Genomic DNA, 57,671 nt, shown 5'->3' with positions numbered 1-57,671 from the left:
ACTCTCAAGTTGTTTCATTGTCTCAAGAGCTACACCGACAACAATTAACAAACTAGTACCGCCGATCTGAGCAGATGAGGGTAGGTTTGCAATTTTGATGAACAGAACCGGCAACACAGCAATTAACGCAAGGAATATCGAACCGATTAATGTCAGACGATATAACACTTTCGTTAAATAAGCTTGTGTGCTTTTACCAGGACGGATGCCTGGGATGTAGCCACCTTGCTTTTTCAAGTTCTCTGCTACTTGTTCAGGGTTAACTTGAACAAATGTATAGAAGTAACAAAAAGCAATGATTAACGCTACATACACTATCATACCAATTGGCTTAGTATAGTCAAATGTATTCTGAATCCACGTCGTTACATCATTTGGACCGAAAAATGATGCAATTGTTGGTGGTGTGATAATAAATGAAACTGCAAAGATAACAGGAATAACCCCAGCAGCATTTACTTTTAACGGTAAATGAGTGGATTGACCTCCAACAGGATTACGACCAGCTGAACCCTTTGCATATTGAATAGGAATTTTTCGTAGCGCTTGTTGGAAGTAAATAACCCCAACAATAATAGCTAAAACTGCAATCGCAATTAAAACTACCGTTACGATACGAATGAATAATTGATCCCCAACGTCTTCAAATTGCTGTGCATAAATTTGATTTAATGTTGTCGGAATACCAGCTGCAATCCCAGCAAAGATAATGATAGAAATACCATTACCTACGCCTTTTGCAGTAATCTGTTCTCCTAACCACATTAAGAAGGCAGTACCTGCCGTTAACACTGTAGCAATTAGAAGATACGTAGAAATTCCTGGATTAGCGATCAATTGTCCGCCCGAAATATTGTTGAATCCTATAGACATACCTAAAGCCTGGATAAATCCAAGCACAATTGTTCCATAACGAGTTACTTGAGCTAATTTACGGCGCCCAACATCTCCCTGCTTTGACCATTCTGTAAACTTAGGTACAACATCCATCTGCAATAATTGGACGATGATGGATGCTGTAATATAAGGCATAATGCCCATAGCAAGAATGGAAAAGTTTTTTAACGCGCCGCCGCCAAATGTATTCAGAACTCCGAATACATTTAACCCATCTTGCAATTTTAGTACATCCGTATTAACACTTGGTACAGGAATAAATGTACCAATTCGGAAGACAATTAACATTAACAAAGTGAAAAAGATTTTTTGTCTTATTTCACGCACGCGCATTAAATTGGAGATTGTTTGAAACATTAGATCACCTCAACTGTACCGCCAGCAGCTTCGATAGCTTCTTTAGCAGTTGAAGAGAATTTAGCAGCTTTAACAGTTAGCTTAGAGTTTAATGTACCGTTTCCTAGTACTTTAACGCCAGCTTTTGCTTTGCTTACTAAACCAGTTTCGATTAATAATTCTGGTGTTACTTCAGTTCCATCTTCAAAACGGTTAAGAGCTTCTAAATTAACGATCGCGTATTCTTTGCGATTGATATTAGTGAACCCACGTTTTGGAAGACGACGGAATAAAGGAGTTTGACCACCTTCGAAGCCAGGTCTTACGCCACCGCCAGAGCGAGCGTTTTGCCCTTTGTGACCTTTACCTGAAGTCTTTCCGTTACCTGAACCAGTACCACGACCTACACGGTTACGTACTTTACGTGAACCTTCAGCTGGTTTCAATTCATGAAGTTTCATTCCGGAGCACCTCCTTAGAGTGACAATTTATACTTATTGCTCTTTTACTGTAACAAGGTGAGCTACTTTGTTAATCATTCCGCGAATTGCAGGATTATCGTCTTGAACGACAGTTTGATTTAACTTACGTAGGCCAAGTGTACGAACAGTTACACGTTGATCTTCTGGACGACCAATTACGCTACGAGTAAGGGTAATTGCTAGTTTGTTTGCCATTCCATATCCCTCCCTTATCCTAACAGTTCTTCTACAGTCTTGCCACGTAGTTTTGCAACATCTTCAGCACGTTTTAGGTTAGCTAAACCGTTAAGAGTTGCACGTACCATGTTGATTGGAGTGTTTGAACCTAAAGATTTAGATAGAATATCACTTACTCCACCCAATTCTAGTACCGCACGAACTGGGCCACCAGCGATAACTCCTGTACCTTCAGAAGCAGGTTTTAAGAAAATTTGACCTGCACCAAATTGTCCAAGGATTTCGTGTGGAATAGTTGTACCAACCATAGGTACAGTAATTAAGTTTTTCTTCGCATCTTCAATTGCTTTACGGATTGCATCTGGTACCTCTTGTGCTTTACCAGTACCGAATCCAACGTGACCGTTTTTGTCACCAACTACAACTAATGCAGCGAAGCGGAAACGACGTCCACCTTTCACAACTTTAGCTACGCGGTTAACGGTAACAACACGTTCTTCAAGCTCTAATTTATTTGGATCAATACGACGCATGATTTTCCCTCCTTTTACAATTAGAATTGTAATCCAGCTTCACGAGCAGCGTCAGCTAATGCTTTAACACGGCCATGATATAAATAACCGCCACGGTCGAATACTACTTCGTTTACACCTTTTTCTACTGCGCGTTTAGCGACTAATTCGCCAACTTTGATAGCAGCTTCAGTGTTACCAGTGCTTTCTAAAGTCAGGTCTTTATCTAACGTTGAAGCACTTGCGATTGTTACTGAATTTAAATCGTCGATAACTTGTGCGTAAATATGTTGATTAGAACGGAACACGTTTAAACGCGGACGAGTTGCAGTTCCAGATAACTTCGCACGAACACGAGCATGTCTTTTTTTACGAACTTTGTTTTTATCAAGCTTCGTGATCATTTCGGGCACTCCTTTCTTTTACCTAACCGGCATTACTTCTTAGCAGTTTTACCTTCTTTACGACGTACATATTCGCCTTCGTAACGAATACCTTTACCTTTGTAAGGCTCTGGTGGACGAACGTCACGAATATTTGCAGCTAATGCACCTACGCGTTCTTTATCAATACCTTTAATAACGATCTTAGTTTGAGAAGGAACTTCGATTTCAATTCCTGTTTCAGGAGTAATCTCAACTGGGTGAGAGTATCCAACGCTCAATACTAATTTGCTACCAGATTTTTGTGCACGGTAACCTACACCGACTAATTCTAAACCACGTTCGAATCCTTTAGTAACACCTTCAACCATGTTACCTAAAAGGCTACGAGTAGTTCCATGAAGAGCGCGGTGCTCTTTATTGTCACTAGGACGATTAACAACTAATACGTTGTCTTCAACTTTAATTTCGATTTCAGGGTGGAATGTACGAGTTAATTCACCCTTTGGTCCTTTTACAGTTACAGTGTTGCTCTCGTTCGTAACTGTAACACCTGCTGGAAGTTCTAAAGGCTTTTTACCAACACGTGACATAGTTACACCTCCATTCACATTTAAAACTTATTACCAAACGTACGCTAATACTTCTCCACCAGTTTGCTTTTGACGAGCTTCTTTGTCAGTTAAAACACCTTGAGAAGTAGAAACGATTGCGATACCTAAACCGTTAAGTACACGTGGTACTTCGTTAGTTTTTGCATAAACACGTAGACCAGGTTTACTGATACGTTTTAAGCCTGTAATTACACGTTCGTTATTTGAACCGTATTTTAAGAAGATACGGATAATACCTTGTTTGTTGTCTTCGATGTATTCTACATCACGTACGAAACCCTCACGCTTAAGGATTTCTGCAATTTGCTTCTTAATGTTAGAAGCAGGAACTTCAATTTTCTCATGACGAACCATGTTCGCATTGCGGATACGAGTTAGTAAATCTGCAATAGGATCAGTCATTACCATATTAATTTACCTCCTTCCCAAACTTGGGTTTTACCAACTAGCTTTTTTAACACCAGGAATTTGACCTTTATAAGCAAGCTCACGGAAACAAATACGGCAAAGCTTGAATTTACGTAGTACTGAGTGTGGACGTCCACAACGTTCGCAACGTGTATACTCTTGTACTTGGAATTTTTGCTGGCGTTTTTGCTTCGCAATCATTGATTTTTTAGCCACATTTTCGCCTCCTCTGCTTAACGTTGGCAGTTATTACTTCTGGAATGGCATACCGAACTGAGTTAAAAGCTCACGAGCTTCTTCATCAGTGTTTGCTGTTGTAACAATAACGATATCCATACCACGAACTTTAGTTACTTTATCATAATCGATCTCTGGGAAGATCAATTGTTCTTTAACACCTAACGTGTAGTTTCCACGACCATCAAATGCTTTTTTAGATACACCACGGAAATCGCGCACACGTGGAAGTGATACTGATACTAATTTATCGAAGAATTCGTACATACGCTCGCCGCGTAAAGTAACTTTCGCACCGATTGGCATACCTTCACGAAGACGGAAACCAGCGATAGATTTTTTCGCACGAGTTACAACAGGTTTTTGACCAGTGATTTCAGCTAGTTCTTCAACAGCGTTATCTAAAGCTTTTGAGTTAGAAACAGCATCACCGATACCCATGTTGATTACGATCTTGTCGATTTTTGGCACTTGCATTACAGATTCATAATTAAACTTGCTAACTAGAGCAGGAGTAATCTCTTTTGTAAATTTCTCTTTAAGACGGTTCATGTGAACTAAACCTCCCTTCACATTTCATTAATTATTTATCTAAAGTTTCACCAGATTTTTTTGCTACACGTACCTTTTTGCCATCGATAACTTGGTACCCAACACGAGTTGGCTCACCAGATTTAGGATCCAACGGCATTACGTTTGATACGTGGATAGGTGCCTCTTGGCTAACGATTCCACCTTGTGGATTTACTTGAGAAGGTTTAGAGTGTTTTTTCACAACGTTCACGCCTTCAACAAGTACACGGTCTTTCTTTGGGAAAGCTGCAAGTACTTCACCTTGCTTACCTTTGTCTTTACCAGAGATAACCACTACTTTGTCGCCCTTTTTAACATGCATCCTATTCGCACCTCCTTAAAAGGCATTTTGTATTTGTTCTATATATCAATTAGATAACTTCTGGAGCCAATGATACGATCTTCATGAAGTTGTTATCACGTAATTCACGAGCAACTGGTCCGAAGATACGAGTACCACGTGGTCCTTTGTCGTCACGGATGATTACGCAAGCATTTTCGTCGAAACGGATGTAAGAACCGTCAGTACGGCGAACACCACTTTTTGTACGTACAACAACAGCTTTAACAACGTCACCTTTTTTAACAACGCCTCCTGGTGTTGCTTGTTTCACCGTACAAACGATAACATCACCAATGTTTGCTGTCTTACGACCTGAACCACCAAGTACTTTAATAGTAAGTACCTCACGTGCACCAGAGTTGTCTGCAACTTTTAAACGAGATTCTTGTTGAATCATGTACGAAACCTCCCTTCGGATGAATCATTCTTATCCGATCTATCTTAACTATTAGATGATAACAGCTTTTTCTACAACTTCTACTAGACGGAAACGTTTAGTAGCTGATAACGGACGAGTTTCCATGATCTTCACGATATCGCCTAGTTGAGCTGTATTGTTTTCATCGTGAGCTTTGAATTTCTTTGAGTATTTTACACGCTTGCCATAAAGCGAATGCTTTTTGTAAGTTTCAACAAGAACAGTAACAGTCTTATCCATTTTGTCAGAAACTACGCGGCCAGTGTAAACTTTACGTTGGTTGCGTTCACTCATTCTGAAAGCCTCCTCTCAGACTTAATTATTTATTAGCAGCAATCTCTCTTTCACGAACTACAGTTTTCATACGAGCGATCGATTTGCGCACTTCGCGAATACGAGTAGTATTCTCTAATTGTCCAGTCGCTAATTGGAAACGAAGGTTAAACAACTCTTCTTTTAAAGCCTTAACTTTTTGTTCAATTTCAGCAGTGGTAAGGTCACGAATTTCATTAGCTTTCATTAGAATCACCACCAATTTCTTCACGTTTTACAAACTTACATTTTACAGGTAGCTTGTGTGCAGCTAAACGTAAAGCTTCACGTGCAACCTCTTCAGATACACCTGAAATTTCAAACATTACTTTTCCAGGTTTAACAACTGCTACCCAACCTTCAGGAGCACCTTTACCAGAACCCATTCGGACTTCTAGAGGCTTAGCAGTATAAGGTTTAGAAGGGAAAATTTTAATCCATACTTTACCGCCACGTTTCATGTAACGAGTCATTGCGATACGAGCAGCTTCGATTTGACGGTTTGTAATCCAAGAAGCTTCAGTAGCTTGTAAACCGAATTCACCGAAATGTACTTCCGTACCACCTTTAGCGCGTCCACGCATTTTTCCGCGATGTTCGCGACGATATTTAACGCGTTTTGGTAATAACATAATTATTTTCCTCCTTCCTCAGTTTTCTTTTTAGTAGGAAGAACCTCTCCACGATAGATCCATACTTTCACACCAAGTTTACCATAAGTAGTATCTGCTTCAGCGTGAGCATAGTCAATATCAGCGCGAAGTGTATGAAGTGGAACTGTACCTTCACTGTAATATTCAGAACGAGCAATATCAGCTCCGCCTAAACGACCAGATACCATTGTTTTGATACCTTGTGCGCCAGCACGCATACTACGTTGGATAGCTTGCTTTTGAGCACGACGGAATGATACACGGTTCTCAAGTTGGCGAGCGATGTTTTCAGCTACTAGTTTAGCATCTAAATCTGCTCGTTTAATTTCAAGGATGTTAATGTGTACACGCTTGCCTGTTAATTGGTTAAGAGCTTTACGAAGTGATTCTACTTCAGTACCACCTTTACCAATTACCATACCAGGTTTTGCAGTGTGGATCGTTACGTTTAAGCGGTTAGCAGCGCGTTCGATTTCAACTTTAGAAACAGCTGCATCGTTTAAACGTTTAGCGATATATTCACGTACTTTTAAGTCTTCATGTAATAAGTCAGCGTAGTCTTTGCCAGCGAACCATCTTGATTCCCAATCACGGATGACACCGACGCGAAGACCGACCGGATTTACCTTTTGACCCATGAATTATCCCTCCTTCTTTTCTGATACCACGATTGTGATGTGGCTTGTGCGCTTGTTAATTTGGCTTGCACGTCCCATAGCGCGTGGACGGAAACGTTTTAAAGTTGGACCTTCGTTAACAAAAGCGTCAGTAATAACTAAATTGTTAGCGTCCATTTCATAATTGTGTTCTGCATTGGCAATAGCAGATTTTAATACTTTCTCAACGACTGGAGAAGCAGCCTTTGGCGTGTGAAGTAGCACTGCTAGCGCTTCACCCACTTGCTTACCTCGAATTAAATCTACAACTAAACGAACTTTACGAGGAGCAATACGTACTGTTCTCGCGACAGCTTTAGCTTGCATTTAAAAGCCTCCTCTCATATTAGCGTCTTGTTTTCTTATCATCACTTGCGTGACCTTTGTAAGTACGAGATGGTGCGAATTCACCAAGTTTGTGACCTACCATGTCTTCAGTAACATAAACTGGTACATGTTTACGACCGTCATATACAGCAATTGTATGACCAATGAACTGAGGGAAGATAGTTGAACGACGAGACCAAGTTTTTACTACTTGCTTGCTGTCAGTTTCGTTTAACTTCTCAATTTTGTTGATTAAATGGTCATCTACAAAAGGTCCTTTCTTTAAGCTGCGACCCATAAATGAACCTCCCTTCGTGATTGTCCTACGGTTCGTTTGAACCGTAGCTCAATCCCGTTATTTTTTACGACGACGAACGATAAATTTATCGGATTTGTTTTTCTTCTTACGAGTTTTGTAACCAAGTGTTGGTTTACCCCATGGACTCATTGGAGACTTACGTCCGATTGGAGAACGTCCTTCACCACCACCGTGTGGGTGATCGTTAGGGTTCATTACAGAACCACGTACAGTTGGACGAATACCTAACCAACGAGAACGACCGGCTTTACCGATGTTGATTAACTCGTGTTGTTCGTTACCAACTTGACCTACAGTTGCACGACAAGTTGCAAGGATCATGCGTACTTCACCAGAAGTTAAACGTACTAATACGTATTTACCTTCTTTACCAAGTACTTGAGCAGATGTACCTGCAGAACGAACTAATTGTCCACCTTTACCAGGTTTCAATTCGATGTTGTGTACTACTGTACCAACAGGGATGTTAGCTAAAGGAAGCGCGTTACCTACTTTAATGTCAGCTTCAGGACCTGACATAACTTCTAAACCTACTTTTAGGTTTTTAGGAGCAAGGATGTAACGTTTTTCACCATCAGCATAATGAATTAATGCGATGTTAGCTGAACGGTTTGGATCATATTCGATTGTAGCAACGCGTCCAGGTATTCCATCTTTATCGCGTTTAAAATCGATGATACGGTATTGACGCTTGTGCCCACCACCTTGGTGACGAACAGTCAATTTACCTTGGTTGTTACGACCACCTTTTCTCTTGACAGGTGCAAGTAACGATTTTTCTGGTTTGTCAGTAGTAATTTCAGCGAAATCAGAAACTGACATACCACGACGACCATTTGAGGTTGGTTTATACTTTTTAATCGCCATCTCAATTTCCCTCCTTCTCTAGTAATCTTAAGCTTCGAAGAATTCGATTTCGTTGCTCTCTTGAGTTAGTGTTACTACCGCTTTACGACGACGGTTAGTAAGACCACTGTAGCGACCTACACGCTTGAATTTACCTTTGTAGTTCATGATGTTTACTTTTTCAACTTTTACGTCAAAGATTTTTTCGATAGCATCTTTAACCTCAGTTTTATTAGCTTTTACATCAACATCAAACGTATATTTTTTCTCAGCCATTAAGTCTGTTGAACGTTCTGTAATTACGGGGCGCTTAATAATATCACGAGGATCTTTCATTATGCAAGCACCTCCTCTACTTTTTCAACTGCGTCTTTAGTGATTACAAGCTTATCATGGTTCATAACGTCTAATACGCTTAAACCATTAGCTGCAACAACTGTTACACCAGGAATATTACGTGCTGAAAGTGCAACATTTTCGTTAAGATCAGCAGTTACTACTAATGCTTTGCGTTCTACTGTTAGGTTTTTAAGAACTGCTACCATTTCTTTTGTTTTTGGAGCGTCAAAAGAAAGAGCTTCAAGAACAACGATGCTGTTATCTTGAGCTTTAGTTGATAATGCAGACTTAATTGCTAAACGACGAACTTTTTTAGGTAATTTGTAGCTATAGCTTCTTGGAACTGGACCAAATACTACGCCACCACCACGCCATTGTGGAGAACGGATAGATCCTTGACGAGCACGACCAGTACCTTTTTGACGCCATGGCTTACGGCCACCGCCTCTTACTTCAGAACGATTTTTAACTTTAGAAGTACCTTGACGTTGAGATGCGCGTTGCATTACGATCGCGTCGAAAAGTACTTTGTTGTTTGGTTCGATACCGAAAACGGCATCTTGAAGTTCGATCTCTCCAACGTTTTCACCGTTTTGGTTAAACAATGCTACTTTTGGCATTGGTTATTCCTCCTTTCTCGAAGAATTATTATTTAGATTTAACTGCAGATTTAACAGTAACTAGAGATTTTCTAGCTCCTGGCACGTTACCTTTTACTAATAAAAGATTGCGTTCTGCGTCAACTTTAACGATTGATAAGTTTTGCACAGTGATGCGCTCTCCACCCATGCGTCCTGGTAATAATTTACCTTTAAATACGCGGTTTGGAGCTACAGGACCCATTGAACCTGGGCGACGGTGGTAGCGAGAACCATGAGACATAGGTCCGCGAGATTGTCCGTGGCGTTTAATAGCACCTTGGAAACCTTTACCTTTTGAGATTCCTGTTACATCAATTACATCGCCTTCTGCGAAAATATCAACCTTGACTTCTTGACCAACTTCATATGCTGAAGCGTCCACACCGCGTAACTCACGGATGAAGCGCTTAGGAGCAGTATTAGCTTTAGTAGCATGTCCTTTTGCAGGTTTGTTAGATAGTTTTTCACGGATATCTTCGAAACCTAATTGGATTGCTTCGTAACCGTCTGTCTCAGCGTTTTTAACTTGAAGAACTACGTTAGCAGAAGCTTCAATTACTGTTACTGGGATCAAGTCACCATTTTCAGCAAATACTTGAGTCATACCGATCTTTCTTCCTAAGATTCCTTTGGCCATTAGTCACACCTCCTAAGTATCTTTTCATTCTTTATTTTAAATTAAAGTTTAATTTCGATATCTACACCAGATGGTAAGTCTAAACGCATTAATGAATCAACAGTTTGTGGTGTTGGATTCACGATATCAATTAAGCGTTTATGCGTGCGCATTTCGAACTGCTCACGAGAATCTTTATATTTGTGTACTGCACGTAGAATTGTATAAATTGATTTTTCAGTCGGTAATGGAATCGGACCAGATACAGCCGCACCAGAACGTTTTGCAGTTTCTACGATTTTCTCAGCAGATTGATCAAGAATTCTGTGATCATATGCTTTTAAACGAATGCGAATTTTTTCTTTTGCCATTATTTTCCCTCCTTTTTCGCCTATTTTACAATAGACATTCTCCGCGGAAATTTCCCCACACTCGCCATGGCAAAGCGGCCGGGTGTGTCGGCAACCTTCCGCATCATCGCAGTCAAAGACCAACATTTTTATTATACTAAAAATGGGTTCATATTGCAACAATAAAGTTAAAAAACTTTTTTATGTGTCGCACACTTTTTTCATTATATATAAAAGGAGATCATTTTGCAAGTGTAATAGTAAAAACTATCTTTACCTTTTATCACCAAATAAAAAAGGAGTAGGTTACCCTACTCCCTTTACTGAAACGAGAAATTACTCGCTGATTTTAGCTACAACGCCAGCGCCTACTGTACGTCCACCTTCACGGATTGAGAATTTAGTACCTTCTTCAATCGCGATTGGAGCGATAAGTTCAACAGTCATTTCGATGTTGTCGCCAGGCATTACCATTTCTACGCCTTCAGGTAAGTTACAAATACCAGTTACATCAGTTGTACGGAAGTAGAACTGTGGACGGTAGTTTGTGAAGAATGGAGTGTGACGTCCACCTTCGTCTTTAGAAAGAACGTATACTTCAGCAGTAAATTTAGTGTGTGGAGTGATTGAGCCTGGTTTAGCTAATACTTGTCCACGTTGGATTTCTTCACGTGCTACACCACGAAGTAAAGCACCGATGTTGTCGCCAGCTTCAGCATAGTCAAGAAGCTTACGGAACATTTCTACACCTGTTACAGTAGTAGATTTTGGCTCTTCAGTTAAACCGATGATGTCGATAACGTCACCAACTTTAACTTGTCCACGCTCTACACGACCTGTAGCAACTGTACCACGACCAGTGATTGAGAATACGTCCTCAACTGGCATCATGAATGGTTTTTCAGTGTCACGTTCTGGAGTTGGGATGTACTCATCAACAGCGTCCATAAGCTCGATGATTTTAGCTTCCCAATCAGCTTCGCCTTCAAGAGCTTTAAGAGCAGAACCTTTGATTACTGGTACATCGTCACCAGGGAAGTCGTATTCAGAAAGAAGGTCACGTACTTCCATTTCTACTAATTCAAGTAGCTCTTCGTCGTCTACCATGTCACATTTGTTTAAGAATACAACTAGGTAAGGTACACCTACTTGACGAGAAAGAAGGATGTGCTCACGAGTTTGTGGCATTGGACCATCAGCAGCAGATACTACTAAGATACCGCCATCCATTTGAGCAGCACCAGTGATCATGTTTTTAACATAGTCAGCATGTCCTGGGCAGTCAACGTGTGCATAGTGACGAGTGTCAGTTTCATACTCAACGTGTGCAGTTGAGATTGTGATTCCACGCTCGCGCTCTTCTGGAGCAGCGTCGATCATGTCGTAAGCCATTGCTGCACCTTTACCACTTTTCTTAGCAAGAACAGTAGTGATAGCAGCTGTTAAAGTTGTTTTACCATGGTCAACGTGACCAATTGTACCGATATTGGCATGTGTTTTTGAACGGTCGAATTTTTCCTTAGCCATTCGAAAATCCTCCTTAAAATTCATGTAGTTTATGTTTTATGAGGCCGTGAAAGGGAATGAGCTCCACTTTCACAGCGTACATAAGTAGTTATACTTCAATAAAGAGTGAAAATCAATTATTCACCTTTATTTTTTTTAATAATTTCTTCTGAAATTGATTTAGGAACTTCTTCGTAGTGATCGAAGTGCATAGAATATGTTCCGCGACCTTGAGTGTTTGAACGTAATGCAGTTGCATAACCAAACATTTCAGAAAGTGGAACGAATGCACGTACAACTTGAGCGTTACCGCGTGCTTCCATACCTTCTACACGTCCACGACGAGACGTAACGTCACCCATGATATCTCCTAAGTATTCGTCAGGGATAACAACTTCAACCTTCATCATTGGTTCAAGGATAGCTGGGTTACATTTTGATACTGCGTTTTTAAGAGCCATAGAAGCGGCAATTTTAAACGCCATCTCACTTGAGTCAACGTCATGGTAAGATCCATCAACTAAAGCAGCTTTGATATCGATTAATGGATAACCAGCAAGAACACCGTTTTGTAATGCATCTTCAAGACCAGCTTGAACTGCAGGGATGTATTCACGTGGAACTACACCACCAACGATTTTGTTCTCAAATTCAAAGCCTTTTCCTTCTTCGTTAGGTTCGAACTCAATCCAAACGTGACCGAATTGTCCACGACCACCAGATTGACGAGCGAATTTACCTTCAACTTTCGCACCAGCGCGGAAAGTTTCACGGTAAGCTACTTGAGGAGCACCAACGTTTGCTTCTACTTTGAATTCGCGACGCATACGGTCAACGATGATATCAAGGTGAAGCTCACCCATACCAGAGATGATGATTTGACCAGTCTCTGTATTAGTTTCCGCACGGAAAGTTGGATCTTCTTCTTGTAACTTTTGAAGAGCTGTCGTCATTTTATCTTGGTCAGCTTTTGATTTTGGCTCAACAGATAAAGAGATAACTGGCTCTGGGAATTCCATAGACTCAAGAATTACAAGACTCTTTTCGTCACATAGAGTATCACCAGTAGAAGTATCTTTTAATCCTACAGCTGCCGCGATATCTCCAGCGTATACTTCAGAAATCTCTTCACGAGAGTTAGCATGCATTTGTAGGATACGACCTACACGCTCACGCTTACCTTTTGTAGAGTTTTTGATGTATGAACCAGAGCTTAGTACACCAGAGTACACACGGAAGAACGTTAATTTACCAACATAAGGGTCCGTCATAACTTTGAACGCTAATGCTGAGAAAGGAGCGTTATCGCTAGACTCACGCGTAACTTCTTCTTCTGTGTCAGGTACGATACCTTGGATTGCTGGTACATCAACTGGAGATGGTAGGTAATCAATTACCGCATCTAGCATTAATTGTACACCTTTGTTTTTGAATGCTGAACCACAGATAACTGGGTAGAATTCAACGTCACAAGTACCTTTACGGATACCAGCTTTTAGTTCTTCAACTGTAAGCTCGCCTTCGTCTAAGTACTTCATCATTAATTCTTCGTCAAGTTCTGCAACAGCTTCTACTAGGCTTGCACGGTATTCTTCAGCTTGCTCTTTGTATTCCTCAGGAATTTCACGAGATTCTGAACGAGTACCTAAGTCATCTTCGTAGAAGTATGCTTTCATTTCCACAAGGTCAATGATTGCTTCGAAGTCATCTTCAGCACCGATTGGCAACTGAATTGGGTGAGCATTTGCACCTAAACGATCGTGGATCGTTTTTACAGAGTACAAGAAGTCAGCACCAATTTTGTCCATTTTGTTAACGAATACGACACGGGGAACACCGTACGTAGTCGCTTGACGCCATACTGTTTCTGTTTGAGGCTCAACACCAGATTGAGCATCAAGAACTGCCACAGCGCCATCAAGTACACGTAATGAACGCTCAACTTCAACAGTGAAGTCTACGTGTCCAGGAGTATCGATGATGTTAACGCGGTGACCTTTCCAAGAAGCAGTTGTCGCAGCAGACGTGATAGTGATACCACGTTCTTGCTCTTGCTCCATCCAGTCCATTTGTGAAGCTCCTTCATGAGTTTCACCAATTTTATGGATACGGCCAGTATAATAAAGAACACGCTCAGTTGTTGTTGTTTTACCAGCATCAATGTGAGCCATGATCCCAATATTACGAGTGTTTTCTAAGGAGAACTCTCTTGCCATCTTAGGTATTTCTCCTTCCATATTATAATTTGTTTTTTTAAAAGTTTCGTTAAAAGATTACCAACGGTAATGAGCAAATGCTTTATTAGCTTCTGCCATTTTGTGAGTATCTTCACGTTTCTTAACTGCAGCACCAGTGTTGTTAGCTGCGTCAAGGATTTCGTTAGCTAAACGCTCTTCCATCGTTTTTTCTCCACGAAGACGAGCATAGTTTACTAACCAACGAAGACCTAAAGTAGTACGACGCTCTGGACGTACTTCTACAGGAACTTGGTAGTTAGAACCCCCTACACGGCGTGCTCTAACTTCTAGTACAGGCATGATGTTTTTAAGAGCTTGGTCGAATACTTCCATAGCTTCTTTACCACTGCGCTCTTGTACTAAATCGAATGCTCTATAAAGAATAGCTTGTGACTTACCGCGCTTTCCATCAAGCATCATTTTGTTGATTAAGCGAGATACAAGCTTAGAATTGTAAATCGGATCTGGTAATACGTCTCTTTTTGCAACAGGTCCCTTACGTGGCATTCTACTTCCTCCTTTCACTTTTAAAAGTTTATCTATTAATTGTTAAGCTATTATTTTTTAGCTGCTTTTGGTCGCTTAGTACCATATTTAGAACGACCTTGCATACGGCCATCCACACCAGCAGTATCAAGTGCACCACGTACGATATGGTAACGTACCCCTGGTAAATCTTTTACACGTCCACCGCGGATAAGTACCACGCTGTGTTCTTGTAAGTTGTGACCAATACCTGGGATATAAGCTGTTACCTCGATACCGTTTGTTAAACGTACACGAGCATATTTACGAAGAGCCGAGTTCGGTTTCTTCGGTGTCATAGTACCCACACGTGTACATACACCACGTTTTTGTGGAGAAGATTGGTTAGTTTGAGCTTTCTTGAAGCTGTTGTAACCTCTGTTTAAAGCAGGTGAGTCAGATTTTTTACCTTTACTCACACGACCATTACGGATTAATTGGTTAATAGTAGGCATTTAATTTTTCCTCCTTTCGCCTTTTGTAAGACCACACATCCAGGTGGTTCATTTTTTAGCAAAAAACAAAGTCTTTGAAACTAAAAGTTCAAAAACGTGTTAACTAATAATTGCAACAGTTGCAGCGTTAACTTCTATCCTACAAGCTTGACCAAGCTTTCGCATAGAAGGGACATACGTATACGGAACGTTTTCTTGCTGTGCCGTTTTTGCCACAATGGATGTGACATAAAAATCAGCGTCTTCAGCAATGATGACTTCCTTTACTGTACCTTTTTTTAATGCTTTCACCGTCTGCTTTGTTCCTACAATAATATGATCAGCCTGTAATACTTTTTCATAAGACATTATCATATCCTCCAAAGTAACAGGTAGTTTATAGGAGCACCTTTGATATAGTATCATTCCCTAGAATGGATGTCAACTAACGTTTCGTAGTTTTTTTTAAAAACATCCATTCTAGAGTAATGATTTTATAATTAGTCGATTGTTACCGTTTCTTCAGCTTGGTTTTTGATCGGTTCAGCATTACGATATCTCGTCATACCTGTACCAGCCGGAACTAGCTTACCAATGATAACATTCTCTTTAAGTCCAAGCAACTCATCACGTTTTCCTTTGATTGCAGCATCCGTAAGAACACGCGTTGTTTCTTGGAATGACGCAGCAGATAAGAAGGAATCAGTTTCAAGAGATGCTTTTGTAATACCAAGTAATACAGGACGGCCTGTCGCTGGACGATTGCCTTCAAGTAATACTTTTTCATTTGCATCAGTGAATTGGTGAATATCAAGTAATGAACCTGGTAATACATCTGTATCTCCTGAATCCATTACACGCACTTTACGAAGCATTTGGCGAACCATTACCTCTACGTGTTTATCTCCAATTTCTACCCCTTGCATACGGTATACTTTTTGCACCTCACGAAGCAAGTACTCTTGTACAGCCGTGATGTCTTTTACTTTTAGTAATTCTTTAGGATCAATTGAACCTTCCGTTAATTCTTGACCACGTGCAATGCGCTGTCCTTCAATAACTTTCAGGCGTGCACTGTACGGAGCTGTGTAAGAACGAGTTTCAATCTCTCCTTGAACAGTAATTTCGTGCTGACGATCGCGTCCTTCAGAAATGCCGGCAATTGTACCTTCAATTTCAGAAATAACGGCTTGACCTTTAGGGTTACGCGCTTCGAAGATCTCTTGGATACGCGGTAAACCTTGAGTGATATCGTCTCCAGCAACCCCACCTGTATGGAATGTACGCATCGTTAACTGTGTACCTGGCTCACCGATAGATTGAGCAGCGATGATACCAACTGCCTCACCCACTTCAACTTCTGAACCAGTTGCAAGGTTACGACCGTAACATTTTTTACATACACCGTGGCGAGTGTTACATGTAAATGCAGAACGAATCCATACTTCTTCAACACCAGCATCCACAATTGTTTCAGCTAGGTCTTCTGTAATTAGTTCGTTTTCTTTCACTAACACTTCGTTTGTTCCTGGGTGAAGTAGTGTTTTTCTTGCATAACGTCCAATTAGACGCTCATCAAGTTTCTCAATTTCTTCTGTTCCTTCTTTGATTGCAACAGCCAGAATACCGCGGTCTGTACCACAGTCGTCATCACGTACGATAACGTCTTGTGCCACGTCAACCAGACGACGAGTAAGGTAACCTGAGTCAGCTGTTTTAAGAGCCGTATCGGCAAGACCTTTACGTGCACCATGGGTAGAGATAAAGTACTCTAATACTGTTAAACCTTCACGGAAACTAGATTTGATTGGTAACTCAATGATACGACCGGACGGGTTGGCCATTAGTCCACGCATACCTGCAAGCTGAGTGAAGTTAGATGCGTTACCACGGGCACCAGAGTCACTCATCATGAAGATTGGGTTGCGTTTGTCTAATGACGCCATTAATTTACCTTGGATAACGTCTTTCGCGCTACTCCATACAGAGATAACACGCTCATAACGCTCATCTTCAGTAATTAAACCGCGACGGAATTGTTTTAGTACGTTATCTACTTTAGCTTGCGCTTCTGTTAAGATAACTTCTTTTTCTCCTAAAACCACGATATCAGCTACACCAACTGTAATACCAGCTTTAGTAGAATATTTGAAACCTAGGTCTTTCATACGGTCAAGCATTTTAGAAGTCTCAGTAATTTTGAAACGTTTAAATACTTCAGCGATAATATTACCTAAGATTTTTTTCTTAAACGGTGCGATAGCCGGTTGATTCTTGATGAATTCCTTCACATCTGCACCTTTTTCAACAAAGTACTTCTCAGGAGTTTTCACTTCTAAGTTTTCTCTTGTTGGTTCGTTAATGTATGGGAACGATTTTGGTAAAATTTCGTTGAAAACTAATTTACCAACCGTTGTAACAAGCAACTGTTGATTTTGTGCTTCTGTAAACGTTTCGTTGTTTAAAGAACCTGCATACACACCTACACGTGTATGAAGATGCACATAACCGTTTTGGTACGCTAATAGTGCTTCATTTGTATCCTTGAACACCATACCTTCTCCAACTGCCTCTTCACGCTCAAGCGTTAAGTAGTAGTTACCTAATACCATATCCTGTGAAGGTGTAACAACTGGTTTACCATCTTTAGGGTTCAAGATATTTTGAGCAGCAAGCATTAAGATACGTGCTTCTGCTTGTGCTTCCGCAGATAATGGAACGTGAACCGCCATTTGGTCACCGTCAAAGTCAGCGTTATATGCTGTACATACAAGCGGATGAAGACGAATAGCGCGACCTTCTACAAGCGTAGGTTCAAATGCTTGAATACCTAGTCTGTGTAGCGTTGGTGCACGGTTTAAAAGAACTGGATGCTCTTTAATAACCGATTCTAATACGTCCCATACTTCAGGTTGCACACGTTCAATTTTACGTTTTGCACTCTTGATGTTATGAGCTAAACCGCGTTCAACAAGCTCTTTCATTACGAAAGGTTTGAAAAGCTCTAACGCCATTTCTTTTGGAAGACCACATTGATACATCTTTAAGTTCGGACCTACAACGATTACCGAACGGCCAGAGTAGTCAACACGTTTACCTAATAAGTTTTGACGGAAGCGACCTTGCTTACCTTTTAACATGTGAGAAAGAGATTTTAATGGACGGTTACCTGGTCCTGTTACCGGACGGCCACGACGACCATTATCGATTAATGCATCTACAGCTTCTTGAAGCATACGCTTTTCGTTTTGAACGATAATGCTAGGAGCTCCAAGGTCTAATAAACGCTTTAAGCGGTTGTTACGGTTAATTACACGGCGATATAAATCATTTAGATCAGACGTAGCAAAGCGTCCACCATCTAATTGAACCATTGGACGAAGTTCTGGCGGAATAACCGGTAGAACGTCTAAAATCATCCAAGAAGGTTCGTTACCAGAATGACGGAAAGCCTCTAGTACCTCTAAACGTTTAATAGCACGTGTACGACGTTGACCTTGAGCAGTTTTCAATTCTTCTTTCAAAGCATCTACTTCTTTATCAAGATCGATGTCATGCAATAATTTTTTAACAGCTTCAGCACCCATTGCTGCATGGAAAGTTTGTCCGTACTTCTCACGATACGCACGGTATTCTTTCTCTGATAAAAGCTGTTTCTTTTCAAGTGGTGTATCACCAGCATCTGTTACTACATAAGAAGCAAAATAAATGATTTCCTCTAGCGCACGAGGGGACATGTCTAAGACAAGTCCCATGCGGCTAGGAATACCTTTGAAGTACCAAATATGTGAAACAGGTGCAGCTAGTTCGATGTGACCCATGCGTTCACGACGAACTTTTGCGCGCGTAACTTCTACGCCACAACGATCACATACAACACCTTTATAACGAACGCGCTTATATTTTCCGCAGTGACATTCCCAGTCCTTTTGTGGACCAAAAATACGCTCACAGAATAAGCCGTCTTTTTCAGGTTTTAACGTACGATAGTTGATCGTTTCAGGTTTTTTTACCTCACCGTACGACCAAGAACGAATTTTATCTGGCGAAGCTAGACCGATTTTCATATACTCAAAGTTATTTACATCTAGCAAGGAGCCTACCTCCCTTTTAATCTACAGGTTTTTTCCCTTAACGTTTATATGAAAGTAATTCCTTACTCTTTTGTGACAGGATCTTTTTGTCCTTCAGAAAGGCTTTCTTCGTTATCTGCAATAATTGATTCTGTTGGTTGCTCATGGTCCTCTTCTGAGTCCATGATATCAATTTCTTGCTCGTCAGCAGAAAGCATCTTCACATCCATACCTAAACTTTGTAGTTCTTTGATTAATACTTTGAACGATTCAGGTATGCCAGGTTCTGGAATGTTTTCACCTTTAACAATTGCTTCGTATGTTTTCACACGACCTACTACGTCGTCTGATTTCACTGTTAAGATCTCTTGTAATGTATAAGCAGCACCGTATGCTTCAAGTGCCCATACTTCCATCTCACCAAAACGCTGTCCACCGAACTGCGCTTTACCACCAAGTGGTTGTTGTGTAACAAGTGAGTATGGTCCAGTAGAACGAGCGTGAAGTTTATCGTCTACCATGTGAGCAAGTTTGATCATGTACATGATTCCTACTGATACACGGTTATCGAATGGTTCACCTGTTCGACCATCATATAGAACTGTTTTAGCATCACGAGACATGCCAGCTTCTTCGATTGTTGCCCAAACATCTTCCTCACGCGCACCATCAAATACTGGAGACGCAACGTGAATGCCAAGCTTACGAGCAGCCATACCTAAATGAAGCTCTAGCACCTGACCGATGTTCATACGAGATGGTACCCCTAATGGGTTTAACATGATGTCAATTGGCGTACCGTCTGGTAGGTAAGGCATATCTTCTTCCGGTAAAATACGTGAAATTACACCTTTGTTACCGTGACGACCGGCCATTTTGTCACCTTCAGAAATTTTACGCTTCTGAACAATGTATACACGGACTAATTGGTTTACACCTGGTGGTAATTCGTCGCCATCTTCACGGTTGAAGACTTTAACATCAAGGATAATTCCACCGCCGCCGTGCGGTACACGAAGAGAAGTATCACGAACTTCACGCGCTTTTTCACCGAAAATAGCGTGTAGAAGACGTTCTTCAGCTGTTAGTTCTGTTACACCTTTTGGCGTTACTTTACCAACTAAAAGATCTCCATCTTTTACTTCTGCACCAATGCGGATGATTCCACGCTCATCTAAGTTGCGAAGCGCATCTTCACCTACGTTTGGAATGTCACGCGTAATTTCTTCAGGTCCAAGTTTCGTATCACGAGACTCAGATTCATATTCTTCAATATGAACAGACGTATATACATCGTCTTTCACAAGGCGTTCACTCATGATGATGGCATCCTCATAGTTGTAACCATCCCATGTCATGAAACCAACCATTACGTTTCGTCCTAAAGCAAGCTCACCTTTTTCCATTGAAGGACCGTCGGCTAAGATCTCACCTTTTACTACTTCGTCGCCAACTGAAACAATTGGACGCTGGTTGTAACAAGTACCTTGGTTAGAACGAACGAATTTTAATAATTTGTATTGATCTAAGTTACCTTTAACTTTTTGTCCGTCTACTTCTTCATAGCGGCGAACAAAAATTTGTTTTGCTTCTACGCGCTCTACAACGCCAGGGTATTTACAAATCACGGCTGCACCAGAGTCTTTACCAGATACATATTCCATACCTGTACCTACGATTGGTGCTTCAGGATTTAATAAAGGTACTGCTTGACGTTGCATGTTCGCACCCATTAATGCACGGTTAGAGTCATCGTTCTCTAAGAATGGGATACATGCTGTAGCGGCAGATACAACTTGTTTTGGTGATACATCCATATAGTCTAAACGATCGCGACGGATAACCGTGTTTTCTCCACGGAAACGTGCAACGACATTTTCATCTAAGAATGAACCATCATCACCTAGACGAGCGTTCGCTTGGGCTACAACATAGTTATCTTCTTCATCAGCTGTTAAGTAGTCAATTCGCTCTGTCACTTTACCTGTTTCAGGATCGATACGACGGTAAGGTGTTTCGATGAAACCGAATTTGTTTACTTTTGCATATGAAGAAAGTGAGTTGATTAACCCGATATTCGGACCCTCTGGCGTTTCAATCGGACACATACGGCCATAGTGGGAGTAGTGAACGTCACGCACTTCGAAACCAGCGCGTTCACGCGTTAAACCACCAGGTCCTAGAGCTGAAAGACGACGTTTGTGCGTCAATTCGCCTAATGGATTCGTTTGATCCATGAACTGTGATAATTGAGAACTTCCAAAGAACTCTTTAATCGCCGCAATAACTGGACGAATATTAATTAATTGTTGAGGTGTGATTGTATTCGTGTCTTGAATTGACATTCTTTCACGAACAACACGTTCCATACGAGATAAACCGATACGGAATTGGTTTTGTAACAATTCACCTACAGAACGCAGACGACGGTTACCTAAGTGGTCGATATCATCTGTGTCTCCTACTTGATGAAGCAAGTTAAAGAAGTAACTGATTGATGCTAAAATATCAGCAGGTGTGATATTTTTAACTTCTTCTGTTACATAAGCGTTGCCTGATACAGTGATGACTTTTTCACCTTCTGGATCATTTGGCGCATAAATCTTAATAGATTGTAATGTAACATCGTCTTCTACTACTCCACCAACCGGACTATAAGTTTTGAAGTTTACTCCACCTTCAAGCATCGGAATCAAGCGATCTAGCAGACGGCGATCAATCATTGCGCCTTTTTCTGCAATAATTTCACCTGTTTCAGGATCAACTAATGTTTCAGCTAGCTTTTGATTAAATAAGCGATGTTTGATATGAAGCTTTTTATTAATTTTATAGCGACCTACGTTCGCTAAGTCATATCGTTTTGGATCAAAGAAGCGAGATACTAATAGAGACTTCGCATTCTCAACTGTCGGTGGTTCACCCGGACGTAAACGCTCATAGATTTCTAATAGCGCTTTTTCCGTTGTTTCCGTATTATCTTTTTCAAGCGTATTACGGATGTATTCATTATCACCGATTAAATCGATAATCTCTTGGTCAGAACCGAAACCTAGCGCGCGTAACAGCACTGTTACTGGCAGTTTACGAGTACGATCAATACGCACGTATACTACATCTTTTGCATCAGTTTCATATTCTAGCCATGCACCACGGTTAGGGATAACAGTTGCTGTATATCCTTTTTTACCGTTTTTATCAAGCTTTCCACTATAGTAAACACTTGGTGAACGAACCAACTGTGATACGATAACACGCTCAGCACCATTAATTACAAAGGTACCTGTTTCGGTCATCAATGGGAAATCTCCCATGAACACATCTTGGTCTTTTACTTCACCTGTTTCTTTATTAATTAACCGCACCTTAACACGAAGAGGTGCTGCATAAGTTACATCACGTTCTTTAGACTCTCCTACTGAATACTTTGGCTCACCTAAGCTGTAATCAATAAATTCTAGTGATAAGTTACCTGTAAAATCATCAATTGGAGAAATATCTTGGAACATTTCTCGTAAACCTTCATCTAAAAACCATTGGTATGAAGCCGTTTGAATCTCGATTAAGTTCGGTAACTCTAAAACTTCACTAATACGAGCATAACTTCTGCGTTGGCGGTGGCGTCCATACTGAACTAGTTGACCTGTCAACTGATTCACCCCTCAAATCAAGCGTTATTATTCAAAATATATAATAAACCATATGTTTATTATTGAACAAAAGAAAAATGGTCTCTTTAAATAGAAAACCACAATTTCATAAAAACGTACTATTGATTTTATTAGTTTTTCCCATATAATTCAAAATTATACCTTTTATTTTATGTATAACCCGAGCTTATATGGAATATTTATATATTGGCATTTTATAATGCTAACATACTAAAAAATATTAGTCAACATTTTTTAGCACATATGATATAATACCCTTTTTTCTTTTCTACTACTTCTACTTCATTAAATAGAGATTCTAATTTCGCAAGAGCAGATGGCGCTCCTTGCTTTTTCTGAATCACAATCCAAAGTTCTCCTTGGTCAGCAAGGTGATCTAATGACTTTTCTAGAATTTCATGAACAACTTTTTTACCCGCACGGATCGGCGGATTACTAAGAATAGCTGCAAAATTCGTTTCCTTCACATTTTCATAGCAAGAGCTTTGATAGATTGAAACATTTGATACTGAATTAACTTCAGCATTTTTTTGAGCTAGTGCTAATGCACGTTCATTAACATCGACCATATGAACGTTTCTTTGGCTATCCTCTTTTGCAAGAGCCAACCCAATCGGGCCATATCCGCACCCAACATCCAGAAGCGGGCCGGGACTCTCAGGCATTTGAAACGTTTCAATTAACAGGCGCGATCCAAAATCGATCTCTTTTTTTGAAAAAACACCGCTGTCACTCGTAAATGAAAAAGAGGTTCCTCTCAATTCAAATGAAAAGCGCTCTTCATTACTTGCAGACGATGGTGTATTAGAAAAATAATGTTCTGTCAAAATAGAACCTCCTAATCAATATGTTCTTCTTTACTATAAATGAAAAGGATGACAGAAGCAAAAAAGCTCGCTTGTACAAGCGAGCTTTTTTATATCAGTTGTTAAGCAATAATTACTTAACTTCTACAGAAGCGCCAACTTCTTCAAGTTTAGCTTTTGCTTCTTCAGCTTCTTCTTTAGAAATACCTTCTTTAAGAGCTTTTGGAGCGTTATCAACGATTTCTTTAGCTTCTTTTAAGCCAAGACCAGTGATTTCACGTACTACTTTGATAACTTTGATTTTTTGTCCGCCAGCACTTTCAAGTACTAGGTCAAATTCAGTTTTCTCAGCAGCAGCTTCACCAGCAGCACCGCCAGCTACAGCTACAGGAGCAGCAGCAGTTACGCCAAATTCTTCTTCGATTGCTTTTACTAAATCGTTAAGTTCTAAAACAGTCATATTTTTAACTGCTTCAATGATTTGTTCTTGAGTCATTGTTAATTTCCTCCTTGTGATTGTGTTATATATAACAGACTAGATTATGCACCTTGTTCTTCTTTTTGATCTGCCACAGCTTTTGTAGCAAGAGCAAGGTTGCGAATTGGAGCTTGAAGCACGCTAAGCAACATAGAAAGTAAGCCTTCGCGAGATGGTAGTTCTGCAAGTGCTTTAATTTCTTCAACAGATGCAACATTACCTTCAATTACACCAGCTTTGATTTCTAACGCTTCGTGTTCTTTAGCGAAGTTGTTTAAAATTTTAGCTGGAGCAACAACATCTTCTCCACCAAATGCGATTGCATTTGGACCTACTAACGCATCATTAAGATCTGTTAGTTCAAGTTTTTCTACAGCACGGCGAGTTAAAGTGTTTTTGTAAACTTTGAACTCAATGCCTGCTTCACGTAATTGCTTACGAAGTTCAGTAACTTCAGCAACATTCAAACCACGGTAGTCAACGACAACTATTGAGTTACTCGCTTGAAGTTTTTCAGCAATTTCGTCTACGACTTGTTTCTTTTGTTCAATTACGTTGCTCATCTTTACACCTCCTGTAGATTTCCTTCCGTACACTCAGACAAGGTGCAATAAAAAACCTCCATGACAATAAAGACATGGAGGTGTAGTAAGCGAACCATAACGTTTCACTAATTTATCTCACACACCTCGGTAGGAAATTAAGCTTTGCAGCACCTACTGTCTACGGTACAAATGTTATTCTTTTTAACAACATTATCTATTATAATCAGGGACTTTCAAAAAGTCAACACCGATTTATTTCCAAATTTATTAAGCAGAGAATGAAGCAGTATCAACTTTGATACCAGGGCCCATTGTTGAAGTAACAGCTACGTTCTTCATGTATGTGCCTTTTGCTGCTGCCGGCTTAGCTTTTACCATAGTTTCGAAGATTGTAGTGAAGTTTTCAACTAACTTGCTCTCTTCGAAAGATACTTTACCGATTGGCACGTGGATGTTACCAGCTTTATCAACACGGTATTCTACTTTACCAGCTTTGATTTCGTTAACTGCTTTTTGAACATCAAATGTTACTGTACCAGTTTTAGGGTTTGGCATTAAACCTTTAGGTCCTAATACACGACCAAGTTTACCAACTTCACCCATCATGTCTGGAGTAGCTACGATTACATCGAACTCGAACCAACCTTGTTGGATTTTGTTGATGTAGTCAGCATCGCCAACGTAGTCAGCGCCTGCAGCTTCAGCTTCTTTAGCTTTTTCGCCTTTAGCGAATACTAATACACGTTGAGTTTTACCTGTACCGTTTGGTAGTACTACTGCACCACGAATTTGTTGGTCAGCTTTCTTAGGGTCAACTCCTAAACGGAATGCTACTTCTACAGTTGCATCAAATTTAGTTGTGTTTGTTTTCTTTACTAATTCAATCGCTTCTTGTACTGAATAAGTCTGTGTACGATCTACAAGCTTAGCAGCTTCAACGTACTTTTTACCTTTTTTAGCCATTTTTGTTTCCTCCTTATGTGGTTTTAACGGAATAACCTCCCACTAATAAAGGTTGCGAGCATAGGAAAACTTCCATTTCTCGCAACCTTCTAACACCCAATCAAATGGAATTAGTCTTCAACTACGATTCCCATACTGCGCGCTGTACCTTCTACCATGCGCATTGCAGATTCAACGCTAGCAGCGTTTAAGTCAGGCATTTTAGTTTCAGCAATCTCACGCACTTTGTCACGCTTGACTGTTGCAACTTTATTACGGTTTGGTTCACCAGAACCAGACTCAATACCAGCCGCTTTCTTAAGTAGTACAGCAGCAGGTGGAGTTTTCGTAATAAATGTAAATGAACGGTCTTCAAATACCGTGATTTCAACAGGAATGATAAGACCAGCTTGATCAGCTGTGCGAGCGTTAAACTCCTTACAGAAACCCATGATGTTAACACCGGCTTGACCTAATGCAGGACCAACTGGTGGCGCTGGATTTGCTTTACCTGCAGGAATTTGTAACTTAACAAGTTTAATTACTTTTTTAGCCACGAGACACACCTCCTTAAGTCCGTGATGTGGTAATAGGGCGATGCCCTCCCACTCAATGTTCTTTATATATAAAATAAAGAAATAGTTGTTTTAGTCTCTAGTTTTGAGACATACTGACTTATGAAATATTAACATTAAACTTCATGAATTGCAAGGTCTTACAGATTATATTTTTTCAATTTGTGTAAAGTCTAGCTCTACTGGCGTTTGTCTTCCGAACATATCGACATGAACCTTAACTTTACGTTTATCTGTATCGATTTCTTCAATGGTACCTTCGAAGTTTGCAAACGGACCTTCTTGAACCAATACTGTTTCTTTTAGTTCAAAGTCAAAGTCAGCATGCTGCTCGTCCATGCCCATTTGTTTTAAGATCATTTCTACTTCTTCTGGTAGAAGAGCAGTTGGCTTTGATCCAGAACCTGCTGAACCTACAAAGCCCGTAACTCCAGGTGTATTACGAACTACATACCATGAATCATCTGTCATGATGATTTCAACTAACACGTACCCTGGGAATACTTTTTTCTTTGTAATCTTTTCTTTGTTGTTCTTAATTTCTCTTTCTTCTTCTTCAGGAACAACAACGCGGAAAATTTTATCTTGCATACCCATTGTTTCTACGCGCTTTTCTAAATTTGTTTTTACTTTATTTTCATATCCAGAATAAGTATGGACTACATACCAATTTTTCTCCATTTCTGAGGACTATACGTCCTTCCCTCCCAGCTCACTATAAAATAAGATGTCCTAATCTATTGCACAGACAACGCACTAGGAAAATAGTTGACTCCTAGCACAATCATTCTTAAAGCAAATTAAAAAACCCGTCTCCGGGCTTTTCTGAAAAAAACATAATTTAGCTTTATTATACCATGATTTAAGTCAATTTATTCAAGGGATTAAACGAATAAGTGACGAAATTCCGTAATCAACTACTACAAAAAAGAGTGTCATAAATACAACTGTAGAAATAACAGTAATTGTATAACGAGTTAGCTCATTTTTTTTAGGCCAACTTACCTTCTTCATCTCACGCCCAACATCACGCAAGAAATTTCCTACACGGTTCATGTTTGTAACCTCCAATAAATTAAAAGGGGTATTAGTCTGTGCAGATTATTGATCTACTTTGTTTCACGATGAATCGTATGTGCGTTACACGTTTTGCAAAACTTCTTCATTTCTAAACGCTCTTCGTTTTGCTGTGTGTTTTTCATAGTCGTATAGTTACGACTAGCACATTGCACACACGCAAGTACAACTTTTTTACGCATAATGTCAACCACCTATAGAGTGATAATGTCTATAAAAAAGTATCACAGACTTTCTTAGCATGTCAATATGAGGATAGAAGGCTACATTGTGATTTCACGAATCTCGAGGTAGCGCTCTAATTTCCTCTTCACACGCTGAAGTGCATTATCGATGGATTTGACGTGGCGGTTTAACTCTTCTGAAATCTCTTGATAAGATTGACCATCTAAATAAAGAACGAGAACTTTTCGCTCAAGATCACTTAACAGTTCAGCCATCTTTAATTCAATATCATCAAACTTCTCTCGATTAATGAGCAGCTCTTCTGGATTTGCTACTTTTGTCCCCGAAATAACATCCATTAAGGTTCGGTCGGACTCTTCATCATATATTGGCTTGTCCAATGATACATAAGAGTTTAATGGAATATGTTTTTGCCTTGTTGCGGTTTTAATAGCGGTAATAATTTGCCTGGTAATGCAAAGTTCAGCAAAAGCTTTAAACGAAGTTAGCTTATCTTCTCTAAAATCTCTAATTGCCTTGTATAACCCTATCATACCTTCTTGTACAATATCTTCACGGTCTGCCCCAATTAAAAAATACGACCGCGCCTTTGCTCGCACAAAGTTTTTGTATTTATGAATCAAATACTCTAATGCGTCAATATCGCCTTTATGCACAAGATCGACAACTGTTTCATCCTCTTGTTGTTCGAAATGAGCATGCAGTTTTCTCCCATAAGTATCGCCCATATCGATCCCCCCGACCGCACAGTAGATAGAAATATTATACAGTAGCTAATTCCGTACCGTCAATAACCTCACCGCTGTCCCCGGCGCCATTTTTCGAAAATTTCGGCTACTTGATTGGAAAGTTGAATGCGTGCCGCTGGCTTTTGATTTTGAATAGACTTCACATCAAGATTAATATGTTTCTCAATTTGCTCAATTTCGTTGTATAATTCTCGAGCAGAAATTCTAAGCGCACCTTGTCCAAAGATTGCCCACTGCTCCGTAAAATCAGATGTAGCAACATGAATCTGTGTCTTTACATTGTTTAGCTCTTGAGCTAGCTTTTCAATGTACTCATCCGCTGTTTCATTTTCTCGTGTAAATACAACGTCAACCTTATGATTTTTTGCCTTCTTTTCAATTCCTTCGACCATATGAGCATCGAAGACAATAATGACACGATACCCCATATATGCTTGATACTCTGCCATCTTTTCAATTAACAGGTCTCGAGCACCCGCTAAATCATTATCTCTAAGCTTTCTTAGGTCGGGCCACGCACCTATCATGTTATAACCATCCACCAGTAGAATATCCATTTTTATTCACCTAGAGGATGGCGTTTTCGGTAAACCTCATACATGAGAAGACTAGCTGCTACAGATGCATTTAACGATGTAACATGCCCAACCATTGGAAGCTGTACAAGAAAGTCGCATTTTTCACGAATCAAACGACTCATGCCTTTTCCTTCACTTCCAATCACTAACGTAAGCGGCATACCTCCATCTAAGTTGCGGTAATCGTCACTTTCTTTCGCATCCGTTCCAACAATCCATACGCCTCGATCTTTTAATTCATCAATCGTCCTTGATAGGTTTGTTACCCTTGCTACAGGAATATGTTCAATCGCTCCTGTAGACGCCTTTGCTACAGTGGCCGTTAATCCAACTGAACGGCGCTTTGGAATAATGATACCGTGTGCGCCAACGGCATCGGCTGTTCGCATAATAGAACCTAAATTATGGGGATCTTCGAGCTCATCTAACAGAAGGAAAAACGGACTTTCATTACGTTTTTCCGCTAAGTTAAATAAATCATCTAACTCTGCATACTGATAAGCAGCAACTTGTGCAGCTACTCCTTGATGAATACCGTCTACCATTTGCTCAATTTTCTTTTTCGGTACAAACTGCACCAATACACCATTACGTTTTGCTAACTGCGTGATTTGCCCCATAGAACCGCCTTGCGATCCTTCGGCAATCCATAGTTTGTTAATGTCACGCCCAGACTTTAGGGCTTCTAGGACCGGATTACGTCCAATGATAAATTCATGTTCCATGATTCATTCCTCCCTCTCCTTCATCGACGAAAGAGATAGCTTTAGTAATAAGTTCCATCATTCTTTCTTCTTCACCTAAAAGATACAAATAGCCTACGACCGCTTCAAATGCTGTACTGTAGCGATACGTTTGCACATCTGTGTTTTTAGGGACTGTACCAGACTTTGCATTGCGTCCTCGGCGCAGTACACCTTCTTCTTCTTCAGTAAAAAAGTTTTCATTTTTAAAATAATATACGATTTGTGCTTGTGCTTTTGCTGATACATATTTTTTAGCTTTATTATGAAGCTGGTTAGGGCGCACTGTCCCTAACACCAGCAGGTGGCGGCGAACATGTAAATCAAACACCGCATCACCCATATAAGCAAGAGCTAAGCTATTTAGCTGTTTTACATCTAATTTACTGCTGCTCATAACGCTATTATCCTCTTTTCCATCTTGTTCCTTGCGCCGTATCTTCTAAAATAATATTTTTAGCCTTTAATTCATCTCGAATTTGATCTGCTAATTGGAAATTACGATCTTTACGAGCTTGAATACGATCTTGGATCAATTGATCAATTTCTTCGTCTAGAAGTTCAGCTTCTCCAAACGCAATGCCTATTGCAGCACCTAGTTCTTTAAACTCTTTAATAAAGGCTTCAATTACATCTGTAGACGTTGTTTGTTCTAATAAATACAAGTTAGCTTGCTTTGCTAGCTCGAACAGAACAGAAATGGCATTTGCCGTATTAAAATCATCATCCATCTCTTCAACAAAGGTTTCGCGGAGCTCTTTTAGCTTTTCGAACCATTCTGAAGCATCTTCTTGAAGATTTGTTGCTGCCTCTAGACGGTGAGTTAAGTTGCCGTAAGCTGTTTGCAGACGATCAAACCCTTTGCGCGTATTCTCTAAAATTTCTTCGTTATAGTTAATTGGGTGACGATAGTGAACAGATAAAATAAAGAATCGAAGTAGAGAAGGATCATGCTTTTTAATAATGTCATGAACTAACACGAAATTCCCTAGTGATTTAGACATCTTTTCATTATCAATATTGATATATCCGTTATGAAGCCAGTATTTCGCAAACGATTTCCCAGTGAGCGCTTCTGATTGAGCAATTTCATTTTCGTGATGAGGGAAAGCTAAATCCTGGCCGCCTGCGTGGATATCAATTGTATCACCTAAATACTTGCGTGCCATCGCCGAGCATTCAATATGCCAGCCTGGTCTTCCTTGACCCCAAGGGCTATCCCATGCAATCTCTCCATCTTTGGTTGCTTTCCAAAGAGTAAAGTCTAATGGATCTTCTTTCTTTTCTCCAACTTCGATGCGAGCACCGGATTGCAATTCATCAATGGACTGATGTGATAATTTTCCGTATCCTTCAAATTTACGCGTACGATAGTATACGTCGCCCTCTGACTCATACGCATAGCCTTTTTTCACCAGTTCATCAATGAACTCAATAATGATATCCATATTTTCAGTTACGCGTGGATGCACATCGGCATGCTTGCACCCAAGGGCTGATGTATCTTCAAAGTAGGCATCGATAAAGCGGTTTGCAATCGTTGGAACATCTTCTCCTAACTCTTTTGCTGCCTTAATTAATTTATCATCCACATCTGTGAAGTTTGAAACATACTCTACGTCGTAGCCTCTAAATTCTAAATAGCGGCGCACCGTATCAAATACAATCGCAGGACGCGCATTTCCAATATGAATATAGTTATATACAGTTGGCCCGCACACATACATTTTAACTTTGTTTTCTTCTAACGGTACAAACGTCTCTTTTTGACGTGTTAACGTGTTATATAGCTTAATTGCCATGATGGATCTTCCCTTCTTTTAATTCCTTTAATTGATTTTGCAGATGTAAAATTTCTTTCTCTAGCTGTTTGAAACGCTCTGCATCTGGATCTGGCAAATCTTGATGATTCAAATCTTTTGGAATCCGGACGCCATTTTGAATGACGACTCGGCCAGGGATACCAACAACCGTTGAGTTTTCTGGGACGTCATTTAACACAACTGAGCCTGCTCCAATTTTAGAGTGCGCATGAATCGTAATCGACCCTAGCACTTTAGCACCTGTTGCAATTAAGACATTGTCTTCAATCGTCGGGTGACGCTTTCCTTTTTCTTTCCCTGTTCCTCCGAGTGTTACTCCTTGATATACGGTTACATTATCTCCAATTTCGCACGTTTCCCCAATAACAATTCCCATTCCGTGATCAATAAAAAAGCGGCGGCCAATTTTCGCACCCGGATGAATTTCAATCCCTGTGAAGAATCGGCTAATTTGTGAGATTACACGTGCCAGAAAAAACCACTTTCTTTTAAAAAGCCCGTGAGCGAATCTATGTGCCCAAATAGCATGCAACCCCGAATAGGTTAATATCACTTCAATATAACTTCTTGCTGCAGGATCTTGTTCAAATATGGCCTCAATGTCTTCCTTTAACAACTTTAGCATCATCTCACCCCAATTCCGCTATTCCTCTATCTACTCATTGATTGTATAAAAAAACGTCCCTATGTCAAATGACACAGAGACGTATATACGCGGTTCCACTCTGTTTGGATCAACAAACAATCCCAACTCTTCTCTCATAACGTGAAAGTACCCGCTTTTGCCTACTTACTTAGTAGCATTCAACAAAAGACTCAAAGGCGCACTTCAACAAGTTTTGTCATAGGTTACTTTCAGCCGGTGATAACCCTCTCTGATATGCAATGAACTTGCCTACTCTTCCTTCTCAACGATATCCATATTTGATTACTGTATCATATGGGCAAAATAGAAATTTGTTAACTATAAATGCTTTCTAAACGAGCTAGAACTGTTTCTTTCCCTAAAAGAGAAATAGCTTTTGGAAGCTCTGGACCGTGTGTTTCGCCTGTTGTTGCTACACGAATTGGCATAAATAGTTTTTTACCTTTTTGACCTGTTGCTTTTTGTACAGCTTTTGTTGCTGCCTTAATCTCATCAGCGCTGAATTCTTCTAAAGAAGAAATCTCTTCAGCAAATGCTTTTAGCACTTCTGGTACTTGCTCTTCAGCAAGTACTGCTTTTGCTTCTTCACTGTAATCAATTTCTTTCTTAAAGAACATTTCAGTAAGTTCAACAATCTCAGCGCCAAAGCTCATTTGTTCTTGGTATAGAGCGACTAAGTCACGTACCCATTGTTCTGTTTCTGCATCGCGCGTTTCTTCAACTTTTCCAGCTTTCACTAAGTGAGGAACTGATAAAGCTACTACCTCGTCTAAATCCAATTGTTTCATGTATTGGTTGTTCATCCAACGTAATTTGCTTGTATCAAATAGTGCTGGAGATTTTGATAAACGAGCTGGGTCAAAAATTTCAATAAACTGTTCTTTAGAGAAAATTTCTTCTTCTCCCACAGGTGACCAGCCAAGCATTGTAATAAAATTAAATAGTGCTTCTGGCAAGTAGCCTAATTCTTTATATTGCTCGATAAACTGAATGATTGACTCATCACGTTTACTTAGCTTGCGACGATTTTCATTTACGATTAACGTCATATGACCAAATACAGGAGGCGTCCAACCTAAAGCTTCATACACAAGAATTTGCTTCGGTGTATTGGAAATATGGTCATCTCCGCGTAGAACATGTGTCATCTTCATTAGATAATCATCAATGGCTACAGCGTAGTTATATGTTGGTGTACCGTCTTTTTTCACAATAACGAAATCACCAATGCCTTCAGACTCAAACGATACTTCATCTTTGACAATATCATTCCACTTAATTTCTGTGTTACTAGGAACACGGAAGCGAATGCTCGGCTCACGGCCTTCTGCTTCTAGTTCAGCACGCTGTTCAGCTGTTAAGTTACGGCACTTACCTGAATAGCGCGGCATTTGACTGTTCGCCTGCTGTTCTTCACGCTCTTTTTCAAGCTCTTCTGACGTACAGTAACAGTGATAAGCTAATCCTTTTTCAAGAAGTTCTTCCGTATATTTTTGATAGATTTCCGTACGTTCAGACTGGCGGTAAGGACCGTACTCCCCGCCTACGTCGATACTTTCATCCCATTCAATACCTAACCATTTTAAATAGCGCAGCTGACTTTCTTCGCCGCCTTCGATATTACGCTTTTGATCTGTATCTTCAATACGGATAATAAATTTACCGTTTTGATTTCGTGCAAATAAATAATTAAATAGTGCTGTTCTTGCATTCCCTATATGAAGATGTCCAGTTGGACTCGGGGCATAACGAACTCTTACTTCGCTTGACATAACTAAGATGACCTCCAATTTAATATTACTTATAGTATGTATTTATATGTTTTAGACATGTTCTAATTTTATCACCAAATAGGTATCTGTCAAAGTCAACTGTTTTTATTTTTGATAAACTAAAACGGCTGCTTGGGCAGCGATTCCTTCTTCACGTCCCGTAAAACCTAACTTTTCTGTTGTTGTTGCCTTGACGTTAATTTGAGAAATGCTTGCTTCTAACAGCTGCGCAATACGCTCTCTCATTGGTTCAATGTAAGGAGCCATTTTAGGTTTTTGCGCGATAATCGTGCAATCTACATTGCTTAATTCATAACCTTCATCTTTTAGTAGTTTCCATACGTGTTGAAGAAGCTTTGCTGAATCAGCATCTTTAAATTCAGGGTCTGTATCCGGAAAATGCTTTCCGATATCTCCTTTAGCCGCCGCTCCTAATAAGGCATCTGCGATTGTATGTAACAGCACATCTGCATCTGAGTGGCCTAATAATCCTTTTTCATACGGAATTTCTAAACCGCCGATGATTAAAGGTCTTCCTTCTGCAAATTCATGTACGTCGAAACCTTGTCCTACTCGAATGTTCATTTTTCCACTCCTTCAGTCCTGTTTAGCTTTGTTAATATAGCTTCTGCATATAACAAATCTTCTGGTGTTGTTAGTTTTATATTATCGTAATTTCCCTCTACAATCGATACTTTTTGTCCTGCTTTTTCTACTAAGCTTGCATCATCGGTGCCTAAGTATTCATTTGTTTTTGCTTTTTCGTGTGCATCCATTACTACATCAAAAAGAAAAGCCTGCGGCGTTTGAATAGCCCACAAGCTAGAGCGCTCAACTGTTTCAATGACAGTCCCCTGTTCCACACGCTTAATTGTGTCTTTTACTGGAACAGCCAGTACAGCAGCCTTATCACTAGCAGCTTTTTCTACTAACTCATGGATTGTGTTTTGTTGAACAAATGGTCGAGCGCCATCATGAATTAATACCATCTGAGCCTGCTTTAGACTTTTAAGGCCGTTATAAACGCTATGTTGACGTTCATCGCCTCCAACTGTCAATGATTGAACCTTTTGAATTGGATATTCAGTTAATAACTCTTCAAAAATCGCCACTTCTTTTTCGTTTACAACTAGTACAATTCCACTGCACCAAGGATCTTGTTCGAATTTTTGCAGCGTATGAATGATAAGCGGAACGTTTTGAATAGTTAAAAATTGTTTGTTCCGCCCCGCTTTCATTCGCTTCCCCTGCCCTGCAGCTAAAACGATAATTTCATACTTCATAGGTATACTCCCTTTACCTGTTACGTCACAGTGCTTTTTCTAATAACTTGGGTTTCGCAAAAATCATACGGCCTGCTGAGGTTTGGAGTACGCTCGTCACCAGTACATCAATTTGCTTTCCAATGTAATTTCTTCCTTCTTCTACCACGATCATTGTACCGTCATCAAGATAGGCAATACCTTGATTATGCTCTTTACCGTCTTTTATAACCAACACATTCATTTCTTCTCCCGGAAGCACAATTGGCTTAACGGCATTTGCTAAGTCATTAATATTTAAGACGCCGACATTTTGAAGTTCACATACTTTATTTAAATTAAAGTCGTTTGTAACGACCAACCCAGAAGTCAGCTTTGCCAATTTGACCAGCTTACTGTCCACTTCTTGAATGTCTTCGAAATCGCCTTCATAAATTTCTACCTTCATTGCCAGTTCCTTTTGAATACGGTTTAGAATATCTAGACCTCGTCTACCTCTGTTTCGTTTTAGAACATCCGACGAATCAGCAATATGCTGAAGTTCCTCAAGCACAAAGCGCGGAATAACAATCGTTCCGTCTAAAAATCCTGTTTGACAAATATCTGCGATACGACCGTCAATAATAACGCTTGTATCTAAAATTTTAAGAGACTTTAGTGATTCTTCATTATCTGCTTCTTCTTCTTGCCCTTTTTTCTTCCCAATTCGAGATGGCATGGAAAACACGTTCACAAGCTCATCACGTTTTTTAAACCCGACTTGAAACCCTAAGTAACCTAAAAGAATACTTAGAAAGATTGGTAAAATGGTACTTACTACTTGAAGTTGAATTCTGCCTAAAAAAGCTCCGACCAAGTAGGCTACAATAAGCCCTAAAATCAATCCTAAGCTACCAAAAAGTACATCCGTTACAGGCGCCTTCAGCAACGCCTCTTCCACTCGGCGAATTAATTCAACTATATAATCAACAATCCAAAACGTGACAAGGAAAAACAAAATAGCTCCCAGTATTGCATCGACGTAAGGTTTTTCTAGAAATGCTACATCTTGCAGATTTAATAATTGAATAAGTTCAGGTATAAAAAAGACGCCCAATGTACCACCTGTAATAATAAAAAATAACTGTACAAAACGTTTTAACACGCCTTCACCTCCCTTTATCATTATAAACAGTTTACAATGATTGAAACCTGTTATTTAACCAAAAAACAGAATTTGTAAACAAACTGTCACTTTTTTTGTATTTTCACAATATCTTAATGAATCAAACATTTAATGTCAATTAATATCCTATAGCTGACGGTTTGTAAGATGCTGCTCTTTTAGTCTTTTTAGGCCTTCTCTAATTTTCCGTGCTCGAATTTCACCGATGCCTTCTACCTCATCCAATTCTTCTACCGACGCATCTGCTATCGTTTTTAAATCCCCTAATTCATCAATGAGATTTTCAATAATAATCGATGGAAGTCTTGGAATTTTATGAAGCATTCGATACCCTCTAGGAATAACGCTGTCTTCAAAGCTGGTATACATAGGATATCCCATTAAGCGAAGGAGCGTTTGGTCATCGAGAAGAACATTATTTGACGGCTGCTGCATGCGTTCAATCACTCGGTAAGGGTCAAAGCTGAGGTCATACATATAATCTTTGATTAATAAAGTTGCTTCTTCCTCTAAGTGAGAAAGCAGTTCATTCATTTGGAGACGAATTAGCCTTCCTTCTGTTCCTAACTCGCTAATATAGCTCAAAATTTCATTTTTAATACGCAAAACCATTTCTGTACGATGAAGCGACTGCAGCACATCTGTATGAGTTACTTGCTCTTCAAACTCTAATGCACTGAGACTTGTAATCGATTCATCTAATACCGCCTTGTACTTTTCAAGGGTTCCAAGCGCTTGATTCGCTTTTGCTAAAATAACGCTAATGTCTTTCAATACATACTGCAGAGACCCTTTGTAAAGCGTAATCACATTCCGTCTTTGTGAAATGGCTATCACCAATACACCTGACTGCTTAGCTACGCGCTCCGCTGTACGGTGACGCATTCCTGTCTGTGAAGAAGGGGTAGAGGGATCTGGCATGAGCTGAGCATTAGCAAACAATATCTTGCTTCCGCTGTCGTTTAAAATAAGCGCTCCATCCATTTTGGCTAACTCGTATAAATGCGCAGGTGTAAATGCACAATTAATCGAAAATCCTCCATCTACCATCTTTTTGACTTGTTCATTGTAGCCCATAACAATTAAGCCGCCCGTCTTTGCCCGCAAGACGTTATCGATACCGTCACGAATAGGGGTTCCTGGTGCTACAAACTGCAGAATTTCTGATATTTGTTTTTGACTAACTGTTGTTTTTTCTCCTTCCACTGCTTATCCTCCTAATGTATATTGCAGAGCCTCCGCTACTGTTGATACCCCAATCACATCAATACCATCTGGGACTTTCCATCCTCCTAAATTTTTCTCCGGAATAATAATTCGTTGGAACCCTAATTTTACCGCTTCTTGAACGCGCTGTTCAATTCTAGACACTCGGCGTACTTCGCCTGTTAATCCTACCTCTCCTACAATAACATCTGTAGCGCTAGAAGCAGCATCTCTGAAGCTTGAAGCAATGCTAACGGCTACAGCTAAATCGATTGCTGGTTCATCTAATTTCACTCCACCTGCTACTTTTAAATAAGCATCTTGATTCTGCAGCAGCATTCCTACACGCTTTTCTAAGACAGCCATGATAAGCGAAACGCGATTATGATCTACTCCTGTCGCCATTCTTCTAGGGTTTCCAAAGCTCGTTGGACTGATTAGCGCCTGCAGCTCTACTAATACGGGTCTTGTCCCTTCCATTGAAGCGACAACAACCGAACCTGCTGCTCCCTGAGACCGTTCTTCTAGAAAGATTTCAGATGGATTCAATACTTCTTCTAGCCCACTTTCTTTCATTTCAAAAATGCCCATTTCATTTGTAGATCCAAATCGGTTCTTAACCGCTCTTAATATACGATACGTATGATGGCGCTCTCCTTCAAAATAAAGAACCGTATCTACCATATGTTCAAGAAGTCTTGGACCCGCAATGGCCCCTTCTTTCGTTACATGACCCACAATAAAGATGGCAATGCCATTAGTTTTAGCAACACGCATTAGTTCAGCCGTACACTCTCGCACCTGTGAGACGCTTCCTGGCGCTGATGTCACATCAGCATGGTAAATGGTTTGAATTGAATCAATCACCACAAAATCAGGCTGCATGCTTGAGATGGCCTCTAGTATTAATTCTAAGTTTGTTTCTGCGTGAACATAAAGCTCTTCAGCTTTTACACCTAGCCTGTCCGCTCTTAACTTCGTTTGTTTGGTTGATTCCTCTCCCGAAATATATAGTACTTTATTTTGTTTCATTGCTAACTGCGCGGAGGTTTGCAAAAGTAAAGTAGACTTTCCGATACCCGGATCTCCCCCTATTAAAACGAGTGACCCTCTGACAATACCGCCTCCTAATACACGGTTTAACTCTGCAGAAGGTGTAAAAATCCGTGGTTCTGTTGTAGATTCAATCGCTGTAATTGACTGAGGTTTTTGAACTTTAGAAGCAGTAGCTCCGGAAAAAGCTCCTCGGCGTGATGATTTCGTTTCTTCCATTTCTTCCACCATCGAATTCCAGCTTCCGCATCCAGGACATTTCCCCATCCATTTTGCGGATTCATATCCGCAATGCTGACATGCAAATTTTGTTTTTCGTTTCGCCATTATGTTATCAATCTCTCCGTTCATTCAATCGATTTCTATCTCTATTGTACACTATTTCCTAAGCTAAAATAAAAAGGGAGGCATACGTGTTTTTTCGTATGCCTCGTCTTGGTTTGAGTAAATTTAGCTGATGCTGCTTGGAGCGGAGGATTTAACAACAAATTCTCCTTTGTCTACATCTAGCGTCACTTTCTGACCTTTTTGAACAACCCCTTTTAGCAGCTCTTCAGATAAACGGTCTTCAATATGTTTTTGAATTGCTCTACGAAGTGGACGAGCGCCGTATTCTGGGTCAAAACCTTCCTCTGCAATCTTATCAATTGCTTCTTTTGTTAATTCAAGATCAATTTCTTGCTCTTTTAAGCGTTTTGTTAACTGGTCCGCCATTAATTTAACGATTTCAGCTAAGTGAGGTTTCTCCAATGAATGGAAGACGATAATTTCATCGATACGGTTTAGGAACTCCGGACGGAATGCGCGCTTCATTTCCGCCATTACTTTTCCTTTCATATCTTTGTAGTCTTGGCCTTCTGCTTCTACTGTGAACCCTAAGTGCTTGCTTCGTTTTAATGTGTCCGCACCTACGTTTGATGTCATAATTAAAATCGTATTACGGAAATCAACTGTACGGCCTTTTGAATCTGTTAAGCGTCCATCTTCTAACACTTGTAATAAAATGTTAAATACATCCGGATGTGCTTTTTCAATTTCGTCTAAAAGAACAACTGAGTAAGGTTTTCTTCTTACTTTTTCCGTTAACTGGCCGCCTTCTTCGTATCCAACATATCCTGGAGGTGAACCTACTAAGCGTGAAGTAGAATGTTTCTCCATGTACTCAGACATATCGATACGAATCATTGCGTCTTCGTCGCCAAAGATTGACTCCGCTAATGCGCGTGCAAGCTCTGTTTTACCAACCCCTGTTGGTCCTAAGAAAATGAATGAACCAATTGGGCGTTTTGGATCTTTCAAGCCTGCTCTAGCACGGCGCACAGCTTTTGCAACTGCTTTTACCGCTTCTTCTTGCCCAATTACACGAGAGTGAAGAATCTCTTCCATGTTTAGCAGTCTTTCTGTCTCTTCCTGTGCCAGTTTAGAGACCGGTACACCCGTCCAGCTAGATACCACCATCGCAATATCTTCTACGGTTACAGCTGAGTTTTCTTTACCTTGCTGTTCTTTCCAAATTTTCTTTGTGTCTTCTAATTCTTCGCGTAGGCGTTGTTCTGTGTCGCGTAAAGATGCTGCTTTTTCAAATTCTTGACTTTGAACAGACGCATCTTTTTCATTGCGTACTGATTCTAATTTTTGCTCTAATTCCTTTAAATTTGGCGGCGTTGTAAATGAACGTAAACGCACTTTTGAACCAGCTTCATCAATTAAATCGATTGCTTTATCCGGTAAGAAACGATCTGAAATGTAGCGATCTGATAGTTTCACCGCTTGCTCGATTGCCTCATCAGAAATAGATACTCGGTGATGCGCTTCATAACGGTCACGAAGCCCTTTTAAGATTTGAATAGACTCTTCCAACGTTGGTTCATCCACTTGAATTGGCTGGAAGCGACGCTCTAACGCTGCATCTTTTTCAATATATTTTCTGTATTCATCTAAAGTCGTAGCACCGATACACTGAAGTTCTCCACGAGCAAGAGACGGTTTTAAAATATTAGAAGCATCGATAGCACCTTCTGCACCACCAGCGCCAATTAATGTGTGTAACTCATCGATAAAGAGAATGATATTACCTGCTTGACGAATTTCATCCATTACTTTCTTCAGGCGATCTTCAAATTCTCCGCGATATTTTGTACCAGCCACGACCGTTCCCATATCCAAAGTCATAACGCGTTTGTCACGTAAAATTTCTGGAACTTCATTGTTGACGATTTGCTGAGCCAAACCTTCAGCGATTGCCGTTTTACCGACACCTGGCTCCCCAATTAATACAGGATTGTTTTTTGTACGTCGGCTTAACACTTCAATAACACGCTGAATTTCTTTCCCACGTCCGATAACAGGGTCTAAGCTTCCTTCGCGCGCTACAACTGTTAAATCGCGTGCTAAGCTGTCTAGCGTAGGTGTATTGGCATTTGAAGAACCTCCGCCTTGATGGCTTGAAGCAGCTTCATTGCTACCTAATAAATGAAGTACTTGCTGACGAGCTTTATTTAGGCTGACACCTAGATTATTTAAAACGCGTGCTGCAACGCCTTCACCTTCACGAATTAAGCCTAGTAAGATATGTTCTGTTCCTACGTAAGAATGACCAAGCTTTCGGGCTTCATCCATTGAAAGTTCAATGACTTTTTTCGCTCGAGGTGTATAATGAATGGTCTGCGTTAATTCTTGGCCTCTGCCAATTAATGCTTCCACTTCTTTTTGAATTTTTTCAGTGCTTAGGCCTAGAGCAGAAAGAGCTTTTGCTGCAATTCCTTCACCTTCACGAACGATACCTAATAAAATGTGCTCCGTTCCAATGTTGTTGTGACCTAGGCGTAGTGCTTCTTCCTGTGCTAAAGCTAATACTTTTTGTGCGCGCTCTGTAAATCTACCAAACATCATATAATCGTCACCCTCCACGTTTAATTTGTGTTTTTATTTATAGTGAGACGTTCTCGAATTAAGGTGGCTCTTTTAATGTCACGTTCCTGAGGCTTTAGGGGCCCTCCCGAATACTTTTGTAAAAAGCCTGGCTGCGTCATAATGATAAGTTCATTCAATATATTTTGACTCAGTCCTTTTATATACCCTAAATCGATTCCTAATCGAACATCTGATAAACATTGTGAAGCTTCTTTGGACTCAATAATACGGCTATTGGCCAATACTCCATATGAACGATACACTCGATCTTCTAACTCTACATGAGATGTTTTAAACAGTGCGTCTCTTGCAGAGTGCTCTTGTGTAATTAACTGCTGTACGACACTATTTAAATCTGCCACAATATCTTCTTCAGATTTCCCTAAGGTTATCTGATTAGAAATTTGAAAGATATTCCCTAAAGCTTCGCTACCTTCTCCATAAATTCCTCTCACCACTAAGCCAAGCTGGTTAATAGCGGGAATAATACGATGAATTTGACGGGTCATCACTAAAGCCGGCAGATGCATCATCACAGATGCACGTAGCCCAGTACCCACATTTGTGGGACAGCTGGTTAAATACCCTCTATTTTCATCAAACGCATAATCTACGTATTTCTCAATCCAATTATCTACTTTATTCGCTGTGCTTAAAGCTTCAGATAATTGAAGGCCTGGAAATAAACATTGTATGCGTAAATGATCTTCTTCATTAACCATAATACTCAAATCTTCTTTTTCTGATAAAAAACAAGCTCCGTTGTTGTCTCCTTCAGCCAAGTTAGGACTGATAAGATGTTTTTCAACCAACACTTGCTTTTGAAGAGGCTGTAATTCGTTCATCTTTAGTAAATGCAAATTCCACTGATTGGTGTTCTCGCTTTTTTGAAAAACTTGCTCAAATACTCGAACCACTTCAACTGCTTGTTCTTTAGAAAAGAGAGTTGGAAAAAGATAATGAGTTAAATTTCGAGCCAGCCTGATTCGACTGCTTAGCACAATATCTGAATTCGAAGCTTCTTGACGCATCCAAGAGCTAACAGGCTGGGAAAAGAACAAATCCTGGGACATGAATTACGCTTCCTCCTCTCTCGATTCGTTCATCTTCTTTTCTAGTAATCGAATGTGATCTCGGAGTTCGGCTGCTTTCTCAAACTCCTCTTTTTCGATATACTCTTTTAAGTTCAATCTTAATGCCTGTAATTCCTTTTTTAAATGAAGATTACTTGCAATTCTTGCTGGTATTTTTCCATGATGTAGATAATTACCTCCATGCAGCCTCTTCAAGAAAGGAATAAGAGGTCGCTCAAATGTTTTGTAGCAATCTGCACATCCAAACCTGCCGATTTTAGCAAATTTTTGATATGTCATGCCACAAGTAGGACAAGAAAGAACGTCCTGACTTTGTTTCTTATAATTTTCAGTTACTGCTGGGTCTAGGTTAAGTAGGCCAGCTAGTAAGTTATTGATTGAAAAACCTTGCTGATTTGAAAAAGAAAATGCATCTCCATTTTCTGAAGCGCATTGTTCACATACGTGCATCTCCGTCTTTTCACCATTAATAATTTTTGTGAAGTGAAGAGTTGCAGGTCTCGTTTCACATTGCTGACAAATCATCCTGTCATCACTCCCTGTTCTAAATAAAATAGATCATGAGCTTATCGGTAGCGTAATGAATTAAGCATTGCTTTTAAAAGATTGGCTCTTAGCTCATCACGATAAGGAAGTTCAATATTAATAACTGAACGATTGATAACGCTCAACATGATTTTTGCTTCTCGTTCTGTGATGACTTTTTCTTCAACTAACCTAATAATGACATTTTCAGCACTTACTTGTGAAATTTCATTTTGAATCATCTCAATCACTTGCTGAAACAAATCCGCTGCATCATGCATTTTTACTTTTGCAATACGAATAAATCCGCCGCCGCCTCGCTTACTTTCTACAAGATAACCTCTCTCAACCGTAAAGCGGGTATTGATAACGTAATTAATTTGCGACGGAACGCATTGAAATTTATCAGCAATCTCACTGCGCCTTATTTCAACAATTTCTCTTTCACTTAATTCAAGTACTTGTTTTAAATACTGTTCGATAATGTCAGAGATATTTGGCACGCTGCCCCCTCCTTCTGACTTTGACTATATTTGACCTTAATTTAAATATAAAAGGAAACGAAAAAATTTTCAACTATGTACTATTAAAGTTTATTCTTTACTTTTATCGTTGCCACTAAAATTTATTTCAAAACCTGCAAATCGCGAATTTTATTGTTCTTACTATACTTTTTCATAAAACAAATAAATTGTAAACAAAAAAGGACTAGCTAAAATAGCTAGTCCTTTTTCAGGTGCCTGGCAACGTCCTACTCTCACAGGGACAAAGTCCCAACTACCATTGGCGCTAAAGAGCTTAACTTCCGTGTTCGGTATGGGAACGGGTGTGACCTCTTCGCTATCGCCACCAGACAAGAGATTGCTCTCTCAAAACTAGGTAACAGTTTGCTGAGTAAAGCTTACACTTTTAAAGTTTGGTTAAGTCCTCGATCGATTAGTATCAGTCAGCTACACATGTCGCCACGCTTCCACCTCTGACCTATCAACCTGATCATCTTTCAGGGATCTTACTAGCTTGCGCTATGGGAAATCTCATCTTGAGGGGGGCTTCATGCTTAGATGCTTTCAGCACTTATCCCGTCCACACATAGCTACCCAGCGATGCCTTTGGCAAGACAACTGGTACACCAGCGGTGTGTCCATCCCGGTCCTCTCGTACTAAGGACAGCTCCTCTCAAATTTCCTACGCCCACGACGGATAGGGACCGAACTGTCTCACGACGTTCTGAACCCAGCTCGCGTACCGCTTTAATGGGCGAACAGCCCAACCCTTGGGACCGACTACAGCCCCAGGATGCGATGAGCCGACATCGAGGTGCCAAACCTCCCCGTCGATGTGGACTCTTGGGGGAGATAAGCCTGTTATCCCCGGGGTAGCTTTTATCCGTTGAGCGATGGCCCTTCCATGCGGAACCACCGGATCACTAAGCCCGACTTTCGTCCCTGCTCGACTTGTAGGTCTCGCAGTCAAGCTCCCTTGTGCCTTTACACTCTACGAATGATTTCCAACCATTCTGAGGGAACCTTTGGGCGCCTCCGTTACATTTTAGGAGGCGACCGCCCCAGTCAAACTGCCCACCTGACACTGTCTCCCGGCCCGATCAGGGCCGCGGGTTAGAATTTCAATACAGCCAGGGTAGTATCCCACCGACGCCTCCACCGAAGCTAGCGCTCCGGCTTCTCAGGCTCCTACCTATCCTGTACAAGCTGTACCAAAATTCAATATCAGGCTACAGTAAAGCTCCACGGGGTCTTTCCGTCCTGTCGCGGGTAACCTGCATCTTCACAGGTACTATAATTTCACCGAGTCTCTCGTTGAGACAGTGCCCAGATCGTTACGCCTTTCGTGCGGGTCGGAACTTACCCGACAAGGAATTTCGCTACCTTAGGACCGTTATAGTTACGGCCGCCGTTTACTGGGGCTTCGATTCAGAGCTTCTCCCAAAGGATAACCCCTCCTCTTAACCTTCCAGCACCGGGCAGGCGTCAGCCCCTATACTTCGCCTTGCGGCTTCGCAGAGACCTGTGTTTTTGCTAAACAGTCGCCTGGGCCTATTCACTGCGGCTCTCTCGGGCTATACACCCTACCAGAGCACCCCTTCTCCCGAAGTTACGGGGTCATTTTGCCGAGTTCCTTAACGAGAGTTCTCTCGATCACCTTAGGATTCTCTCCTCGCCTACCTGTGTCGGTTTGCGGTACGGGCACCTCCCGCCTCGCTAGAGGCTTTTCTTGGCAGTGTGGAATCAGGAACTTCGGTACTATAATTCCCTCGTCATCACAGCTCAGCCTTTATGATGAGCGGATTTGCCTACTCATCAGCCTAACTGCTTGAACGCGCATATCCAGCAGCGCGCTTACCCTATCCTACTGCGTCCCCCCATTACTCAAACGGCGGGGAGGTGGTACAGGAATATCAACCTGTTGGCCATCGCCTACGCTTTTCAGCCTCGGCTTAGGTCCCGACTAACCCTGAGCGGACGAGCCTTCCTCAGGAAACCTTAGGCATTCGGTGGACAAGATTCTCACTTGTCTTTCGCTACTCATACCGGCATTCTCACTTCTAAGCGCTCCACCAGTCCTTACGGTCTGACTTCACAGCACTTAGAACGCTCTCCTACCACTGACATCAAAGATGTCAATCCACAGCTTCGGTGATACGTTTAGCCCCGGTACATTTTCGGCGCAGAGTCACTCGACCAGTGAGCTATTACGCACTCTTTAAATGGTGGCTGCTTCTAAGCCAACATCCTGGTTGTCTAAGCAACTCCACATCCTTTTCCACTTAACGTATACTTGGGGACCTTAGCTGGTGGTCTGGGCTGTTTCCCTTTTGACTACGGATCTTATCACTCGCAGTCTGACTCCCATGGATAAGTCTTTGGCATTCGGAGTTTGACTGAATTCGGTAACCCGTTGGGGGCCCCTAGTCCAATCAGTGCTCTACCTCCAAGACTCTCACAACATGAGGCTAGCCCTAAAGCTATTTCGGAGAGAACCAGCTATCTCCAGGTTCGATTGGAATTTCTCCGCTACCCACACCTCATCCCCGCACTTTTCAACGTGCGTGGGTTCGGGCCTCCATTCAGTGTTACCTGAACTTCACCCTGGACATGGGTAGATCACCTGGTTTCGGGTCTACAACCACATACTAAACGCCCTATTCAGACTCGCTTTCGCTACGGCTCCGCCTTATCAGCTTAACCTTGCATGGGATCGTAACTCGCCGGTTCATTCTACAAAAGGCACGCCATCACCCGTTAACGGGCTCTGACTACTTGTAGGCACACGGTTTCAGGATCTCTTTCACTCCCCTTCCGGGGTGCTTTTCACCTTTCCCTCACGGTACTGGTTCACTATCGGTCACTAGGTAGTATTTAGCCTTGGGAGATGGTCCTCCCAGCTTCCGACGGAATTTCACGTGTTCCGCCGTACTCAGGATCCACTCAAGAGGGAACGAAGTTTCAACTACAGGGTTGTTACCTTCTTCGACGGACCTTTCCAGGTCGCTTCATTTACTTCGTTCCTTTGTAACTCCGTATAGAGTGTCCTACAACCCCAAGAGGCAAGCCTCTTGGTTTGGGCTAATTCCGTTTCGCTCGCCGCTACTCAGGAAATCGCATTTGCTTTCTCTTCCTCCGGGTACTTAGATGTTTCAGTTCCCCGGGTCTGCCTTCAATATCCTATGTATTCAGATAAAGATACTGTTCCATTACGAACAGTGGGTTTCCCCATTCGGAAATCTCCGGATCAAAGCTCACTTACAGCTCCCCGAAGCATATCGGTGTTAGTCCCGTCCTTCATCGGCTCCTAGTGCCAAGGCATTCACCGTGCGCCCTTTCTAACTTAACCATTAGCGAATAAATGGTACAACATAAAGTTGTGTTATTTATTGGTTTGATTAAAGAAAAGTTTCACTTTTCCTCAGCAATTACTGTTATCTAGTTTTCAAAGAACAATCGCAACCAAAATTCTTCTTATCTAATAAGAAGAAAGTAGTATGCTTTCTATAATTGAGAGATTGAACTCTCAAAACTGAACAAAGTGTCAAAACGTACGTCATGTAAAAATCCTTAGAAAGGAGGTGATCCAGCCGCACCTTCCGATACGGCTACCTTGTTACGACTTCACCCCAATCATCTGTCCCACCTTAGGCGGCTAGCTCCTTACGGTTACTCCACCGACTTCGGGTGTTACAAACTCTCGTGGTGTGACGGGCGGTGTGTACAAGGCCCGGGAACGTATTCACCGCGGCATGCTGATCCGCGATTACTAGCGATTCCAGCTTCATGTAGGCGAGTTGCAGCCTACAATCCGAACTGAGAATGGTTTTATGGGATTGGCTTGACCTCGCGGTCTTGCAGCCCTTTGTACCATCCATTGTAGCACGTGTGTAGCCCAGGTCATAAGGGGCATGATGATTTGACGTCATCCCCACCTTCCTCCGGTTTGTCACCGGCAGTCACCTTAGAGTGCCCAACTAAATGCTGGCAACTAAGATCAAGGGTTGCGCTCGTTGCGGGACTTAACCCAACATCTCACGACACGAGCTGACGACAACCATGCACCACCTGTCACTCTGTCCCCCGAAGGGGAACGCTCTATCTCTAGAGTTGTCAGAGGATGTCAAGACCTGGTAAGGTTCTTCGCGTTGCTTCGAATTAAACCACATGCTCCACCGCTTGTGCGGGCCCCCGTCAATTCCTTTGAGTTTCAGTCTTGCGACCGTACTCCCCAGGCGGAGTGCTTAATGCGTTAGCTGCAGCACTAAAGGGCGGAAACCCTCTAACACTTAGCACTCATCGTTTACGGCGTGGACTACCAGGGTATCTAATCCTGTTTGCTCCCCACGCTTTCGCGCCTCAGCGTCAGTTACAGACCAAAAAGCCGCCTTCGCCACTGGTGTTCCTCCACATCTCTACGCATTTCACCGCTACACGTGGAATTCCGCTTTTCTCTTCTGCACTCAAGTTCCCCAGTTTCCAATGACCCTCCACGGTTGAGCCGTGGGCTTTCACATCAGACTTAAGAAACCGCCTGCGCGCGCTTTACGCCCAATAATTCCGGATAACGCTTGCCACCTACGTATTACCGCGGCTGCTGGCACGTAGTTAGCCGTGGCTTTCTGGTTAGGTACCGTCAAGGTACGAGCAGTTACTCTCGTACTTGTTCTTCCCTAACAACAGAGTTTTACGACCCGAAAGCCTTCATCACTCACGCGGCGTTGCTCCGTCAGACTTTCGTCCATTGCGGAAGATTCCCTACTGCTGCCTCCCGTAGGAGTCTGGGCCGTGTCTCAGTCCCAGTGTGGCCGATCACCCTCTCAGGTCGGCTATGCATCGTTGCCTTGGTGAGCCGTTACCTCACCAACTAGCTAATGCACCGCGGGCCCATCTGTAAGTGATAGCCGAAACCATCTTTTAATCATCTCCCATGAAGGAGAAGATCCTATCCGGTATTAGCTTCGGTTTCCCGAAGTTATCCCAGTCTTACAGGCAGGTTGCCCACGTGTTACTCACCCGTCCGCCGCTAACGTCTTAGAAGCAAGCTTCTAAGACGTTCGCTCGACTTGCATGTATTAGGCACGCCGCCAGCGTTCATCCTGAGCCAGGATCAAACTCTCCGAAGAAATGTTTGACTTGCTCATTTAAAAAATAAAAATTAACGTTGACGTTTGTCGCTTTGTTCAGTTTTCAAAGTTCAACCGCCGCTCTTAAGCGACTTTACTATCTTATCAAGTTATCAACGTAATGTCAACAACTTTTTTTATTTCTTTTTGTTGTTTTCGCTTATCTGCGTTAGCAACAGATATAAATATACCAAATCGTTTTCATAAAAACAAGAGGTAAATTAAAAGTTTAAATTTTCTAATATTAATACCTAAAAAAAGATGGCCGTAGCCATCTCTTTTTTTAGCGTTGACGCATATGTGGGAATAATAGTACATCACGGATTGACGGTGCATTTGTTAGTAACATAACAAGGCGGTCAATACCGATTCCTAGACCACCTGTAGGTGGCATACCGTATTCTAATGCCTCAATGAAGTCATCATCCATCTCATGTGCTTCATCGTTTCCTTGTTCTTTCTCTTTCAACTGAGCTTCAAAGCGCTCACGTTGGTCAATTGGATCATTTAGCTCTGTAAATGCGTTCGCGTGTTCACGCGCAACGATAAACAGCTCAAAACGGTCAGTAAAACGCGGATCTTCCGCATTTTTCTTAGCAAGTGGAGAGATTTCTACAGGATGTCCGTAAATGAACGTCGGTTGAATTAACTGCTCTTCTACTTTTTGTTCAAAGAATTCATTTACAATATGTCCATATTGCATATGTTCAGTGATTTCTACCCCGTGTTCTTTTGCTAAAGCACGAGCTTCTTCAACAGATGTTTCTCCCCAGAAGTCTACGCCCGTATATTGTTTAATAGCATCGACCATATGAAGTCTTGTCCATTCTGGCGTTAGGTCTACCTCTTGATCACCATACTGAATCTTTGTTGTGCCAAGTACTTCTTGCGCAATGTGTGCAATTAAGTTCTCTGTTAAAGCCATGATATCTTTGTAGTCCGCATACGCTTCGTACAATTCGATCATTGTAAATTCAGGATTGTGACGTGTAGATACACCTTCATTACGGAATACACGGCCAATTTCATATACTTTTTCTAATCCACCTACGATTAAACGTTTTAAATGAAGTTCAATCGCAATACGCATATAAAGTTCCATATCAAGCGCATTGTGGTGTGTCACAAACGGACGAGCTGCTGCTCCACCTGCGATTGAATGCATCATCGGTGTTTCAACTTCTAAGTATCCGTGATTATCTAAGTAACGGCGCATCGATTGAATAATGCGGCTTCTTGAGATAAATGTTTGTTTACTTTCTGGGTTTGTAATTAAATCTAAGTAACGTTGACGGTAGCGCTGTTCAATATCTTTTAAACCATGATATTTATCTGGAAGTGGACGAAGCGCTTTTGTTAGTAACGTGAAATCTTTTACTTTAATAGAAAGTTCGCCAACTTTTGTTTTGAATAAAACACCTTCAACCCCTACCAAGTCACCGATATCTACGCTGCTGAAGATTTCGTACTGTTCTTCGCCAATTGCATCTTTACGTACATAAAGCTGAATTTGTCCTGTTAAATCTTGAACGTGAGCGAAACCTGCTTTTCCTTTTCCACGCTTTGTCATAATACGACCAGCTAGTGACACAGGCACTTCATTTTCTTCTAACTGTTCTTTTGTTAACTCGTCATACTCACTAATTAATTGCTGTGATGTATGTGTACGTTCAAAACGTTGACCAAACGGATCAATACCCTGATCTCGTAGGTTGCTCATTTTTTCGCGACGAACGAGAAATTGATCATTTAATTCTTCATGACTCATCGTTTACTCATCTCCATCGTATAATTAAGTTTTCCGAAACAGAAAAAAGGCCAGCATGTTTACTGGCAACTACTACGTTTCTTTAAAATTATTATAGGTTCAGTCGTTTCTCTATGTCAAATCGCTTTATTCTTGCTTCGCTTCTCTTTTTCTTCGATTTCTCTAACAAGCTACCGAATAAACCAACAACCTGCGAACCCAAACCTTAAAGTTTTCACTGTGAACTCTACTTTACGCCAATATAAAAATGAACCAACTAATAAGATTCATTTTTACTTATGTAAATCATTCCTATTATTTTCGAACATATCTAGTATATCAGTTGTTTGCTCTCGAAATAATTTTACATCTTTTAAATCCGATAACCGTTTTGTGATGGTTTCAACTTTTTCTTCTGCTACAGGGAGAATAAGAGATGGAGCTAGTTCGTTTAGAGGAACCATCACAAACGCCCGTTCAAACATTCGGGGATGAGGGACGTTCAGCCTATCCGTATGAATGATTTCATTACTATAAAGTAAGATATCCAAATCAAGGGTTCTAGGTCCCCATACAATCTCTCTTTTTCGACCTGCCGCTTGTTCAATGGCTTGCAAACAATCTAAAAGTTGCTCTGACGAATACGTTGTTTGTATTTTTACTACCATGTTTAAAAAGCTTGCTTGATTCGTATACCCGACCGGGGCCGTTTCATAAACAGATGAAACAGCCACTACCTTAACCTCAGAATGTTTCATCAAGCCAGTAACTCCCGACTTCAAATGTTCCATTCGATTTTCAATATTTGATCCTAATGCAATATATGCTTCTGTTGTCATTCAACGGCTCCTTTTAATTTCAATAGCTACCGATTGATAATAACCGGGAATTGGCGGATCAGGCTTATATACCTTTACTGTACAAGCCTGCACGAGTTCGTAATTAGCAAGCAATTCAGATGCAATCGTTTCGGCCACCGTTTCAACTAACTTGAACGTGCGCTTCTCTACAACTTCCTGGCATGTTTGGTATAAATCTGCATAGCTCACCGAGTATTCTAAATTGTCCGTAGTACCAGCTTGTTTTAAATCTAGTTCTACAGTTAAATCCACGTGAAAACGCTGCCCTAATTTATTTTCTTCTGGAAATACACCATGATATCCATAGAAACGCATATCATTCACATAAATTTTATCCATCTTTAGCCTCTCCTTTCGCTTTTATACATGTAGCTCGCGTCGACTCATTAGCGACATCGTGTAAGAGCGATACTCTTTTTGCAACTGAGCTGTTAACGTATGGTCTCCGACTGAAAACTTCTTATCCTTTATACTTCGAAGAGGTACGATTTCTTGAATGGAATTTGTAACGAAAGCTTCATCACTCTCCAAAAGCTGTTCCGCCGTAAATAAACCTTCTACAACTTCTATGTTTTTCTTTTTTAAAAGCGTAAAGATAAACTGTCTCGTAATTCCATTTAAGATACCTGTTTCAAGAGACGGTGTATATACACAATCATCTTTTACAAAAAATAAATTGGACACAATACCTTCGGCTAAGAACCCTTCTTTTGTTAAAAAAATACCCTCTTTATTTAAGTCTGAACCAACTTCTCGCTTAGCCAGTACATTGTTTAAATAATGATGAGACTTCAACCTCACGGTTCCTTCGGGCGTATTTCGCTTTGTCTCAAGAATAAGCCCCTCTTTTACAAGGGGGCTCGATGGATGAGGCATTGATTTCATGTATACAATTGTAGATGGCTTGTCGTATTCTTCCACTTGCAGTCCAATTCCGCCATTTCCTGCTGAAACATTTAATCGAACATACGCATTTCTCTCATTGTTTTTCATTAACAGACTATTAATAATTGCCAACACGTCCTGTGTGGAGTAGTCCCATACAATATTTAATTCACGTAAGCTGCTACGCAGTCGATCCAGATGGTCTTCCACTAAAAATGGATGACCATCATAAACTCGTAGCGTTTCAAATAGCCCTAGACCATACATATATCCGTGATCAAACGGAGAAATAGTGGCTTCAGACGCAGGCTTTACTTCACCATTTACGTATATATACATATCATTACACTCGCTTTTTTTCGTAAGTTTCAATAAAATTTTTCAGCATTTCTTTACCGTAAGAAGTCATGATAGATTCAGGGTGGAACTGTACCCCTTCAATAGGTAATGATTTATGGCGAATCGCCATAATTTCATCTTCTGCTGTCCACGCTGAAATCTCAAAGCAATCCGGCAGTGAACTTTTTTCTACAATCAAAGAATGATATCGAGTTGCCGTGAACGGATTATCAAGATCTTTAAAGATAGTACGGCCATCATGATGCATTTCAGATGTTTTACCGTGCATTAATTTATCCGCACGAATCACATTCCCTCCAAAAGCTTGCCCAATCGACTGATGCCCTAAGCATACGCCGAATATTGGAATCTTACCTGCAAAATACTCGATGGCTTCTAAACTGATTCCCGCTTCGTTGGGACTACAAGGTCCCGGGGAGATCATCAAGAAATCTGGATTTAGCACTTCAATTTCAGAAAGTGTAATTTCATCATTTCTTTTTACAAGAAGCTCATGCCCTAGCTCACCTAAATACTGTACTAAATTAAACGTAAAAGAATCATAATTATCAATCATTAATATCATCTTTACTCACCCTCACTCAGCTCATTTTCGCTCTGCTCTTTTGCTTTCCATAGTGCAATTGCTTTTTTCAGTGATTCTTTGTATTCGTGTTTCGGATTTGAATCAATTACAACACCCGCACCAGCCTGCACATAAGCTTGGCCATCTTGAATAATCATAGTGCGAATCGCAATATTTAATTCCATATCTCCATTAAACCCAATCCAACCAATCGATCCTGTATAAATTCCTCGCCTTACAGGTTCAAGTTCTTCAATGATTTCCATTGTACGAACTTTAGGCGCTCCAGTAATCGTTCCTCCAGGAAAAACCGCATCTACAATATCTACAAAATCTTTATTGCGCGCGAGCTTGCCTTTTACATTAGACACAATATGCATCACATGTGAATACTTTTCAATAACCATAAACTCGTCAACATGAACGGTACCATAGTCGCTTACTCTACCAAGGTCATTACGCTCCAAATCAACAAGCATCACATGCTCTGCACGCTCTTTTTCGTTATGAATAAGCTCATCCGCTAACTGTTGGTCTTCTTGATCATCCTTACCGCGAGAGCGCGTTCCCGCAATTGGTCTCGTACTGATTTCGTCACCGGCTTTTTTCACTAATAGTTCTGGTGAACAGCTCACAATGTGAAATTCTTCTGTCTGCATATAAGACATATAAGGAGACGGGTTGATTTTTCGTACCTGTTCGTAGATATGCATAGGATGAGTTTGAAGCTGTTGAGACTGTCGAACAGATAAGTTCACTTGAAACACATCGCCTTGCCCGATGTACTCATGTACGCGAGTTGTGGCATCTGAAAAAGCAGCTTCAGACATCGAAACCTCACTCTTTTCGGCAACACGATGAATACGCTCATATGAGACCCCTTCAGCACTTGCCTCCATCCAGTCCTTTTTGTATTGATCAATACGCTTATGTGCCTGCTCTTTACAATCTGCTTCATCGTTAACGATAATCCAGAGCTTTTCCTTTTCTTGATCGTATACAAATACGTCATCGAAAATAAGGAAATAAACGTCCGGCGTTTTCAATGAATCTTCAGCAAGATCAGGTATGGTTTCTACATAGCGGATATAATCATAGCTAATAAAGCCAATTGCTCCACCTTGAAAAGGAGGAAGATCTGGATTCACCTCTGCTTCAAACTTCTTCATCCAGTCTCGCATAAGATGAAGCGGATTACCTTTTTGAACAGTAGCTTGGCCATCGGTTTTGATATGAAGCTCGTTTTGTTCGCCTCGCAAAATGGCTACAGGTTTTAATCCCATCATTTGAAACTTTCCGCCTCGACCGCTTTCAAGCAGGATATGATTCGGTTCCTCTTTTGACAACTCTTGATATTTTTTGAACCATTGGTTTTTAGAGATAGAAATAGATTCGCCCCAAGTCATTCTTTGCTGCATTTGTTCACTCTCCTAAAAATAAATCACCTGCTTTCATTTTACATGATTCTCAGATGAAAAAAAACAGCTTCATATAGAAGCTGTTCTTTTATGGTTTTTATGCTTGTGTTTGTTCCTCGAATTGGAACAATGGAGTACTTAAGTAACGCTCACCGTTACTTGGAATAATCGCTAACACTTTTTTACCTTTTCCTAGCTGTTTTGCAGCTTTTAACGCAGCATAAATCGCAGCCCCAGAAGAGATACCTACTAGTACGCCTTCTGTTTTTGCTACTTTACGTGCATATTCAAAAGCTTGGTCGTTTTGAACAGCGACAACTTCGTCATATACTTCCGTGTTAAGCGTATCCGGAACAAAGTTTGCACCGATTCCTTGAATTTTATGAGGTCCTGGTTGACCACCACTTAAGATCGGAGAATCAGCTGGCTCTACCGCATAAATTTTGATGTTTGGATACTTTTCTTTTAATACTTCGCCAGCACCTGTAATAGTACCGCCAGTACCAATACCTGCCACAAATCCATCTAGCTGATCGCCAAACTGCTCGATGATCTCTTTAGCCGTTGTTTGACGGTGCACTTCTGGGTTAGCTTCATTTTGGAACTGCTGAGGAATAAAGTAGCCGTGCTCTTTTGCAAGCTCAGTTGCTTTATTAACCGCACCTTTCATTCCTTCTGGACCTGGTGTTAACACTAACTCTGCACCGTACGCACGAAGCAGATTACGACGCTCAATACTCATCGTTTCAGGCATTGTTAAAATAGCACGGTATCCTTTTGCTGCAGCTACCATTGCTAAGCCAATTCCTGTGTTACCGCTTGTTGGTTCAATGATGGTGTCTCCAGGCTTTAATACACCTTTTGCTTCAGCATCTTCGATCATTGCTAATGCGATACGATCTTTTACGCTGCTTCCTGGGTTCATAAATTCTAATTTTAAATATACATCCGCCATATCTTCTTCAACTAGACGGTTTAGTTTTACGATTGGTGTTTGACCAATTAACTCTGTAATTGAATTTGCAATACGTGCCATATGACCACTCCTAATACCAACTAATTTTATTGATTTTGTATACAATTTATCAGATGTTTTCTAAATTGTCAATCATTTTGTCTTTCCATTTACCTATTTTTGTTATATTTTTAGATCAATATATACATAAATAGGACTTAACACTTATAAAAAAAGGCGTTCATTTATAAAATGACGCCTTTAAAGAATCTTTTATTTCATTTAAATTGCTTGTTCTTTCATTTCTTCTAGCTGCTTTTTATCAAAACGATAGGTTTCATTACAAAAATGACACTGTGCTTCAGCTTGGCCGTCTTCCTCAATCATCGATTGAATCTCTTCTTTTCCTAAGCTGATAATGGCATTAGCAATTCTTTCTTCTGAGCACTGACATTTGAACTCTACAGGCATTGTCTCTAGAAACTTTACGTTTTCTTTTCCAAGAACTTCTTCTAAGATTTCCTCAGGAGAAAGACCTTTTTGGATCAGTTTTGAAATGGGTTCAATCGTTTGTAAACGTTGTTCAATAGCTGTAATCGTTTGATCATCTGTTCCTGGCATAAGCTGAATGATAAATCCACCCGCAGCTAAGATTGTGTTATCAGGGTTAACAAGTACACCTACACCTACTGAAGATGGAACTTGCTCAGATGTCACGAAATAATACGTGAAATCCTCTCCTAATTCTCCCGATACGATAGGTACTTGTCCATTAAATTGATCACGCATCCCGATATCTTTTACAACACTCAGCGTACCATCTGTACCTACAGCACGTGCTACATCTAATTTTCCATGCTGATTTAAATCGAAGTGCGTTTGCGGGTTCGTTACATATCCACGCACTTCACCCTTGGCATTGCTGTCTACTAAGATAACACCAATTGGGCCGCGGCCTTCAATTTTAATTGTTAGCTTTTGCTCACCTTTTAGCATAGCCCCCATCATAACTCCCGCAGTCATTGAACGTCCCAATGCTGCAGAGGCTGTAGGCCATGTATAGTGACGGCGCTGCGCTTCTCCAACTGTATCCGTTGTTTTTACCGCATAAGCGCGAACTTGACTATTGTAAGCTAGTGCTTTTACTAAATAGTCGCCCATAATATACACCTCTTACTCCATATTTTTTGTATAGATTATTTGTAATCCTTTTAAAGTCAAAAATGGATCCACAATATCAATAATATCCGACTCTTTAGCAATCAATGTTGCGAGTCCTCCAGTAGCAATAACTTTAGGATTTACTGTTGCTTGCTCTTTCATTCTTGCTACAATTCCTTCTACTTGTCCAACGTATCCATATAAAATACCTGCTTGCATCGCAGATACTGTATTTTTCCCAACAATGCTATTTGGTCGCGCAATTTCAATACGCGGAAGCTTAGATGCTCTTGAATAAAGAGCTTCTGTCGAAATATTAATACCAGGGGCAATTGCACCACCCATATATTGCTTATTTTCATCAATGTAGCAATATGTGGTTGCGGTACCAAAATCAACGATAATTAAAGGGCTTCCGTACAGCTGAATTCCAGCAACAGCATTGACAATACGGTCTGCTCCCACTTCACGTGGATTTTCATATTTAATATTTAAACCCGTCTTAATTCCAGGACCAACAACAAGCGGCTTTAAATGAAAATACTTTTGACACATTCTCTCCAATGCAAACATAATAGGAGGAACAACAGAGGAAATAATAATACCATGAATATCTTTAAAAGATAAACTAACGTGCTCAAGCAAGGCTTTGATTGTCATGCCATACTCGTCTTCTGTTTTATTACGGCTTGTTTCTACACGCCAATGGTACTTTAATTCATCTCCATCGTATACACCTAATACCGTATTGGTATTTCCAACATCTAATACAAAAATCATTTCAATCACCACTTTATTTAAATTCAGTATTCACACTGAAACCATCATACCATAACTGGTAAATAGACGTGTATATTCTAGATAAAATAGGAATATAATGACACAATTCTCTAGTGGATATCCTACTTATCCACTATATATATGAAAAACTTTTTGCCAAACCTAACTTCTACCAAATAAAAAAGATCAGTGGAGATTGTCTCCACTGATCTTTTTTGATCTTATGCTTTTGGCTCTTCATCGTCTGTCTTTGTTTGGATGTTTACTTTAACATCTTCATCTGTTACGTGA

The 57,671-nt window shown here is 40.7% G+C and carries 63 protein-coding genes, 3 rRNA genes and 2 other annotated features (2 of these 68 running past the window's edge); all 66 genes read right to left on the bottom strand.

Going from position 1 to position 57,671, the window contains the following annotated elements:
• Window positions 1–1,254, bottom strand: the 5' portion of a protein-coding gene (gene secY / locus CEQ83_RS00690) for a preprotein translocase subunit SecY (RefSeq protein ID WP_013054947.1). The gene continues 39 nt to the left of window position 1, outside the view; only the first 1,254 of its 1,293 coding nucleotides appear in the window; it begins with the start codon at window positions 1,252–1,254; its stop codon lies beyond the left edge, outside the window.
• A complete protein-coding gene (gene rplO, locus CEQ83_RS00685; RefSeq protein ID WP_013054946.1) occupies window positions 1,254–1,694 on the bottom strand; it encodes a 50S ribosomal protein L15 in 441 nt (146 codons plus the stop codon). The genes secY and rplO overlap by 1 nt, the downstream gene beginning before the upstream one ends.
• Window positions 1,695–1,727: 33 nt before the next feature.
• Window positions 1,728–1,910: a 50S ribosomal protein L30 gene (rpmD, locus tag CEQ83_RS00680; protein ID WP_013054945.1), complete on the bottom strand. Its 183-nt coding sequence runs from the start codon at window positions 1,908–1,910 to the stop codon at window positions 1,728–1,730.
• Window positions 1,911–1,924: 14 nt separating this feature from the next.
• Window positions 1,925–2,425, bottom strand: a complete 501-nt coding sequence (gene rpsE / locus CEQ83_RS00675; RefSeq protein WP_013054944.1) for a 30S ribosomal protein S5 — start codon at window positions 2,423–2,425, stop codon at window positions 1,925–1,927.
• A 20-nt stretch (window positions 2,426–2,445) separates the two neighbouring features.
• On the bottom strand, window positions 2,446–2,808 hold the full coding sequence (rplR, locus tag CEQ83_RS00670) for a 50S ribosomal protein L18 (protein ID WP_013054943.1): 363 nt from the start codon (window positions 2,806–2,808) through the stop codon (window positions 2,446–2,448).
• Between the two features lie 32 nt (window positions 2,809–2,840).
• On the bottom strand, window positions 2,841–3,380 hold the full coding sequence (gene rplF, locus CEQ83_RS00665) for a 50S ribosomal protein L6 (protein ID WP_013054942.1): 540 nt from the start codon (window positions 3,378–3,380) through the stop codon (window positions 2,841–2,843).
• A gap of 30 nt (window positions 3,381–3,410) precedes the next feature.
• Complete coding sequence (rpsH, locus tag CEQ83_RS00660) at window positions 3,411–3,809, bottom strand: 30S ribosomal protein S8 (protein ID WP_013054941.1); 399 nt, start codon at window positions 3,807–3,809, stop codon at window positions 3,411–3,413.
• A 30-nt stretch (window positions 3,810–3,839) separates the two neighbouring features.
• On the bottom strand, window positions 3,840–4,025 hold the full coding sequence (locus CEQ83_RS00655; protein WP_013054940.1) for a type Z 30S ribosomal protein S14: 186 nt from the start codon (window positions 4,023–4,025) through the stop codon (window positions 3,840–3,842).
• A 33-nt stretch (window positions 4,026–4,058) separates the two neighbouring features.
• A complete protein-coding gene (rplE, locus tag CEQ83_RS00650) occupies window positions 4,059–4,598 on the bottom strand; it encodes a 50S ribosomal protein L5 (RefSeq protein ID WP_013054939.1) in 540 nt (179 codons plus the stop codon).
• 31 nt (window positions 4,599–4,629) lie between these two features.
• Window positions 4,630–4,941 (bottom strand): 50S ribosomal protein L24, encoded by a 312-nt coding sequence (gene rplX / locus CEQ83_RS00645; protein ID WP_013054938.1) that lies wholly within the window; start codon window positions 4,939–4,941, stop codon window positions 4,630–4,632.
• A gap of 49 nt (window positions 4,942–4,990) precedes the next feature.
• A complete protein-coding gene (rplN, locus tag CEQ83_RS00640) occupies window positions 4,991–5,359 on the bottom strand; it encodes a 50S ribosomal protein L14 (protein WP_013054937.1) in 369 nt (122 codons plus the stop codon).
• A 51-nt stretch (window positions 5,360–5,410) separates the two neighbouring features.
• Entirely contained in the window at window positions 5,411–5,674 is a 264-nt protein-coding gene (rpsQ, locus tag CEQ83_RS00635) for a 30S ribosomal protein S17 (protein ID WP_013054936.1), read from the bottom strand.
• 25 nt (window positions 5,675–5,699) lie between these two features.
• Complete coding sequence (gene rpmC, locus CEQ83_RS00630; protein ID WP_013054935.1) at window positions 5,700–5,900, bottom strand: 50S ribosomal protein L29; 201 nt, start codon at window positions 5,898–5,900, stop codon at window positions 5,700–5,702.
• Complete coding sequence (gene rplP / locus CEQ83_RS00625; protein ID WP_013054934.1) at window positions 5,890–6,324, bottom strand: 50S ribosomal protein L16; 435 nt, start codon at window positions 6,322–6,324, stop codon at window positions 5,890–5,892. The genes rpmC and rplP overlap by 11 nt, the downstream gene beginning before the upstream one ends.
• 2 nt (window positions 6,325–6,326) lie before the next feature.
• Entirely contained in the window at window positions 6,327–6,983 is a 657-nt protein-coding gene (gene rpsC / locus CEQ83_RS00620) for a 30S ribosomal protein S3 (protein ID WP_013054933.1), read from the bottom strand.
• Window positions 6,984–6,986: 3 nt separating this feature from the next.
• Window positions 6,987–7,328: a 50S ribosomal protein L22 gene (gene rplV, locus CEQ83_RS00615; protein WP_013054932.1), complete on the bottom strand. Its 342-nt coding sequence runs from the start codon at window positions 7,326–7,328 to the stop codon at window positions 6,987–6,989.
• 19 nt (window positions 7,329–7,347) lie between these two features.
• Entirely contained in the window at window positions 7,348–7,626 is a 279-nt protein-coding gene (gene rpsS / locus CEQ83_RS00610) for a 30S ribosomal protein S19 (protein WP_013054931.1), read from the bottom strand.
• A gap of 57 nt (window positions 7,627–7,683) precedes the next feature.
• The gene (gene rplB, locus CEQ83_RS00605) at window positions 7,684–8,514 is read right to left on the bottom strand and encodes a 50S ribosomal protein L2 (protein WP_013081374.1); all 831 of its coding nucleotides are present in this window, start codon (window positions 8,512–8,514) and stop codon (window positions 7,684–7,686) included.
• Window positions 8,515–8,541: 27 nt separating this feature from the next.
• Entirely contained in the window at window positions 8,542–8,829 is a 288-nt protein-coding gene (rplW, locus tag CEQ83_RS00600) for a 50S ribosomal protein L23 (RefSeq protein WP_028412664.1), read from the bottom strand.
• Complete coding sequence (gene rplD, locus CEQ83_RS00595; RefSeq protein WP_013081372.1) at window positions 8,829–9,452, bottom strand: 50S ribosomal protein L4; 624 nt, start codon at window positions 9,450–9,452, stop codon at window positions 8,829–8,831. The genes rplW and rplD overlap by 1 nt, the downstream gene beginning before the upstream one ends.
• A gap of 28 nt (window positions 9,453–9,480) precedes the next feature.
• Window positions 9,481–10,110, bottom strand: a complete 630-nt coding sequence (rplC, locus tag CEQ83_RS00590) for a 50S ribosomal protein L3 (protein ID WP_013054927.1) — start codon at window positions 10,108–10,110, stop codon at window positions 9,481–9,483.
• Between the two features lie 41 nt (window positions 10,111–10,151).
• Window positions 10,152–10,460 carry a 30S ribosomal protein S10 gene (rpsJ, locus tag CEQ83_RS00585; RefSeq protein ID WP_013054926.1) on the bottom strand — a complete coding sequence of 103 codons (309 nt, stop codon included), beginning with the start codon at window positions 10,458–10,460 and terminating at the stop codon, window positions 10,152–10,154.
• Between the two features lie 315 nt (window positions 10,461–10,775).
• The gene (gene tuf, locus CEQ83_RS00580; protein ID WP_013081371.1) at window positions 10,776–11,966 is read right to left on the bottom strand and encodes an elongation factor Tu; all 1,191 of its coding nucleotides are present in this window, start codon (window positions 11,964–11,966) and stop codon (window positions 10,776–10,778) included.
• Window positions 11,967–12,082: 116 nt separating this feature from the next.
• Window positions 12,083–14,161 (bottom strand): elongation factor G, encoded by a 2,079-nt coding sequence (gene fusA / locus CEQ83_RS00575; protein ID WP_028412663.1) that lies wholly within the window; start codon window positions 14,159–14,161, stop codon window positions 12,083–12,085.
• 57 nt (window positions 14,162–14,218) lie between these two features.
• A complete protein-coding gene (gene rpsG / locus CEQ83_RS00570) occupies window positions 14,219–14,689 on the bottom strand; it encodes a 30S ribosomal protein S7 (RefSeq protein WP_013054923.1) in 471 nt (156 codons plus the stop codon).
• 50 nt (window positions 14,690–14,739) lie between these two features.
• Window positions 14,740–15,162: a 30S ribosomal protein S12 gene (gene rpsL / locus CEQ83_RS00565; RefSeq protein ID WP_013054922.1), complete on the bottom strand. Its 423-nt coding sequence runs from the start codon at window positions 15,160–15,162 to the stop codon at window positions 14,740–14,742.
• A 99-nt stretch (window positions 15,163–15,261) separates the two neighbouring features.
• Window positions 15,262–15,510 (bottom strand): 50S ribosomal protein L7ae-like protein, encoded by a 249-nt coding sequence (locus tag CEQ83_RS00560; RefSeq protein WP_013054921.1) that lies wholly within the window; start codon window positions 15,508–15,510, stop codon window positions 15,262–15,264.
• Window positions 15,511–15,641: 131 nt separating this feature from the next.
• The gene (gene rpoC / locus CEQ83_RS00555; protein WP_013081369.1) at window positions 15,642–19,235 is read right to left on the bottom strand and encodes a DNA-directed RNA polymerase subunit beta'; all 3,594 of its coding nucleotides are present in this window, start codon (window positions 19,233–19,235) and stop codon (window positions 15,642–15,644) included.
• Between the two features lie 62 nt (window positions 19,236–19,297).
• Window positions 19,298–22,861, bottom strand: coding sequence for a DNA-directed RNA polymerase subunit beta (gene rpoB / locus CEQ83_RS00550; protein ID WP_028412662.1), 3,564 nt, complete (start codon window positions 22,859–22,861; stop codon window positions 19,298–19,300).
• 245 nt (window positions 22,862–23,106) lie between these two features.
• Window positions 23,107–23,709 carry a class I SAM-dependent methyltransferase gene (locus CEQ83_RS00545; protein ID WP_034263652.1) on the bottom strand — a complete coding sequence of 201 codons (603 nt, stop codon included), beginning with the start codon at window positions 23,707–23,709 and terminating at the stop codon, window positions 23,107–23,109.
• 112 nt (window positions 23,710–23,821) lie between these two features.
• The gene (gene rplL, locus CEQ83_RS00540) at window positions 23,822–24,184 is read right to left on the bottom strand and encodes a 50S ribosomal protein L7/L12 (RefSeq protein ID WP_013054917.1); all 363 of its coding nucleotides are present in this window, start codon (window positions 24,182–24,184) and stop codon (window positions 23,822–23,824) included.
• Window positions 24,185–24,228: 44 nt separating this feature from the next.
• Window positions 24,229–24,729 carry a 50S ribosomal protein L10 gene (gene rplJ, locus CEQ83_RS00535; protein WP_013054916.1) on the bottom strand — a complete coding sequence of 167 codons (501 nt, stop codon included), beginning with the start codon at window positions 24,727–24,729 and terminating at the stop codon, window positions 24,229–24,231.
• Between the two features lie 40 nt (window positions 24,730–24,769).
• Window positions 24,770–24,913, bottom strand: a sequence feature (ribosomal protein L10 leader region).
• A gap of 65 nt (window positions 24,914–24,978) precedes the next feature.
• A complete protein-coding gene (rplA, locus tag CEQ83_RS00530) occupies window positions 24,979–25,674 on the bottom strand; it encodes a 50S ribosomal protein L1 (RefSeq protein ID WP_013054915.1) in 696 nt (231 codons plus the stop codon).
• A gap of 110 nt (window positions 25,675–25,784) precedes the next feature.
• Window positions 25,785–26,210, bottom strand: coding sequence for a 50S ribosomal protein L11 (gene rplK / locus CEQ83_RS00525; protein ID WP_013054914.1), 426 nt, complete (start codon window positions 26,208–26,210; stop codon window positions 25,785–25,787).
• Between the two features lie 165 nt (window positions 26,211–26,375).
• Window positions 26,376–26,909 (bottom strand): transcription termination/antitermination protein NusG, encoded by a 534-nt coding sequence (gene nusG / locus CEQ83_RS00520; protein ID WP_014462032.1) that lies wholly within the window; start codon window positions 26,907–26,909, stop codon window positions 26,376–26,378.
• Between the two features lie 195 nt (window positions 26,910–27,104).
• The gene (gene secE, locus CEQ83_RS00515; protein ID WP_013054912.1) at window positions 27,105–27,284 is read right to left on the bottom strand and encodes a preprotein translocase subunit SecE; all 180 of its coding nucleotides are present in this window, start codon (window positions 27,282–27,284) and stop codon (window positions 27,105–27,107) included.
• A gap of 53 nt (window positions 27,285–27,337) precedes the next feature.
• Complete coding sequence (rpmG, locus tag CEQ83_RS00510; protein ID WP_013081365.1) at window positions 27,338–27,487, bottom strand: 50S ribosomal protein L33; 150 nt, start codon at window positions 27,485–27,487, stop codon at window positions 27,338–27,340.
• 81 nt (window positions 27,488–27,568) lie between these two features.
• Window positions 27,569–28,219, bottom strand: a complete 651-nt coding sequence (gene sigH, locus CEQ83_RS00505; protein WP_028412660.1) for an RNA polymerase sporulation sigma factor SigH — start codon at window positions 28,217–28,219, stop codon at window positions 27,569–27,571.
• Window positions 28,220–28,287: 68 nt separating this feature from the next.
• The gene (locus tag CEQ83_RS00500) at window positions 28,288–28,797 is read right to left on the bottom strand and encodes an NYN domain-containing protein (RefSeq protein WP_013081364.1); all 510 of its coding nucleotides are present in this window, start codon (window positions 28,795–28,797) and stop codon (window positions 28,288–28,290) included.
• Window positions 28,798–28,799: 2 nt separating this feature from the next.
• Window positions 28,800–29,543 carry a 23S rRNA (guanosine(2251)-2'-O)-methyltransferase RlmB gene (gene rlmB / locus CEQ83_RS00495; protein ID WP_014462034.1) on the bottom strand — a complete coding sequence of 248 codons (744 nt, stop codon included), beginning with the start codon at window positions 29,541–29,543 and terminating at the stop codon, window positions 28,800–28,802.
• Entirely contained in the window at window positions 29,533–29,958 is a 426-nt protein-coding gene (locus CEQ83_RS00490; RefSeq protein WP_013054907.1) for a Mini-ribonuclease 3, read from the bottom strand. Before CEQ83_RS00490 ends, rlmB begins: the two co-directional genes overlap by 11 nt.
• Before the next feature lie 7 nt (window positions 29,959–29,965).
• On the bottom strand, window positions 29,966–31,363 hold the full coding sequence (gene cysS, locus CEQ83_RS00485; protein ID WP_155016965.1) for a cysteine--tRNA ligase: 1,398 nt from the start codon (window positions 31,361–31,363) through the stop codon (window positions 29,966–29,968).
• Entirely contained in the window at window positions 31,353–32,009 is a 657-nt protein-coding gene (cysE, locus tag CEQ83_RS00480) for a serine O-acetyltransferase (protein WP_025753192.1), read from the bottom strand. The genes cysS and cysE overlap by 11 nt, the downstream gene beginning before the upstream one ends.
• A gap of 72 nt (window positions 32,010–32,081) precedes the next feature.
• Window positions 32,082–32,305, bottom strand: a binding site (T-box leader).
• 39 nt (window positions 32,306–32,344) lie between these two features.
• Window positions 32,345–33,802 (bottom strand): glutamate--tRNA ligase, encoded by a 1,458-nt coding sequence (gene gltX / locus CEQ83_RS00475; protein ID WP_028412658.1) that lies wholly within the window; start codon window positions 33,800–33,802, stop codon window positions 32,345–32,347.
• Window positions 33,803–33,907: 105 nt separating this feature from the next.
• Window positions 33,908–34,387, bottom strand: coding sequence for a 2-C-methyl-D-erythritol 2,4-cyclodiphosphate synthase (gene ispF / locus CEQ83_RS00470; protein WP_013054903.1), 480 nt, complete (start codon window positions 34,385–34,387; stop codon window positions 33,908–33,910).
• On the bottom strand, window positions 34,384–35,085 hold the full coding sequence (gene ispD / locus CEQ83_RS00465; RefSeq protein ID WP_028412657.1) for a 2-C-methyl-D-erythritol 4-phosphate cytidylyltransferase: 702 nt from the start codon (window positions 35,083–35,085) through the stop codon (window positions 34,384–34,386). Before ispD ends, ispF begins: the two co-directional genes overlap by 4 nt.
• A 25-nt stretch (window positions 35,086–35,110) precedes the next feature.
• Entirely contained in the window at window positions 35,111–36,208 is a 1,098-nt protein-coding gene (locus CEQ83_RS00460) for a PIN/TRAM domain-containing protein (protein ID WP_014462040.1), read from the bottom strand.
• Window positions 36,209–36,355: 147 nt separating this feature from the next.
• Entirely contained in the window at window positions 36,356–37,435 is a 1,080-nt protein-coding gene (gene disA, locus CEQ83_RS00455) for a DNA integrity scanning diadenylate cyclase DisA (protein ID WP_013054900.1), read from the bottom strand.
• Window positions 37,436–37,438: 3 nt separating this feature from the next.
• Complete coding sequence (gene radA, locus CEQ83_RS00450; protein ID WP_013054899.1) at window positions 37,439–38,815, bottom strand: DNA repair protein RadA; 1,377 nt, start codon at window positions 38,813–38,815, stop codon at window positions 37,439–37,441.
• A gap of 123 nt (window positions 38,816–38,938) precedes the next feature.
• Window positions 38,939–41,380, bottom strand: coding sequence for an ATP-dependent protease ATP-binding subunit ClpC (gene clpC, locus CEQ83_RS00445; protein WP_014462041.1), 2,442 nt, complete (start codon window positions 41,378–41,380; stop codon window positions 38,939–38,941).
• A 20-nt stretch (window positions 41,381–41,400) separates the two neighbouring features.
• Complete coding sequence (locus CEQ83_RS00440; protein WP_013054897.1) at window positions 41,401–42,474, bottom strand: protein-arginine kinase McsB; 1,074 nt, start codon at window positions 42,472–42,474, stop codon at window positions 41,401–41,403.
• 3 nt (window positions 42,475–42,477) lie between these two features.
• A complete protein-coding gene (locus tag CEQ83_RS00435; protein ID WP_028412656.1) occupies window positions 42,478–43,020 on the bottom strand; it encodes a protein-arginine kinase activator protein McsA in 543 nt (180 codons plus the stop codon).
• Between the two features lie 41 nt (window positions 43,021–43,061).
• Window positions 43,062–43,523, bottom strand: a complete 462-nt coding sequence (locus CEQ83_RS00430; protein ID WP_013054895.1) for a CtsR family transcriptional regulator — start codon at window positions 43,521–43,523, stop codon at window positions 43,062–43,064.
• Window positions 43,524–43,758: 235 nt separating this feature from the next.
• Window positions 43,759–43,874: ribosomal RNA gene (gene rrf / locus CEQ83_RS00425) — 5S ribosomal RNA — on the bottom strand.
• A 62-nt stretch (window positions 43,875–43,936) separates the two neighbouring features.
• Window positions 43,937–46,872, bottom strand: a 23S ribosomal RNA gene (locus tag CEQ83_RS00420).
• A 225-nt stretch (window positions 46,873–47,097) separates the two neighbouring features.
• Window positions 47,098–48,649 (bottom strand): 16S ribosomal RNA (locus CEQ83_RS00415).
• Together the 16S, 23S and 5S rRNA genes form the textbook arrangement of a ribosomal RNA operon.
• Window positions 48,650–48,932: 283 nt before the next feature.
• Window positions 48,933–50,417, bottom strand: coding sequence for a lysine--tRNA ligase (lysS, locus tag CEQ83_RS00410; RefSeq protein WP_013054894.1), 1,485 nt, complete (start codon window positions 50,415–50,417; stop codon window positions 48,933–48,935).
• Window positions 50,418–50,689: 272 nt separating this feature from the next.
• Window positions 50,690–51,235 (bottom strand): 2-amino-4-hydroxy-6-hydroxymethyldihydropteridine diphosphokinase, encoded by a 546-nt coding sequence (gene folK / locus CEQ83_RS00405; protein WP_033580815.1) that lies wholly within the window; start codon window positions 51,233–51,235, stop codon window positions 50,690–50,692.
• Window positions 51,236–51,595 (bottom strand): dihydroneopterin aldolase, encoded by a 360-nt coding sequence (folB, locus tag CEQ83_RS00400; protein ID WP_028412654.1) that lies wholly within the window; start codon window positions 51,593–51,595, stop codon window positions 51,236–51,238.
• Window positions 51,596–51,616: 21 nt separating this feature from the next.
• Window positions 51,617–52,480, bottom strand: a complete 864-nt coding sequence (pabC, locus tag CEQ83_RS00395; protein WP_033580816.1) for an aminodeoxychorismate lyase — start codon at window positions 52,478–52,480, stop codon at window positions 51,617–51,619.
• A gap of 4 nt (window positions 52,481–52,484) precedes the next feature.
• A complete protein-coding gene (gene pabA, locus CEQ83_RS00390) occupies window positions 52,485–53,066 on the bottom strand; it encodes an aminodeoxychorismate/anthranilate synthase component II (protein ID WP_028412652.1) in 582 nt (193 codons plus the stop codon).
• 2 nt (window positions 53,067–53,068) lie between these two features.
• Window positions 53,069–54,484, bottom strand: a complete 1,416-nt coding sequence (gene pabB, locus CEQ83_RS00385; RefSeq protein ID WP_116741819.1) for an aminodeoxychorismate synthase component I — start codon at window positions 54,482–54,484, stop codon at window positions 53,069–53,071.
• A gap of 97 nt (window positions 54,485–54,581) precedes the next feature.
• Complete coding sequence (gene cysK, locus CEQ83_RS00380; RefSeq protein ID WP_013054888.1) at window positions 54,582–55,520, bottom strand: cysteine synthase A; 939 nt, start codon at window positions 55,518–55,520, stop codon at window positions 54,582–54,584.
• A gap of 201 nt (window positions 55,521–55,721) precedes the next feature.
• Window positions 55,722–56,600: an Hsp33 family molecular chaperone HslO gene (gene hslO / locus CEQ83_RS00375; protein ID WP_028412650.1), complete on the bottom strand. Its 879-nt coding sequence runs from the start codon at window positions 56,598–56,600 to the stop codon at window positions 55,722–55,724.
• Window positions 56,601–56,612: 12 nt separating this feature from the next.
• On the bottom strand, window positions 56,613–57,380 hold the full coding sequence (locus tag CEQ83_RS00370; RefSeq protein ID WP_013054886.1) for a type III pantothenate kinase: 768 nt from the start codon (window positions 57,378–57,380) through the stop codon (window positions 56,613–56,615).
• 221 nt (window positions 57,381–57,601) lie between these two features.
• Window positions 57,602–57,671, bottom strand: partial view of an ATP-dependent zinc metalloprotease FtsH gene (ftsH, locus tag CEQ83_RS00365; RefSeq protein WP_013054885.1) — the final stretch only. Its footprint extends 1,841 nt past the window's final position; 70 of the gene's 1,911 nt are visible here — the last part of the coding sequence; the start codon falls outside the window, past its right edge; its stop codon occupies window positions 57,602–57,604.

The sequence above is a fragment of the Priestia megaterium genome, from assembly GCF_009497655.1.
Taxonomy (GTDB): Bacteria; Bacillota; Bacilli; order Bacillales; family Bacillaceae_H; genus Priestia; species Priestia zanthoxyli.
Note: the sequence above shows the minus strand (reverse complement) of the source record. Positions and strands in the feature narration are given on the sequence as shown.

Bases quoted from the DNA above. Each gene is read 5' to 3' on its own strand.
- rplO (WP_013054946.1), bottom strand. From the start codon at position 1,694: ATGAAACTTCATGAATTGAAACCAGCTGAAGGTTCACGTAAAGTACGT.
- rpmD (WP_013054945.1), bottom strand. From the start codon at position 1,910: ATGGCAAACAAACTAGCAATTACCCTTACTCGTAGCGTAATTGGTCGT.
- rpsE (WP_013054944.1), bottom strand. From the start codon at position 2,425: ATGCGTCGTATTGATCCAAATAAATTAGAGCTTGAAGAACGTGTTGTT.
- rplR (WP_013054943.1), bottom strand. From the start codon at position 2,808: ATGATCACGAAGCTTGATAAAAACAAAGTTCGTAAAAAAAGACATGCT.
- rplF (WP_013054942.1), bottom strand. From the start codon at position 3,380: ATGTCACGTGTTGGTAAAAAGCCTTTAGAACTTCCAGCAGGTGTTACA.
- rpsH (WP_013054941.1), bottom strand. From the start codon at position 3,809: ATGGTAATGACTGATCCTATTGCAGATTTACTAACTCGTATCCGCAAT.
- rplE (WP_013054939.1), bottom strand. From the start codon at position 4,598: ATGAACCGTCTTAAAGAGAAATTTACAAAAGAGATTACTCCTGCTCTA.
- rplX (WP_013054938.1), bottom strand. From the start codon at position 4,941: ATGCATGTTAAAAAGGGCGACAAAGTAGTGGTTATCTCTGGTAAAGAC.
- rplN (WP_013054937.1), bottom strand. From the start codon at position 5,359: ATGATTCAACAAGAATCTCGTTTAAAAGTTGCAGACAACTCTGGTGCA.
- rpsQ (WP_013054936.1), bottom strand. From the start codon at position 5,674: ATGAGTGAACGCAACCAACGTAAAGTTTACACTGGCCGCGTAGTTTCT.
- rpmC (WP_013054935.1), bottom strand. From the start codon at position 5,900: ATGAAAGCTAATGAAATTCGTGACCTTACCACTGCTGAAATTGAACAA.
- rplP (WP_013054934.1), bottom strand. From the start codon at position 6,324: ATGTTATTACCAAAACGCGTTAAATATCGTCGCGAACATCGCGGAAAA.
- rpsC (WP_013054933.1), bottom strand. From the start codon at position 6,983: ATGGGTCAAAAGGTAAATCCGGTCGGTCTTCGCGTCGGTGTCATCCGT.
- rplV (WP_013054932.1), bottom strand. From the start codon at position 7,328: ATGCAAGCTAAAGCTGTCGCGAGAACAGTACGTATTGCTCCTCGTAAA.
- rpsS (WP_013054931.1), bottom strand. From the start codon at position 7,626: ATGGGTCGCAGCTTAAAGAAAGGACCTTTTGTAGATGACCATTTAATC.
- rplB (WP_013081374.1), bottom strand. From the start codon at position 8,514: ATGGCGATTAAAAAGTATAAACCAACCTCAAATGGTCGTCGTGGTATG.
- rplW (WP_028412664.1), bottom strand. From the start codon at position 8,829: ATGAAAGATCCTCGTGATATTATTAAGCGCCCCGTAATTACAGAACGT.
- rplD (WP_013081372.1), bottom strand. From the start codon at position 9,452: ATGCCAAAAGTAGCATTGTTTAACCAAAACGGTGAAAACGTTGGAGAG.
- rplC (WP_013054927.1), bottom strand. From the start codon at position 10,110: ATGGCCAAAGGAATCTTAGGAAGAAAGATCGGTATGACTCAAGTATTT.
- rpsJ (WP_013054926.1), bottom strand. From the start codon at position 10,460: ATGGCAAAAGAAAAAATTCGCATTCGTTTAAAAGCATATGATCACAGA.
- tuf (WP_013081371.1), bottom strand. From the start codon at position 11,966: ATGGCTAAGGAAAAATTCGACCGTTCAAAAACACATGCCAATATCGGT.
- fusA (WP_028412663.1), bottom strand. From the start codon at position 14,161: ATGGCAAGAGAGTTCTCCTTAGAAAACACTCGTAATATTGGGATCATG.
- rpsG (WP_013054923.1), bottom strand. From the start codon at position 14,689: ATGCCACGTAAGGGACCTGTTGCAAAAAGAGACGTATTACCAGATCCG.
- rpsL (WP_013054922.1), bottom strand. From the start codon at position 15,162: ATGCCTACTATTAACCAATTAATCCGTAATGGTCGTGTGAGTAAAGGT.
- CEQ83_RS00560 (WP_013054921.1), bottom strand. From the start codon at position 15,510: ATGTCTTATGAAAAAGTATTACAGGCTGATCATATTATTGTAGGAACA.
- rplL (WP_013054917.1), bottom strand. From the start codon at position 24,184: ATGACTCAAGAACAAATCATTGAAGCAGTTAAAAATATGACTGTTTTA.
- rplJ (WP_013054916.1), bottom strand. From the start codon at position 24,729: ATGAGCAACGTAATTGAACAAAAGAAACAAGTCGTAGACGAAATTGCT.
- rplA (WP_013054915.1), bottom strand. From the start codon at position 25,674: ATGGCTAAAAAAGGTAAAAAGTACGTTGAAGCTGCTAAGCTTGTAGAT.
- nusG (WP_014462032.1), bottom strand. From the start codon at position 26,909: ATGGAGAAAAATTGGTATGTAGTCCATACTTATTCTGGATATGAAAAT.
- secE (WP_013054912.1), bottom strand. From the start codon at position 27,284: ATGAACCGTGTAGGAAATTTCTTGCGTGATGTTGGGCGTGAGATGAAG.
- rpmG (WP_013081365.1), bottom strand. From the start codon at position 27,487: ATGCGTAAAAAAGTTGTACTTGCGTGTGTGCAATGTGCTAGTCGTAAC.
- sigH (WP_028412660.1), bottom strand. From the start codon at position 28,219: ATGGGCGATACTTATGGGAGAAAACTGCATGCTCATTTCGAACAACAA.
- CEQ83_RS00500 (WP_013081364.1), bottom strand. From the start codon at position 28,797: ATGGATATTCTACTGGTGGATGGTTATAACATGATAGGTGCGTGGCCC.
- rlmB (WP_014462034.1), bottom strand. From the start codon at position 29,543: ATGGAACATGAATTTATCATTGGACGTAATCCGGTCCTAGAAGCCCTA.
- CEQ83_RS00490 (WP_013054907.1), bottom strand. From the start codon at position 29,958: ATGAGCAGCAGTAAATTAGATGTAAAACAGCTAAATAGCTTAGCTCTT.
- cysS (WP_155016965.1), bottom strand. From the start codon at position 31,363: ATGGCAATTAAGCTATATAACACGTTAACACGTCAAAAAGAGACGTTT.
- cysE (WP_025753192.1), bottom strand. From the start codon at position 32,009: ATGCTAAAGTTGTTAAAGGAAGACATTGAGGCCATATTTGAACAAGAT.
- gltX (WP_028412658.1), bottom strand. From the start codon at position 33,802: ATGTCAAGCGAAGTAAGAGTTCGTTATGCCCCGAGTCCAACTGGACAT.
- ispF (WP_013054903.1), bottom strand. From the start codon at position 34,387: ATGAACATTCGAGTAGGACAAGGTTTCGACGTACATGAATTTGCAGAA.
- ispD (WP_028412657.1), bottom strand. From the start codon at position 35,085: ATGAAGTATGAAATTATCGTTTTAGCTGCAGGGCAGGGGAAGCGAATG.
- radA (WP_013054899.1), bottom strand. From the start codon at position 38,815: ATGGCGAAACGAAAAACAAAATTTGCATGTCAGCATTGCGGATATGAA.
- clpC (WP_014462041.1), bottom strand. From the start codon at position 41,380: ATGATGTTTGGTAGATTTACAGAGCGCGCACAAAAAGTATTAGCTTTA.
- CEQ83_RS00440 (WP_013054897.1), bottom strand. From the start codon at position 42,474: ATGTCCCAGGATTTGTTCTTTTCCCAGCCTGTTAGCTCTTGGATGCGT.
- CEQ83_RS00435 (WP_028412656.1), bottom strand. From the start codon at position 43,020: ATGATTTGTCAGCAATGTGAAACGAGACCTGCAACTCTTCACTTCACA.
- lysS (WP_013054894.1), bottom strand. From the start codon at position 50,417: ATGAGTCATGAAGAATTAAATGATCAATTTCTCGTTCGTCGCGAAAAA.
- folK (WP_033580815.1), bottom strand. From the start codon at position 51,235: ATGACAACAGAAGCATATATTGCATTAGGATCAAATATTGAAAATCGA.
- folB (WP_028412654.1), bottom strand. From the start codon at position 51,595: ATGGATAAAATTTATGTGAATGATATGCGTTTCTATGGATATCATGGT.
- pabC (WP_033580816.1), bottom strand. From the start codon at position 52,480: ATGTATATATACGTAAATGGTGAAGTAAAGCCTGCGTCTGAAGCCACT.
- pabA (WP_028412652.1), bottom strand. From the start codon at position 53,066: ATGATATTAATGATTGATAATTATGATTCTTTTACGTTTAATTTAGTA.
- pabB (WP_116741819.1), bottom strand. From the start codon at position 54,484: ATGCAGCAAAGAATGACTTGGGGCGAATCTATTTCTATCTCTAAAAAC.
- cysK (WP_013054888.1), bottom strand. From the start codon at position 55,520: ATGGCACGTATTGCAAATTCAATTACAGAGTTAATTGGTCAAACACCA.
- hslO (WP_028412650.1), bottom strand. From the start codon at position 56,600: ATGGGCGACTATTTAGTAAAAGCACTAGCTTACAATAGTCAAGTTCGC.
- CEQ83_RS00370 (WP_013054886.1), bottom strand. From the start codon at position 57,380: ATGATTTTTGTATTAGATGTTGGAAATACCAATACGGTATTAGGTGTA.